Source organism: uncultured Cardiobacterium sp. (genome assembly GCF_938028825.1).
Lineage (GTDB): Bacteria > Pseudomonadota > Gammaproteobacteria > Cardiobacteriales > Cardiobacteriaceae > Cardiobacterium.
Genome location: NZ_CALIZP010000015.1, coordinates 1 through 44,194 on the forward strand (window position 1 = coordinate 1; position 44,194 = coordinate 44,194).

Below are 44,194 nucleotides of genomic sequence, written 5' to 3' on the forward strand. Positions count from 1 at the left end.
ACGCCGCATGGCTTTATGGACGGCAGTAGGTGTGCAATTGAAACGTTTGGCACGTTCATGCAAATAATCGGTCGGGTGAGTTTCGACATCTGCCAATAGTGCTTCTTTACTGATTTTTCTGGGTCGCCGTATTTGCGGTACTTTGGGCCTATCAGGTGCTGTTTTCCATTTTTGGATAGTTGTGAAATGAATGCCAAATAGTTTGGCAGCTCGCCGGACAGATAAGCCCCGAGTTAATGATTGCAGGACTTTTTGGCGAAAGTCAGCAGAATAAGCCATATTCATCTATCTATACAAAAATTAATAAGGATTTTATCTATATTAAATCTCATTGCATCTTCACGCTACTTTATTTGCTTAGATGTATGAAATGTTAGGTGTATTAGCTATAAGCAGCACATTGAGCCCCGTGGCGATGTAGAAGAGGGTTTCTTTTGCACCCAGTAAAGCGGCGAGGAAGCCGAGGATGAAGTTGATGCTGATCGGGAAGAGCAGGGTAAGGAGGAGGATGCCGCCGAAGTAGCGGAGCACACCGCCCACGGTCATGTGGCTGAACGGCGTGATGGGCACGGATTCGTCACCCATGCCGGCGCGGATACGCTTGGCGTTATCCAGCAGTTTGGCGTCGAGGAAGAAGAAATAGACGGCGAGGTGCAGCAGCACTGCCAGAAAGAGGGCGCCAACGCCTTTATTGGTCATCATGACGACATACAGCTTTTTCGCCAGCATGATGTGCGTCTGTCCGGCGATGATGCCGATTATCAGGGTGTAGATGAGGCTGCCGGGCTTGCAGGAGTAGCGCAGGCTGCGTTGCAGGGCTTCTATCGGGGTGAGGTCATTCATGGAGCGGTTTCCTTAGGGTTGATGAGCGGATGGGGTGGTGCGGGATGAGGTGGCAAGGAGCGGCCTCATGGTGTGTTTTCCGGCGGAGGGGCGTTTTTCAGTTCGGCGAGAAGGCGGGCGATTTGCGGGGCGCGGTGATGCTGCGGGTAGTGTGCGTAGAGTTCTTCCAGCAGCGGCAGGGCCTTTGCGGCTTCGCCGCTGTGGGCGTGGGCGAGAGCCGCCAGGTATTGGTTGTCCACCAGGTGCGGGTGCGCGGGGTATTTTTCGGCGAAGTCGCGGGTGAGGTTGGCCACGGTGCGGTATTGCCGTCGGCGGGCGGCGATTTGCGCCAGCGGGTGGATGCTGCCGGCAAGGAGTTCGCCGGGGTCGATTTGTTCGAGTTCGGGCTGGATGAGGTCGTAGCACGCTTCGTCGCCGCGTGCCGCCGCCTGGGCGATGCGGCGCAGCAGGTCGCCGTCGGGTTGCAGGGCGTAGTGGCGCTGGTAGGCGGGGAAGTAGGTGACGGGGTCGTGGTCGGCATCGGTGTAGGGTTTGAGCAGGGCGATACCGGTTTTGATGTCGCCCTGTTTGAGGTGCTCGTCCACCCGGGCGAGGTCGCGGATGAAGGTTTCTTGCAGGTCGGCAGCGGTATCGGCGGTTGCGGCGACGGGTTCGGTCGCGCCGTCTGCGTCGGCGGCGTCGGCGGTGGTCTCTTCCGGCTCGTCGGCGGTTTCTGCGGTTTCTACGGGTTCGGTTGGTGCGGCGGGCGACGTGACGGCAGGCGTCGGGGCGGTGCCGGCCGCCGGCACGGCAGCGGCGGTGTCGTTGTCGTCTTCTGTTTCGTCGTCTTCGTCGTCGCGCGGGTAGTTCCAGGCGGCGAGGCTGTAAGCGGCGGTGATGAGCCAGGCAATGAGGGCACCCATCAGGCCGGCGTAGAGGTAGTAGTCGAGCGGCAGGCGGCGGTAGTCGTATTTTTCTTGCAGGCTGAGCTGTTCGATGGCGACCATGATGTAGCCCAGGAGGTATTGTTGCCAGAGGTATTGGGCGGCGTGGTGGAAGCCTGCGATGAGGAGGGCGATGAGCGCCAGCAGGATGAGGTAGCGGATGAAGCCGATGTCGGCCACGGCTTTGTACAGGGCGGCGGTGTCCACCATGGCTTCGGTGTCGCCGTCAATATAGGCGAGGGTGATGGCCGGGGCGAGGAGGAAGGCGATGAGGGCGCAGCCGTGTTCGACGTGGCGGGTGATATTGTCATCCACGTCGAGATTGGCGCAGATAAAGGGGGCGGCGCAGAGGAGTACGGCCCAGAGGGCGAGGCCGGTGAGGTACTGGATGAGGCGGTTAAGTTCGGTGTCGCGCAGCAGGGCGAAGCTGCCGCGCCGGTGGCCGTTATAGAGGCGAGTGGCGTTGTCGAGATTTTTGGCGAGCAGGAGGAACAGGGCAGCAAGGAGGAGGGAGAAAGTAGTGACGGATGGGAGGATTTCCGGCAGGGGGTAGATGGGCAGCGGGGTGGCGGACTGGAAGTAAATGCTGGTGGTGAGGTCGCCGAGGTGGAGGGTGACGGCCAGGGTGATGAGGAGGGCGGCGAGGAGGATGTAGAGGAGGTTGCTTGGGCGAAAGGGGTGGATGAGGCCGCGCAGGGTGTTGCCGATGAGGGAGCCGTTGTTCATGGTGTCTTTGCTTTGGGCTTGGGGTGGGGGCGGTATTGCCGGGTTACGGTGTTTGTCCGTCTTGCAGGGCTGCGGCGGCGTGACGGAAGCGGTCACCATGCGGGTGTTCGGGATAGCGCGCGAGCAGTTGTTGCAGGATGGGCAGGGCTTTGTCCGCCCGCCCGCTGTGGGCGAGGGCGAGGGCGGCGAGGTAGTAGTTGTCGGCGAGGTGCGGGTGTTCGGGGTGGTTTTTCGCGAAGTTGCGGGTGAGAGCGAGGACGGTGCGGTACTGTTGCCGGGTGGCTGCCGTTTGCGCGAGCGGCCGGATGATGGCGGCAGGCAGTTCGGCGGGGTTGATGCGGTCGAGTTCGGGCCGGATGAGGTCGTAGCAATGGGCGTTGCCGCGCGCGGCGGCCATCATCAGGCGGTGCAGCAAGTCGTCCTGCGGTTGCAGGGCATAGCGGCGCTGGTAGGCGGGATAGTAAACGGCCGGATCGTGCGCGTCGTCGGTGTAGGGCCGGAGCAGGGCGAGGCCGTCGTCAATCCGCCCGTGTTTGAAGTGTTCGTCGGCCTGTGCCAGCGCACGGGCGAAGGCCTGCTGTTCTTCGAGGTTCATGCGGGTGAGGTCGGCCTCTTTGAGCAGTTCGATTTCGGGCGGGACAATGTGCGGTTCGTTTTTGTCGCCATCCGGGGCGGGGACGGCGGCCGTTTGCCGCCGGCGCAGGAGCGGCGGCGGTTCGTCGGGATGGGGGAGCTGCGGTTCCTGTTTGTCGGCGGCGGGCGCGTTTTCTGCGGCAGTGGTATGGCGGGCGTTGCCGCGCAGGAGCGGCGGCGGTTCGTCGGGACGGGGGAGTTGCGGTTCCTGCTTGCCGCCTGTCTGCGCGGGCGGCGCGGTTTTGTGGGCGGCGATGGCACGGCGCAGGCGGGAGGGTTCTGCGCCCGGAGCGGGGGCTGCCGGCAGCGGGTTGCCGCCGGTGGGCGCTGCGGCGGCGGGGCACATGTCGGCGACGGCGAGGCGGGCGCGTTCGCGCAGGTTCATGGCCGGTTCGCTGTCGTCTTCGTCGTCTTCGCGCGGGAAGAACCAGGCGGCGGCGCTATATATGTAGGTCAAGAGCCAGCAGCCAAGAACGGCGATAATGACGGCGTGCCAATAGTGGATGAGCGGGATTTTTGTGTAGTCGTAGCGGTTGGCGGCGATGCCGCCCATGATGGCGGGCAGTTGTCCGGCGAGGTGTTGCCGGAAGAGGTGATGCACGGCGCAGCCGACGCCCGCCACGGCACCGCCGATGAGGAGGAGCAGGATGAGGTAGCGGATAAGGCCGATGTCGCCGATGGCGGCAAGGTTGCGGCGGATGCCGAGCATCGCACCGGCGCTGCGGTCTTCCAGGCAGACGAGGGTGGCGGCGGGCAAAAGCAGGCAGGCGATGATGGCACAGGTGCCGTCAACGTAGCGGGTGATGTTGGTGCCGATGCCGAGGTTGTGGCAGGCAAAGGGCGCGGCACCGAGGATGAGGCCGAGCAGGAGCAGGCCGATGAGGTAGAGGAGCAGGCCGCCGGCACCGGTTTCGCCAAGCGGCAGGAAGCTCGCGTTTTTGTGCCCGGCGCAGATGCGGGCGGCGTTGTCGAAGTTTTTGGCAAGCAGCAGCAGGCAGGCGGCGGCCAGGACGCCCCACACGCGCGGCGTGGGCAAAATCCGGGTGAAAGTACCGGTTTCTTCCTGCGCCAGGAGGTGGGCGGTGAGGTCGCCGAGGTAGAGGGTTCCCGCAACGACGAGGAGGACGGCGGCAAGCAGGATGAAGAACAGGTTGCCCGGGCGCAGGGTGTAGATAAGGCCGCGCAGGGTGTTGCCGATGAGGGTGCCGTTCATGGGTATTCCTTTACTGTTGCGAGAGAGAATGCGGCACCGGCGCGCAGGGCGCGCCGGTGTGGTTTGGGGTTAAAGGCCGAGGATGCCGGCGTAGCGGCCGAGGATGCCGAGGACGAACATCGCGAGGATGATGAGGATGGCGCTGACTTTACGCTTCAACAGGTACATGCAGAGGAAGGTGAGGAGCAGCGGCACGAGGTTGGGCAGGAGGCTGTCCAGTACCGATTGCACGGTAACGATGACTTCCTTTCCTGTCTGGTCTTTGTACTTCGCGATAACGTAGGGAATCTTGAGGCTCGCCCAGCGCGCCACCAGGCCGCCCATGACGAAGAGGCCGAGGATGGAGGCGCCGGTGGTCAGTTTCTGCAACTGGCCGCCTTCCATGTCGCTGACGATGGCCGTGCCTTTTTCATAGCCGTATTTCATGCTGTACCAGCGGGTGAGGACACGGATGACGTTGATGCCGATGAAGAAGAGCAGCGGACCCACGATGCTGCCGGTCGCAGCCAGTACAGCGCCGAGGGCGGCGAGGATGATGCGCGCGGTGCCCCAGTAAATCGGGTCGCCGACGCCGGCCAGCGGCCCCATCAGGCCGACTTTCACCCCGCTGATGGCGCCGTCGCCAATCGGGGCGCCGTTGGCGCGCTGTTCTTCCATTGCCGCCGTTACGCCCATGATAGCGGAGCCGATCCACGGCTGGGTGTTGAAGAATTCGAGGTGGCGTTTCAGCGCGGCGGCGCGCTCTTCCTTCGTGCTGTACAGCCGCTTGATGGCGGGCATCATGGTGACGCAGAAACCCATCGATTGCATCCGCTCGAAGTTGAACGAACCGAGGAGGAAGGTCGAGCGGGCGTACATGCGGTAGAGGTCGCCCTTGGTCAGTTTTTTGGTTTGCGTGGTTTGGTTGTCGCTCATGGGGGTTCTCCTTATAGTCCTTCGAGTTCGTCATCGGCCAGCGGGGCTTGGCGCGCGACAGGACCGCTTGCAGCAGCGGATTTGTTGAAGCGCGGGCTGAGCTGGATGTAGAGGATGGCCAGCACGGTGCCGATGATGCCGAGGGCGATGAGGTTGTAGCTGGAGAAGACGGCGATGACGAAGCCGAGGAAGAAGAAGGGCAGCAGCGCGCGCACGCTCATCATGTTGATCACCATCGCGTAACCGACGACGACGATGACGCCACCAGCAATGCGCAGCCCTTCGGTGACTTCGACCGGAATCTGCGCGAGGATGGCCTGCACGTTCTCGACGCTGGCAGTGGCGGCGACGAGTCCCGCCGGGATGGCGACGCGCAGTCCCTGCAAGAGGAGCGCGGTGAAGTGGCAGAATTCGATGCCCCGGAAGTTGGCGTCTTTGGCGAAATTGTCCGCCATGTGCTGGAAGAATACGGCGATGGTGCGCACAAAGATGGTCAGCATCTGCCCGGCAACGGCGACCGGAACGGCGACGGTGATACTTTCCGTGACCGGCAGGCCGCCCTTGATGACGAGGATGGCGGAAACGACGCTGGCGAGTGCCGCATCCGGCGCCATCGCCGCGCCGACGTTCATCCAGCCGAGGGCGACGAGTTCGAGCGCGCCGCCGACCATGACGCCGGTGCGCAAATCACCGAGGACGAGGCCGACGAGGGTGCAGGCGACGAGCGGGCGGTGCATTTGCCGTTCGTCAAGCACCGAACCCATGCCGCAGATAAGTCCCACCAAGGAGACGAGGATAATGTCCAGGCTCATGTTTGTTCTCCTAGAAATGAATGTTGGCCAGTTTCGGCATGACGTCTTCTTCGGCGTTGGTCGGCAGCTGTTGCAGCGTCATCTTCACGCCCATGTCGTGCAGTTTCTTGAAGGCGGCGAGATCATCGGCATCGATGGCGACCGCCTGGCTGATAAGTTTGCAGCCTTCGCGGTGCGTCATGCCGCCGACGTTGACCTTCTTGATGTCCACGCCGCCCTCAATCAGGCGGACGACATCGCCAGGGCGCGACACCAGCCACAGCACCTTGCGATCGGCATACATCGGGTTGTGCCAGACCTTGATTGCCTTATCGACCGGAATCACATACGCCTGCAAATGCGCGGGCGCGACCTGCAACAGCAGCTTGGCGCGCAGCGGGTCTTTCGCCACATCATCATCGATGGCGAAAATCGCGTCGCACTTCACCACCTTCGCCCAGCTCGACGCCACCTGGCCGTGAATCAGGCGGTTGTCGATACGCAGCAGGGGGATTTGCATATGCCCGGATGTCGGGCGGCCGGCGCGGCGATCTGCCGCAGGTGCGACTTCGGCGACAGGTGCAGCGGGGGCGACAGCGGCAAGTGGGGTGCGGAAAGCCTTGGTGCCCTCGCGCGAGGCGTTATACGCATTCTCGACCAGCTGCGGCACTGTGCTCTTTTCATCGCGGCTGTCCAGCAGTTCCAGCAGCATCGGCAGGTTGACGCCGGACAATACATCCATGCCGTCATGCACCGCCGCGAGGCGCACCGCCGCGTTGTACGGGCTGCCGCCGAACAAATCAACCAGCAGCAGCACCGCCTCCGGCGAGCTCTCGGCGGCGACGATCCCCTCATACTTGCGCAGCAAGTCATCCGGCCCCTCGCCGGGCATGAACGTTACCGCATGCACACGCTCCGCCTCGCCATAAACCATCGCGGCAGATTTGACGAGCTCCTCGGCAAACCGCCCGTGGCAGGCAACAATTAAAGGAATCATTGTGTTACAACTCTCTCTAAACAGATTTACGGAATACAAAAAAACGGGGACGATGCCCCGCCGCATACCGGCAGACATCCGGCTGTCGCACAGCGCGGAAATCATATAAAAACTTTAATAAACTATCAATGAAACCGCATGGTAGCGGCATCCGTCGTACAATGCCCACGGAAAACCACACGGAGACCACAAAAAACATGCACAACGCCCCCATCGCCATCATCGGCGCCATGCAGCAGGAAATCGCCCTGCTGCAAAGCCGCCTCAGCGACACAAAAACCGACACCGTCGCCCATATCGGCATCACGCGCGGCAAACTCGCCGGCAAACCCGTGCTGCTCGCGCAAAGCGGCATCGGCAAGGTGAACGCCGCCATCACCACCACTCTGCTCATCAACCAATACAACGCCGCCTACATCATCAACACCGGCAGCGCCGGCGGCCTGCAAGGCGGCATGAAGCAGGGCGACGTCGTCATCGGCACCCAGACCGCGCACCACGACGCCGACGCCACCGCCTTCGGTTACGTCATCGGGCAAATCCCGCAACTGCCGCCGCGTTTCGACAGCGACGCCACCCTCGTCGAACACGCCGCCCACGCCGCCACCGCCTTCGACGGCGCCACCGTGCATCACGGCCTCATCGTCAGCGGCGACCAGTTCATCAACAGCGCCGACAAAATCGCGAGCATCCGCACCCATTTCCCCGACGCGCTGGCCGTGGAAATGGAAGCCGCCGCCATCGCCCAGACCGCCTACCAGTTCAGCCGCCCCTGCGTCATCGTTCGCGCCCTCTCCGATCTTGCCGACGGCGAAGCCGAATACAGCTTCGAGCAATTCCTGCAAACCGCCTCGGTGCACTCCGCCGAAATGGTGGAAAACCTCGTGCGGCGGATATAAGCGCCCCGACCCGTGCTGCGGCGAAACTGCACAACCATGCCGCTTGACTGCCCGCTGCGCCTTCCCTACCATGCGCGCCGCCGCCGTCAGGCGGCATTTTTCACAAAAAAAACACAAGGAAATTCATAAATGACCGATACCTGCTCCCAGCCGCACCACGCCGACCACCCGCACCGGCACGGCGCGGGCTGCGGCCACACCGCCATCAGGCATGACGGCCACATCGACTATCTGCACGACGGCCATCTGCACCATCCGCACCACGACCATGTGGATGAACACCGCATCGCCGTCAGCGCCACCAACCCCGATGCCTGCACCCCCGACCACCGCTGCGGCGGCCACGCAGCGGGACACGTCCACGGCCCCGGCTGCGGTCACGAGGCCGTGCCGCACGGCGATCACATTGACTATCTCGTGGACGGCCACCTGCATCACCCGCACGACGGCCACTGCGACAACCACGGCCCCGTCGAACTCGCCTGAGCGGTCATGCGGCAACGGCAAAGACGGCAAACGCCGTCTTTTTTCATGCACAGCACCTGCAAAAGCAAAGACTTAAAAAAAAATCCTCCCGCATCCTTGAAAGCGCAACCCGCCAACCCTATCTAGGGCGTTGTGTAATCAACACCCCCGCTTCCCGGCGGGCTTTCCATTTTTAACATTAGGAGAAAAACATGAACCTTCGACCCTTGCATGACCGCGTCATCGTCAAACGTCAGGAAAAAGAAACCACCACCGCAGGTGGCATCGTCCTCGCCAGCAGCGCCGCTGAAAAACCCTCAGAAGGCGTTGTCATCGCCGCAGGCCCCGGCAAAGTCGTGGACGGCACCCTCCGCCCGCTCGATGTCAAAGCCGGCGACCGCGTCCTCTTCGGCAAATACACCGGTTCCGAGGTGAAAGTCGATGGTGAAGACTACATCATCATGCGCGAAGAAGAAATTTTCGCCATCATCCAGTAATCATCCAGCTATCAGATTTCAATAACATTTCAGGAGTACAAACACTATGTCAGCCAAAGAAGTCCGCTTCGGCGAAGTTGCCCGCAAAGAAATGCTCAAAGGCGTGAACATCCTCGCCAACGCCGTGAAAGTCACCCTCGGCCCGAAAGGCCGCAACGTCATCCTCGACAAGGCCTACGGCGCGCCCGCCATCACCAAAGACGGCGTTTCCGTCGCGAAAGAAATCGAGCTGGAAGACAAATTCCAGAACATGGGCGCGCAAATGGTGAAAGAAGTCGCCTCCAAGACCAATGATGTCGCCGGCGACGGCACCACCACCGCCACCGTGCTCGCCCAGGCGATTGTCAGCGAAGGCCTGAAAGCCGTTGCCGCCGGCATGAACCCGATGGATGTCAAACGCGGTATCGACAAAGCCGTTGCCGGCGCCGTTAAAGCGCTGCACGACATGTCCAAACCGTGCGAAACCCACGAACAAATCGCCCAAGTCGGCACCATCTCTGCCAACTCCGATAACACCGTTGGCGAAAAAATCGCCGAAGCGATGGAAAAAGTGGGTAAAGAAGGCGTCATCACCGTCGAAGAAGGCCAGGGGCTCGAAGACTCGCTCGAAGTCGTCGAAGGTATGCAGTTCGATCGCGGCTACCTCTCGCCCTACTTCATCAACAACGCACAGAACCAAAGCGTTGAACTGGATGCACCCTACATCCTCCTGCACGACAAAAAAATCAGCAACATCCGCGACCTGCTGCCGATCCTCGAAGGCGTCGCCAAAGCCGGCAAACCGCTCCTCATCGTCGCCGAAGACGTCGAAGGCGAAGCGCTCGCTACCCTCGTCATCAACAGCATGCGCGGCATCGTCAAAGTCGCCGCTGTCAAAGCGCCGGGCTTCGGTGACCGCCGCAAAGCCATGCTCGAAGACATCGCCATCCTCACCAATGGCCAGGTCATCTCCGAAGAACTCGGCATGACCCTGGAAAGCTCCGACATGACCGTGCTCGGCACCGCCAAACGCGTTGTCGTCGCCAAAGAAAACACCACCATCATCGGCGGTAATGGCGATGCACAAAAAATCGAAGCCCGCGTTACCAGCATCCGTGCGCAAATCGAAGAATCCACCTCCGATTACGACCGCGAAAAACTGCAAGAACGCGTGGCCAAACTGGCCGGCGGTGTTGCCGTTATCAAAGTCGGCGCGGCAACCGAAGTCGAAATGAAAGAGAAAAAAGACCGTGTGGAAGATGCGCTGCACGCCACCCGTGCTGCCGTGGAAGAAGGCATCGTGCCGGGCGGCGGTGTTGCCCTCATCCGTGCCGTCAGCGCCATTGAAAGCCTGAAAGGCGATAACGACGATCAGCAAGTCGGTATCGACCTCGTCCGCCGTGCGATGGAATACCCGCTGCGTACCATCGTCGCCAACGCCGGAGGCGAAGCCGCCGTCGTCGTTGACCGCGTCAAGAACGGCAAAGGCAACGACGGCTACGACGCCGCCAGCGACAAATACGTCGATATGCTCGCCGCCGGTATCATCGACCCAACCAAAGTCACCCGTTTTGCCCTGCAAAACGCCGCTTCTATCGCAGGGCTGATGATCACCACCGAAGCGATGGTGGCCGAGATTCCGAAGAAAGAAGAAGCCGCCGCGCCGGGCATGGACGGCATGGGCGGCATGGGCGGCATGGGCATGATGTAAGCTTAAACCACATCATCTAATTTGGATAATCTAACTGCGGTCATACTTTAAGGTATGGCCGCTTTTTTAATAAGGAAAAATTATGACCCAAAATATATCTGAGGAAGACCAAAAGAAAATATGTGCGATGTTTTTTTATCTGCAAGATATTAGTCTTGAACTACAAGCTTGTTCAAACATATTGCATCAAATTAAAGAAAAACTAGAAGATAGCGAAGAAAACGTACTCGCCCTAGCTACTTTATCAAGGGTAATTTTTAACTACACCGTTATAAATGTCTTTAAAGCTGGAGAACTTATATATAACAATCAAGGATTTATTAAAGATTACTTCCCTAAATCTCTTGAAAAATTAAATAAATTTAAAAGTGAATTTTGGACTAATGATTTAAAAAACTATAGAAATAAGTATGTTGCGCATCACTCGGATAAGAAAAAGAAAGAGAGAGAGGATACATCTCCCTTCCTTTCTAGGGGTGAACTTTTAAAACTAATGTGCCGTATTCTAAAAATAGATAACGAAAGCAAAATGATAGAAGGACTTGTAAGATATATGTCTAAATTATATAACAAAAGCAATTTTCTTGAGGGCGATAAGGACACATTATGTTATACAATCAACAATCTATCATCAGAAATAAAAGGAGATCTAAAAATAGAATTAGAAAGAAACTAAACTCATCGTCCATGACATAAACTCGGATTTCCACGGGAATCCGGCTTTTTCATAAACAATCCCCTAAAAACATGAAAAAAATCCTTACCCTCGCCGTCATCCTCGGCATTACCGCCGCCGGTGCCCCTATCTCGCCGGTCAGCTCACCGAACAACGCCTGTACGACAAAGTTGATGGTTCGCTTGGCGAACAGGCTGCCAAACACCTGGGACTCAAACTTGGTCTGGAAAACTACCAGCGAGGCTACGCATCATCGACTGCTACCCTCACTATCAGCACAGGTGACACTATCCGCCGTTACCCGCTCGACATCCGCCACGCGCCGCTGACCCTCACCGGCTTCGACATCACCCGCATCACCATCAAGCACCCCGCAGAGGCGCAATTACCCGACGGAGATTTGCGCGTCAACCTGCTGCGTAACCTCACCTACACCCAACACATTCCCGCCGAAGAAAAAAACGGCAATACCTTCAAGGGGGCGGACATCACCATCCAAGGCCCGGAGAAAGGCTTCCCGCTCAACAACACCCTCACCCTCGATATGCACGGCGTCCAGCAGGACAAAAGCACCTTCGAACCGGCGCAAATCACCTTCAACTACACCGACAGCGGCCTGACCCTGAACAGCCCGGTCATCAACTACCGCGATGACGACATCCAGGCCATCCTGCGCAACCCGCAAGTCAGCCTGCCCTTCATCACCGTGGATGGCAAACAGCTGCCCGCTCGCGTCGAATACCGTCTTGGCGAAAGCAGCTTCAAAACCGGCGACGGCGATATCGACCTGAGCCTGCGCGACAACAGCCTCCTCCTCGGCATTGAAGAAGAAAACAGCACCTACAACCTCATCGCCCGTCTCGATAGCCAGTTCACCATCGCTGGCGAAGCCGCAAGCCAAATCAAAATGCTGCTGCCCGTCGTCCCCGACCAGTTTCACTTCGACTACACCCTGAAAAACCTCAGCCCGCAAAGCGTACAAGCCGCTGCCGACCTCTTCCAGCAAGCAAAACCGCTACGTGGCGACAACAGCGCCGCCGCACTCGCGACGGACAGCATTAGCCAGCTCACGCAAAACCTGCCGTCCAACACCCTGGATGCCATGATCGATAGCAAAGAACGCAGCGAAGTGCTGGTCGACCAACTACAACGCGACCTGCTTGCGCGCGACCTCGGCCTGCACCTCGCCTTCGCCCTGAATGGCGCAGGCAAAGGCATCGGCGTTGACATCACCCTCGCCGAACACATCAAGAGCGAAGCCGACCTCGAAACCTTCAAAAACGGCAGCAACCCGCCGCTCGCACAATACCTGCACGGCAGCCGCCTGCATGCCCACATTGACCGCGCCGTACTCGGCGGCCTGCTCGGTCAGTTCCTCAGCGCGGACGAACTGGCAAGAATGCACTTCGTCGCCGCCGATGACCGCTACACCCTCGATTTTGCCATCAACGCCGACGGCTACCAGCTCAACGGCAAGCCCCTGAGCGACAGCGAACTCGAAGCGCTCATGCTTGACCTGTTCCGCTCGGCTATGAATGCCGGGTACTGAGCCACTACCACCATGCACCCCCGGCATCCCCGCATTGCGGGGGATTGGCGGGGGATTTTTGTGCCGGACGGGGTGTTTTTTCTGCCGCTGCACGCGCCTGTTTGGCAACAGGGAGGCATCCGTCGCAGGCGGTGCATAGCAGGCTGCGGTCATGCGTGATTGAGCATGGCACCGTCCCGGCCTCGCAGCGCCGGGTGAGGGCGTCGCGTATGGCGAGATGGCGAGATGGCGAGATTAAGATAGTCGGTGGGCTTAACGGCGGTAAGGTGCCGATATGCGAGTATCCGCCGACGGATGGGCGATATGGTCGTCTCAAATAGAACGGATACGGTGTTGGCAAACCTGACCGGGTTTCCGGGCAGGTTAACTTGTCCCGTTAGCGTTCGGCGTAAGGATTCGCCTTGTCGCGGTAGCTGATGCGGACCGGGGTGCCGTGCAGTTTGAACTGTTTGCGGAAGTATTTGCTGAGGTAGGTGGTGTAGCTGTCGGGGACGTTCGTGGTGCGCGTGCCGTGGATGATGATGTGCGGCGGGTTGCGCCCGCCCTGGTGCGCGTATTGCAGTTTGATGGAGCGGCCCTGCACCAGCGGCGGCTGGTGGCGGTGGTAAGCGGCTTGCAGGGCCTCGGTGAGTTTGTTGGTGGAGAGTTCGACCATCGCCGCGCGATAGACTTTTTTCACGGCAGGCAGCAGGTTGCGGATGTTGCTGCCGTGCAGTGCCGAGATGTAGAAGACTTCGGCGTAGTCCACGAAGTGCAGTTTGCGCGTGAATTGTTGGCGGATGGTTTCGCGCTGTTCGGCGTCGAGGTGGTCCCATTTGTTGATGGCGATGATGAGCGCGCGGCCGCGCCGGGTGATTTCGCCCAACAGGTGCGCGTCCTGCTCGCTTACGCCTTCGTGTGCGTCCAGCATGAGGATGACGACGTTGGCGCGCTCGATGGCGTCCAGGGTTTTGACGATGGAGAATTTTTCGATTTTGTCGTTGACCCGCGCTTTGCGGCGGACACCGGCGGTGTCGATGAGGGTGAAGCGGTCGCCTGCTGCATCCTGGTAGGGGATGGCGATGGCGTCGCGGGTGGTGCCGGCGACGGGGCTGGCGACGAGGCGCTCTTCACCGATGAGGCGGTTGAGCAGGGTGGATTTGCCGGTGTTGGGGCGGCCGATGACGGCGAGGGCGATGTCGTCGTCGGTGTCTTCCCCGCTTTCTTCGGGTTCGCCGAACTGGTCGGCGTTGGGCAGTTCGTGCAGGCGGGCGATGATGCGTTCGGCAAGGCGGGTGATGCCGCGCCGGTGTTCAGCGGCGATGGCGAGGGTGTCGCCGATGCCGAGGGTGTGGAAGTCGGCGAGGATGAGGTCGGGGTCGGCGAAGTCGGTTTTGTTGACGGCAAGGATGACGGGCTTGTGGCTGCGCCGCAGTTCTTGCGCGATTTGTTCGTCCACGGCGGTGAGGCCGTCGCGCCCGTCCACAAGGAAGACGACGATGTCGGCCTCGGCTATGGCGGCGCGTGCCTGCTGATCCACGCGGTAGTCGATTTGGGCTTCTTCTTCGCGCAGGAGGCCGCCGGTGTCGATGATGCGGCAGGGCATATCAAGGAGGCGCGCTTCGCCGTAGTTGCGGTCGCGGGTGAGGCCGGGGGTATCGGCAACGATGCTGTCGCGGCTGCGGGTCAGGGCGTTGAAGAGGGTGGATTTGCCGACGTTGGGGCGGCCGACCAGTGCCACCAGCGGTTTGCGCAGGATGTTCATGGATGTTTGTGTGGTGGTGTTGGAGGAAGGAGGCCGCGTCGCGGGCGGGTTATTCGGGGCGGAAGTTGATGAGGTTGCCGTCTTTGAGTTGCCAGACGATGCTGTCGCGCAGGACGAGGGCGGGCACGTCGGCGGTGCTGGCGGCGAGGCGCTGCTGGCCGATGAGGTTGCCGCTGGCACCGTCCAGCCAGTGCAGCCAGCCCTGGTAGTCGATGACGCCGATTCTGCCGTCCGGCAGGGCGAAGGGCGGCGAGAGGTAGCGACCTTCGAGGCGGTCATTCTGCCAGCGGATACTGCCGTCGCGGCGGTTCAGGGCGATGATGTGGTCGATGTCGTTGACGAGGTACACGCCGTCGCGGCTGAGGGCGATGTCTTTTTGCGTGGAGACCCGGTCCTGCTGCCACAGCGGCTGGCCTTGTTGCAGGTCCACGGCGAAGAGCATGGACTGGTAGGCGGCACCGTAGAGGACGCCGTCGGCGACTTGCGGGGTGCTGTCCATGTCCACCAGGCGGGCGACGGGGTTGCTGCCCGCGCTGTTGGCGATGCGCTGTTCGACGACGGGCAGGCCGGTGCGCTGGTCGAGGACGACGAAGTAGCCGTTGTCGGTGGTGAGGATGACGACACCGCCGCCGACGACGGGTTCGGCGTTGCCGCGTACGCTGAGCAGGGGTTCCTTGATGCGATAGCGCCACAGTTCGCTGCCGTTGGCGGCGTCGAAGGCGGTCAGCACGCCGTCGATGCTGCGCGCGAAGACGGTGCCGTCGGCGGTAACGGGGGCGGCGAGCATGAGGCTGGACAGCGGCGCGCGCCATTCGGTTTCGCCGTCTGCGGCGGAGAGGGCGAGCAGGTCGCCGTTGCCGGTGCCGAGGTAGAGGTTTCTGCGGTCGGCGGCGACACCGGCGCTGATGTTGTTGCCGAGTTTTTGTTGCCAGGCGGTGCTGCCGTCGCTGTTGTAGGCGTAGAGACGGCCATTGGCGGAGACGGCGTAGATGCGCCCGCCCCAGGCGGCGGGTTTGAGGGCGAGCCCCTCATCCGCGCCGCCGCTGCCGAGTTTGTGTTTCCACAGGAGGGTAGCTCCGGCGCTGCCACCGGCGGCAGGCAGGGGCTTGGGCGCGGGGCGGTTGTCTTTGCCGAGGAAGAAGTCGGAGGTGGACGAGCAGGCGCTCAGGGTCAGAGCGCCGGCAAGCAGCAGGGCGCTGCGGCGGGTGGTTTTCATTGGCCGTTTCCTTCGAGCGCGAGGCGCGCTTGCAGGGCGTTGATTTGCAGGGCGGTCGCCGGTGCGGGGGCGAGTTGCTGACTGCGTTCGTAGTCGGCGAGCGCGTCTTTGGCTTTGCCCTGTTTGTCGTGGATGTAGCCTTGCAGCGCGGCCGCCTGCGCGGCGTAGGCGCTGTCGCGCAGTTGTTCGCCCTGTTGCAGGGCTTCGTCGTAGTTGCCCTGCGCGGCAAGGGCGAGGGCGAGTTGCCAGCGCGCGCTTTGTGCCAGCAGTTCGTCTTTGCTGGCGGCGGCGAGTTTGAGCGCGGCCATCGCGTCGTTGGTTTTGTTGTCCTTGAAGTAGGCTCCCGCCATGTTCAGCGCGGCCAGTTCGGCAATTTCGCCGCCTTCTTTGAGCAGGTCGCCATAAGCATTTGCGGCGTCTTGCGGTTTGTTTTGTGCGAGGGCTTGCAGGATGGTGTCGAGTTGGGCGGATTCGTTGTTGCGCTGCCCGCTCTGGTGATTCTGCCAGTAGCGGTAGCCGCCGATGGCACCGAGGCCGAGGACGAGGCCGATGATGATGGTCAGGCCGTATTGTTGCAGCCATTCGCGGATGAGTTCGAGGGTTTCGTCGTCGGTTCTGTCGCTCATGGGGTTTCCTTGTGGTGGGCTTCGAGGTAGGCGGGCAGGTCGGCAAGCGGCAGGGTGTGCTGGCTGCCGTCGCGCAGGTTTTTCAGGGCGGCGCTGTAATTCGCCGCTTCCTCGTCGCCGATGATGAGGGCGTAGTGCGCGCCTTCTTGGTCGGCTTTGCGGATTTGCGTTTTCAGCGGCTGGCTCTGGTTGTGGGCGACGACGCTGATGCCGCGCGCGCGCAGGGTTTGCACCAGCGGCAGCAGCAGGGCGAGATGGGCGTCGGCGGTGGCGATGGCGTACACCAAAGGCGGCGTGGTGCGGAAGGTGTCGCGCTGCTGGGCGAGCAGCATGATGCGCTCGATGCCGAAGGCGAAGCCCGCCGCCGGGGTGGGTTTGCCGCCGAGTTGTTCGACGAGGCCATCATAGCGGCCGCCGGCGGTAACGGTGCCCTGGGCACCGAGGGCGGCGGTCGTCCACTCAAAGACGGTGTGGCAGTAGTAGTCGAGGCCGCGCACAAGGCGGGGGTTGCGCTGCCAGGCGATGCCGAGGGCGTCCAGCAGGGCGCAGAGTTGGGTGAAGTGACTGCGGCTGGCTTCGCCGAGGTAATCGTCAAGGATGGGCGCGCCGTCCAGCACGCGTTGCACGTCCGCGTTTTTGCTGTCGAGGATGCGCAGCGGGTTGGTGGTGAGGCGGCGGCGGCTGTCTTCGTCCAGCGCGTCAACGTGCTGTTGCAGGTAGGCGACGAGTGCCTGCCGGTAGGCGTGGCGTTCGTCGGCGAGGCCGATGGTGTTGATTTCGAGCGTCAGCAGGTCGAGGATGTTCAGGCGGCGGAAGAGCTCGGCGCAGAGGCTGATGAGTTCGGCATCCTGCGCCGCGCCCGCGATGCCGAAGGCCTCGACGCTCACTTGCGAAAACTGGCGGCTGCGGCCTTTTTGCGGGCGTTCGTAGCGGAACATCGGCCCTTCGGCATAGACACGCTGCGGCTGTTGCAGTTTGCCGTGCTGGATCATCGCCCGCACCACGCCGGCGGTGGCTTCCGGGCGCAGGGTGATGCTTTCGTCGTTGCGGTCGGCGAAGGTGTACATTTCTTTACTGACCACGTCGGTTTCTTCGCCGACGGCGCGCTTGAAGAGGCCGGTCTGTTCGAGCAGCGGCAGTTGCAGCGGGTGGTAGCCGTAGCAGGCGAGCACGGTGTGGATGCGCTCGTGCAGTTGTTGCAGGTAGTCGGCTTCGGGCGGGAAGATGTCGTTCATCCCGCGCAGGGACTGGATTTGCGGTTTAGCCATTGGGAATATCTACGGTGAAGCGGCGGCCGGAGTTTTTCTGGCGATAGTTGTCCAGCGGTTGTTCCCGGCCATTGATGTGCATGACGACGCCGTCCGGGCGGCCGATGTTGAAGCTGTACGGGGCACCGTCGGCGGGCAGTTCGACTTTTTCGCCGGGTTTGATGATGCGCGAGACCACGGATTTGCGTTTGTTGTCCTGGATTTGTACCCAGCTTTCGGTCGAGAAGGCAAGCCGGATGCCGCTGCCGTCGCCCGCTGCCGGGGTTTCTGCGGTTTCTGTCGCGCCGTTGCCGGCGGCTGCGGGGGCGGCCTCGCCGCTGTTTGCCGCTGCGCCGCTGTCGGCAGGCGGGGTGATGCCGTTGATGACTTCGGGATTGACGGGTACGCCTTCCGGGGTGGTCGGCGGGACCTGCGGGCTGCCGCCGATTTCCAGTACGATGTCTTCGCTGTTGCCGCCCGCCGGGGGCGGGGTTTCGCCTTCGGTGACGGCAGGCTGGTTGAAGGCACCGTTGATTTGTTTCATCAGCCACGAGTTGTTGTCGAAAAGCTGGTAAAGCAGGACGCCGCCGATGGCGACGACGGGGATGAGCAGCAGCCAGGAACCGAGGTAGCTGCGGCGGTAGGAGCGGCTCTGGCTTTCGACGTTGGCGGCACTCAGACGCAGTTCCGGCGGCGGTTCGCGCCCGATTTTGTTGAAGGCCTGGCCGACGGCGGCTTCGTTCAGGCCGAGGAAGCGGGCATAGAGGCTGAGGTAGCCACGCGTGAAGACCGGCGCGCCGATTTCGCCGAAGCGATTCTGTTCGAGTTTTTCGATGATTTCCTGGCTGAGGTTGGATTGCATCGCGGCGGTGGCGATGGAGAGTTCGCGCTTCATCCGCGCCGCCGAGAGGACGGCGCCGATGTCGAGGCCGCCCGGTGTGGTCGTTTTTTCCATGCTCAGATCCCCAGCGATTGTGCCTGCGGTGTGTTTTTGTAGTTGGCACGCATGACGCGTACCAGTTCTTCTTCCATGCGGCTGTCGCCCGCTTTACGCGCCGCTTCGATGCCGATTTTCACGCTCTCCGGGCTGTAACCGACGTAGGTGTGCACCACTTTCAGATAGCGCAGGGCACCTGCGGCATCGCCTTTTTGCAGGGAGATTTCCGCCAGCGGCAGGAGGGCGCCTTCGGCTTGCGGGTTGACGGCGATGGCCTGTTTGTAGGCGTTTTCCGCCTGCCCGCTCTGGCCGCGCGCCGCCATGCAGTTGCCTTCGGCGATGCTGGCCGCCGTCTTGAATTCGGCGTTGCGGGCGCGCATCTGGTTCAAGAGCGCCTGCATTTCGCTGTCGCGGTCGAATTTGCAGAGGAAGGTGGCGTAGTTGACGTGGCCGAGCAGGTATTCGGGGTGGCTGCGGATGAGTTTCTGGTAAATCTGGTTGCCCGATGAGATGTCGCGCGCTTCTTCGTACATGACGGCGAGGATGTTCCAGGCATCCGGCGGGTGCGAGTCGATTTCGATGGCGCGTTTCAGCTTGGGTTCGGCGAGGTCGTAGCGCCCCATCTGCACGTATTTCGCGCCGAGTTCGACGTAGTCTTTATAGGCCTGTTTGTAATCGGTTTTTTTCTCAAGTTTCGCCGGCAGATCGTTGTTCATGTCGTCGCTTTTGCTGCCGAAGCCGAGGCTGCTGCAACCGCCGATCATGAGGGCGGCGGCGAGTGCGCTGAATCGTGTGATGGTCTTGGTTTTCATAGGGTTTCCACCTCTTTTCTGGAAAGTTTGCGTTCACGGCGGCTGCGGTCCTTGACCTGCCCCACCAACTGCCCGCAGGCAGCGTCTATGTCTTCTCCGCGTGTCTTGCGGATGGTTGCCACATAGCCGTTATCGGTCAGGTGGCGCTGGAAAGCGAGGATGTCGCTGCGTTTCGAGCATTCGAAGCGGCTGCCGGGAAAGGCGTTGAAGGGGATAAGGTTGATTTTCCCCGGTATGCCGCGCAGCAGTTCGACCAGTTGCCGCGCGTGTTCGAGGCTGTCGTTGACACCGCGCAGCATGACGTATTCCCAGGTTACGCCGCCGTGCTGGCCGTTGTGCTGCACGTATTGGTGGCAGGCGTCCAGCAGTGCCGCCAGGCCGTAGCGGGCATTGACCGGCACGATCTGATTGCGCAGTTCGTCATTCGGCGCGTGCAGCGAGACGGCGAGGCTGAGGTCGGTGACTTCGCGCAGGCTGTGGATGGCGGGGACAATGCCGGAGGTGCTGAGGGTAACGCGCCGCTTCGACAGGCCGAAAGCGTAGTCGTCCATCATCAGGCGGGTGGCGGGCAGGACGTTGTTGAAGTTGACCAGCGGTTCGCCCATGCCCATCAGCACGACGTTGGTGACAACGCGGTTGTTGCCGTGGCGGTCGCAGTCGAGTATTTCTTTGGCGAGCCAGACTTGGACGATGATTTCGCCGCTGGTCAAGTTGCGGTTGAAGCCTTCGTGGGCGGTCGAACAGAAGGGGCAGGCGAGCGCGCAGCCCGCTTGTGAGGAGATGCAGAGTGTGCCGCGATCGTCTTCGGGGATGAAGACGGTTTCGATACTGTTGCCGCAGTCATAGCGGAAGACCCATTTGCGTGTGCCGTCGCTTGCAAGGCGGTCGGCGATGACGGTGGGAAAACGCAGCTCGGCGGTGGCTTTGAGTTTTTCGCGCAGCGGCTTGCTGAGGTCGGTCATGGCGTCGAAATCCGTGACGCGTTCGTGGTAAATCCATTTCATCAACTGCCGTGCGCGGAAGGGCTTCTCGCCCAGTCCGGCAAACCACGCCGTCAGCGCGTCGCGGTCGAAATCAAAGAGGTTGACCTTGTCCGTCATCAGCGGCACAACTCGCGTTCGGCGAAGAAGAAGGCGATTTCGCGCGCGGCATTTTCCACGCTGTCCGAACCGTGCACGGCGTTCTCACTTTTACTGGTGGCAAATTCGGCGCGCAATGTGCCGGGGGCGGCAGCGGCGGGATCGGTCGCGCCCATCAGCGCACGGTAGCGGGCGACGGCATCTTCGCCGCGCAGTACCTGCACCAGCACGGGGCCGGAAGTCATGAAATCGACCAGTTCGGCAAAAAAAGGACGTTCGCGGTGAACGTCATAAAAACGCGCGGCATCGTCGCGGCTGAGGCGCAGCATTTTTGCCGCGATGATGTCGAATCCCTGTTGCTCGATGCGGGCGAGGATGGCCCCGGTATGATGATTACGCACGGCGTCTGGCTTAACGATGGAAAGCGTCAATTGCGCGGACATGAATACTCCGTGAAGAATGTGTGAGGTAAAAACGGGCGGTATGGTAGCACATAAGGCCCTGCTCGGCTGCAATCGGCCACGACGCCCGTCGGGCGGGAAAACCGCACGCCCGCCCCCGGAAATCAGCCATACCGCGCGCGCAGGGCGGCAAGGCGTTCCGGGGTGCCGACGTCGTGCCAGTCACCGCCGTGTTCTTCGCCGCTCAATTCGCCGCGCGGCAGATGGGCGTGCAGGATGGGGGCGAGCGGGCGGAAGCCGGGCGGCACGTCGGCGAAGAGGCGCGGGTGCAGCACGGCGATGCCGGTATAGGTGAGGGCGTCGCCCGCAATCAGCATGTTGCCCGCCAGCGAGAAATCGCCGCGCGCTTTCCAGGCAGGTGTGGCGGTGAGCAGCAGGTAGGCGAGGCTGTCGGCGGGGCGGTTTTCGCTGAAGCGGCGCAGGTCGGCGTCGCACCACACGTCGGCGTTGACCACGAGAAACGGCGCCTCCATCAGCAGCGGCAGTGCCTGCACGATGCCGCCTGCGGTTTCCAGCCCTTCTTCCGGCTCGCGCGAGTAGGTAATGTGCAGGCCATAGGTGCTGCCGTCACCGAGCGCCGCTTCTATCATCGCGCCGCGATAGCCGAGGTTGATGATGACTGCCGTGAAGCCTGCGCGCGCGAGACGGCGCAGTTGCCAGCCGATCAGGGTGTCGCCGCCGACACGCAAGAGGGGTTTCGGGCAATGCTCGGTGAGCGCGCCCATGCGTTTGCCGCGTCCGGCGGCGAGAATCATCGCTTTCATGTCAGTTTCTGTTGCAGGAGAGGAACGGCGCGGCGCAGTTCGCCGGCTATCCAGGCGGTGTACGGCAGGGCGGCGGCTTCGTCGCAGGCGCAGGCGAGCACCAGCGGCAGGTCGGCAAGATAGCCGCGTTTGCCGTCGCGGATAGCGAGGCGGACGAAGAGCCCCAGCACTTTGAGGTGGCGTTGCAGGGAGACGGCGTCGCAGGTTTGCGCCCAGTCCGCCGCCGCTTCGTGCGGCAGGAAACGCGTACGAAAATCCGCTTCCCAGCGGCGCACGTCCGCCTGCGGGTAGCGGATGTAGCAGTCGCGGGTGATGGAAACGAGGTCGTAGGCGGGGCTGCCCCAGAGGGCGTCCTGAAAGTCGAGGATGCCGATGCTGCCATCGGCGCGGCGCATCAGGTTGCGGCAGTGGTAGTCGCGGTGGACGCACAGCGCCCTGCCCTGCCCTGCCCGCCCGACCAGCCGGTTTTCGCTTTCCTGCCAGCGCGCCGTGTCCGCCGCAATGCCCAGCCACGGCAGGAACCATTCGCGAGCCAGCGCCACTTCGCTGTGCAGGCGGGAGGGTTCGTAGGGCGGGATGTCCGCTTGCAGGGCGGCGGTTGCCTGCTGCCATTGTCCCAGCAGCGCGAGCGCCTGCGGCATGGCGGTGGCGGCGTTTTCGCGCAAATCCTGCCACAGCCAGCGGTCGCCGAAGTCGTCCAGCAAGAGGAAGCCCTGCGCGCTGTCGGCGGCATGGATGCGCGGCACGGGCAGGCCGCAGGCGGCGAACTGCTGCGCGCGCTGCACGAAGAGGCCGATGCCGCCCGCCTCCGGCGGCGCGTCCATCAGGATGCGGCTTGTGCTACCCGCCCCGCAGCGAAAGTAGCGGCGGTAGCTGGCGTCGCCGCCGAGCGGGGTGAGCCGTGCCGCCTGTCCCATACAAGAAACCGCGAAAGCGCAGCGGGCACTTTCGCGGTCGGTGTTCTGCGTCATGTTCAGGCAGCAGTTTTGGCTTCAGCCGGTTTTTCGTCGGCGGCGGGTTTGGCTTCTTCGGTTTTTCCGGCGTCAGCAGGCTTGGCTTCTTCGGCTTTCCCGGCGTCAGCAGGTTTGGCTTCTGCCGGTTTTTCGTCGGCAGCGGGCTTGGCTTCTTCGGTCTTCACTGCTTCGCCGGGTGCGGCCGTCTTCGTCGCCAGCGTGTTCAGTTTGTCGAAGAGGCGCGGGTAGTTGTCATCGGCACCGATAACGTATTTGCCGTCCACGACGAAGCCCGGCACACCATCGAGTTTGGAGGCTTCGAACAGATCGCGCGCCCGGTTGAGCTTCTGCTGCACGGTAAGCGACTTCCAGGCTTTTTCCACGTCTTTCTGTTTGGCACCGTTTTCGACGAGGAATTTCATCGCCGCGCCCTTGTCGAAGATGATGCCGCGTTTGCCGTCCTTGTGTACGGCGTTGAAGATTTTTTCGTCCATCTCGGCACCGTTCATGCCCAGTTCGCGCACCACATAATAAAGACGCGCGCCACCTTCCCAGTTGCCGGTGAACGCGGGGACACGGATGAAATCAATCGCGGCATCCTTGCCGTCAGCCAGCCATTTCTGCAAGGACGGCTCCAAATCGTAACAGTGCGGGCAGCCGTACCAGAAAAATTCGACCACCTGCCCGGCCTTGATGTCGGCGACCGGCGCGGCGAGCGTGGCGTAGTCCGTGCCATCCACATATTTCAACTGCGCCTGTGCCCCGGTGGTGAAAGCGGCGGCAAGCAGCACGGCGATAAAAGACTTCTTCAACATAAAAACTCCATATATACGGGGAAAAGAGGCGCGCATTATACGCATCCGCCCCGCCGCGCCACGGTGCTTATCCGGACTGTAACCCCGACGGCACCCCTGGTCCCGCCTGAGCCGTCATCGCGGCCGCCACCACCGTGCAATCATCAAAATACGGCACGCGGCGCACCGCTAGGCGCAAGGCTTCCAGCCGCGCCGGCAGATCATCATGCGCCTGCCACAGGGCTTGCAGTTGCGGATGCGGCAGGGCGTCGCTGAGGCCGTCGGTGCAGAGCAGCAGCGTTTCCCCCGCCGCCAGCGGTTGTTCGGCGACGAAGATGCGGAAATCGTCCGCCTCCCAGTCGGCGGCGAGGCTGTGTGCCAGCATACCGTAGATGCCCGCATAATCGCCGCCCGCCTGCGCCTCGCCGCGCTCAATCATCTCCGCCAGCACGGTGTGATCATGGCTGATTTGCCGCCAGCGGCCCGCCGTGTCGATGTGATAGACGCGGCTGTCGCCGACATTGCAGACGGATGCCCCGCCGCCGGCGAACACCGCCGAGGCGAAGGTCGTCGCCGCGCCGAAATGCCGCGCCGCCAGCGCCGCACAGAATTGCGGGTGGGTGCGGCGCAGAAAGCGCGCGCCGCCGTCATCCGCTGCGGCGAAAGCGTCCATCCAGAAGCGGCTGGCACGCGCGGCGGCGGGGGCGGCAAAGAGGCCGTCGGCGACGGCAAGACGCAGCGGCAGGCGCGGGTTTGCCACGCGGCGCGCCTTGTGCAGCTTCACCTGGTGCACCGCCACGCCGTCGAAGAGGGCATCCTGCGTGCGCGCTTTGCCCGCGCCCGCCATTTGAAAGTAGGCAATTTGCATTGTTTCGTCTCTTTCCCTCTGTCATTGTGCGAAATTACGGCCGTTTTAAGGGGTATCGCCCGTCATCCCGGATTTTATATTCAAAGAGAGTCGTTCCTGCATATCGTCGCAGATATAAAGATCGGCCTCTTTGAACAGGAACATCTCTATTTCGTGGATTCTTTTGTCATCTGCGAATATGTCGGCAGCACATCTCCGCAACAGCTTGCAATAATGATAAAAAGCCTCCTCCTCAGGGTAAAAATCCCTATTGTCTCCATGCAGTGCCAGAATGGTAGGCATATGGTATTGCCGTATTCTTGTATTCCGCCCTTCCGGCTGGGGAAACAGGCGATGATGGGGGGCATAAAGGAACAGCAACCAGTTCAGGGAAAAGATCACGCGGGAATCGTAAACGGCGAAGCGCTCGTAATCCCAGAAGGCAGCCAGTTTGGAGAGCGATGAAATCACGGCGAACAGGTCGCCACTCATTCTTTCCTGCGTATGCGTTTCGGCAAATTCTTTTATTTTTGCCCTGGTTTTATCGCTGTCCTTAAAAGCAGAGATGCCGCCCCAAGTATTGATAATCCAGAAACAGCGTTCAAAGTAGGCCTCGCTGTATTTTTCCGTCTCTTCTGCAAAGAATTTTCGGTTTTCTTTTTTCTGATGAATGAATTGCTGCGGACCGGTAAGTCCTGCGGGATAATTTATTACGGGATCATGTTTGCCCAGCGCCCAGCGGTTGCGGTTTTTTCTATGCGCTTCCGCCGGCTCTTCATGCAGCGGTCTTTCTACCATTAACCGCTTCAATTTTTGGATAAAAGTGGCCGGTAAGGTTTCGTCATGGATGTCATGTGTTGTCATGGTTTCGTCCTTGTATTGTTGGGTTATTTGGTGATTCATACGACACGATATGTACCGTTTTCCGCTGCTGGCGCGCAATTTCGATGCTGCTCAGGGTGCCGCGCGAGTGGCCGTCCCAGAAGGCGATCAGCTCGTCGCAGGCGCTGACGATTTGCCGGTTGCGGATGATGCCCGCCCCCCGGCCCAGCGTCCAGTCCGGCTTGTATTCCGTGAAGGCGATGCCGTTTTCTGCCGCATAGCGGCGGGCGAGTGCATCGGCACCGCGCGCGCCGCCGCTGATGATGGCGCTGATGCGCTTGCGCAGATAGTGGCGTTCGATGGTGAATTGCAGCAGGGCGTAGTCGGCGAAATCGCAACCGCCCACAACGGCGAGTTTCATGTTGACGTCCTTTGTTGATGGAAGTGACGAACGGCGGGGCGGGGCCCTGCGCCGTTCAGATAAAGCCCGCTTTCTGCGCCGCCTGCGGTTTCAGCGCGCATTCTGCCGCGAGCGCGTCCACCCAGGCGGCGGCGTCGGCAAACGGGGCGAAACGGTGCCGGCGGGCGACGGCGGCAAAATCCCCCGGTGTCAGGCAAGGCAGGGCGGCGAGCCGCTGTTGCTGCGCCGCGCCCAGCGCAATGCCCAGTGCCGCCGCTTGTGCGGCGGCAAGCGGGAGGATTTGTTCGCGATGCAGGAAACCGAAGCGCAATTTCACGTCGAAACGGCGCAGCACCGCCGCATCCAGCGCATCGGGCATATTGGTGGAGGCGACCAGCAGGCCGGGGAAACGCTCGATTTGCGTCAGGAGTTCGTTCACCATCGAGCGTTCCCAACTGCGCACCGCCCCCTCGCGCGCGAAGAGGAAGCCATCGGCTTCATCCAGCACCAGCAGCATCCCCTGCGCCTCCGCCTGACGGAAGGCGGCGGCGATGTTGCGCTCGGTCTCGCCGACATACATCCCCAGCAAGTCCGACCCCTGGCGCAGCAGCACCGGCATCCCCGCCTGCCGCCCCAGCCATTGCGCCCAGGCCGATTTGCCCGTGCCGGGCGGGCCGTAGCAGCAGATGCGCCCCTGCCGCCGCGCCGCCAGCCCGGCGCTGATGCGCGCCAAATCGGCATCGCAGGCGGCCCATTCCGGCGCGTAATCCACCTGCCCCGCCGGCGGCAGCGTCAGCGGTTTGCGCCCCTGCGCCTGCAAGGTCTGGTTGCAAAGCAGCAGACACTGCGCCGCCAGTTCGTCCGCATCCGCCGCCAGGGTGTTGGCGACATGCAGGGTGCGGGCCAGCACCGCCGGCGACAGCCCCTCCTGTTCGGCAAAACGCCGCACCACCGCTGCCGCCGGCTGATGCGCCGCCCGCGCGCGGAAAAGCGCCTCTTTGCGCGCCAGCGGCAAATCCGGCATTTCCAGCACGACATCGAAGCGGCGCACGAAGGCGGGATCCATGCAGCGCACGTCGTTTGAAATCCACACCATCGGCACGGGGTTCGTTTCCAGCAGGGCGTTCACCCAGCCCTTGTGCGACTGCGCCACCGAGCGGGCGAACAGGGTGCCCGCGAAGACGTCTTCCACCTCGTCAAACACCAAGAGCGCCTTGTCGCCGCCGAGCAGCGATTGCGCCACCTGCGCCTTGCACAACCGCCGCTCGCCGTCGAGCGGGTCGCCGTCGTCATCCTCGCGCAGCGGCGCAAAGCACGGCACGGCGAGCGCGCGCGCCAGCGCGGCGGCAAACTGGCTTTTGCCGGTGCCGGGCGCGCCGTAAAGCAGCACATTCACCCCGCGCCGCCCCCCGGCGAGGGCGTGGCGCAGATAATGCAGCAGCGTGTCGCGCAGCGCGCCGATGTGGGCGAAATCGTCCCAGGCGAGCGCGGCCTCATCCACCGGCAACAGGCAGGAACGCAGCAACTGCGCGCGCGCCTGTTTTTCCAGGACAAAATCGTCCGCCTCGAACAAATCGCCCCATTGCAGCGCATCTTCCAGATCACAAAATTCACGGCGCAACTCATCGCGGCAAGCCAGCAGCCCGTAACGCCGCAGCTTGCCGCGCTTGCCGACCGCCCGCCGCAGCGCCTTGCGCGGCACATCGAGCAGCTGCGCCACCTGCACCATCGCCGCCGCAAAATTATCCGCACCGACCAACTGCCCCGCCCGGCGCAGGGGCCTTTCCACGGCCAAATGCAGCACCAGGCGCAGCACCGCCATCTCGACCGCATCCAGCGCCAGCGCCTCTTCCAGCAGACGCAGATTGGCACAGGCCGCCGCCCAGAAGCGCGGCTCGTGCGGATTCACCGACGCCTCCTCATCCGCCATTTCAGGCGGGATTGTTGGCAGGACAGGCGGCGTGTCGCGGACGGCCTGCCAGCGCGCCGCCAGCAGCGTCCGCGCCACCGCCCCGCCCTGCGGCGCAAACGCCAGTTCCTCCGGCAAGCCGAGGGCGCGCGCGACCGCATCCGACGACCAGCAGGACACCGCCGTTTCCTCCTCTTCCACACCGTTCATGCGGCGCAAACACCGCCCGGCGCGGTTCCTGACGCGCTCCGCCGCCTGGAAAAACCGATGCGCCCCGTCCAGCTCGAAGAGCAGGCGCAGCATCATCCATTCCGCATACGGACTGACCCGCGCCTCGCCCAAAACCCATTGCCTGTTCATCACATCCTCCCGAGAAAAACCGCCCGACAGCGGGCAGGGGCAAGGATAACGGGGCAGGCGACAGGACACGTCGCATGGAAACGCGCGACGGCCTTCGCCGGAAAGAATGTCGCATAAACTTGACTATCCCGCGAAAAAATCCTTACCATGTCGGCTATACACGACAAAGAGGCCCCGTGAACCGCGTAAAAATCCACCGGCAGGAAAAAGGACTCTCGCAACAGGCGCTGGCGCAGGCGGTCAACGTCTCGCGCCAGACCATCAACCTGCTGGAAAACCAGGACTACAACCCGACGCTGGCGCTTGCCATCCGCATCGCCCGCGCACTGGACAGCGATTTGAACACCCTTTTCTGGGAAACCGACGACGGAGGAAACGACGATGAACCCGCTGCATAAAGCCCTGTACCGCCATTACTTCAATATCGACAGCGAACCCGATGAGCGGCAGGAACGCGTGATAAACGGTGAATTGGCGCGCTGCCTGATTTATCTTTTCTGGTTTGATTGGGCATTACTGCTTATCACGACGGCGCATGACCGCCTGGAAGGGATCTTCATGAGCGCGATGACCGCTGTATTGCTGATCAATCTGACCTTTATCGGCGTATTTACCCTGACCAATGAGAACTGTCAGGAATTGCAGGCGCAAGATCCCGATATTACCCTGGAAAACCTGCCGCAATATTTGCAGCGCCATAAAAAGTGGGCGATTATCTTTGGCGCCTATATGTCATTACTGATGGTCTCCATTAATTTCAGGGAATTGGCATTTGCCACTTATTCATTACCCATTAACATTACTTTCTTATATAGTTATGGACTGCTTATAGGGTTACTGGTGTATCGTCACGACAAGAAAAAAGCCCTGCGGATCATCGCCGCAAAACAGGCGGCAGCAAGCCATCCCGCCTTACCCGCACCGCAACCCGCCGGAGAAGCCTGATGTTTTCACTACCGCAATACCTGGTGAATTGCCGCCGGAAAAGGCGTAATGCCGCCCCGGAAAACACGCCGCGCCGTCGCGCATCCTGATGATGACGCCAACGGGCGGGGACGGACGAAAAACATCGCGACGCTTGCCTTTTCCCATCCATCCGTTGTAAAGTCCGCCGCGTCTTCATTTGGAAAACCTCATCATGAACCGCACCATCCGCCAGCATCACCATCATCATCCTGAAACGCTTTCGGGCTGATGAACTGTCGTCCGGAAGCACAACTTCCGGGCCGGTGCGGATCAACTATACCTGCAAGCAAATCCCGGAAGTCCCGCTTCCGGGATTTTTTATACCCACAAGGAACCCCCATGACCCAACCGCGATTACGCATCGCCCTGCAAAAGAAGGGCCGCCTCAGCAGCGATTCCGCCGAACTGCTGCGCCGCTGCGGCGTGAAAATCCACCTCGCCGAACAGAAACTGATCGCCTGCGCCGAGAACCTGCCCATTGACCTGCTGCGCGTGCGCGATGACGACATCCCCGGCCTCGTTTTCGCCGGTGTCGTTGACCTCGGCATCGTCGGCGAAAACGTCCTCGAAGAAGAAGAACTGGCGCGGCGCAGCGAAGGCGAAGCCTGCAACTACACCCGCCTCTGCCGCCTCGACTTCGGCCACTGCCGCCTGTCGCTGGCCGTGCCGCAAGATGCCCCTTTCGACGGCCTCGCCGCGCTCAATGGCCGCACCATCGCCACTTCCTACCCGCACCTCTTGAAACAGGCACTGCACGCGCGTGGCGTCGCCTGCCGCACTATCCTGCTCAACGGCTCGGTGGAAGTCGCGCCGCGTGCCGGACTGGCCGACGCCATCTGCGACCTCGTTTCCAGCGGGGCGACCCTGGAAGCAAACGGTCTGCGCGAAGTCGAAGTCATCTACCGCTCGCAAGCCTGCCTCATCCAGCGCGCCGAGCCGCTTGTCCCGGAAAAACAGGCGCTGGTGGAGAAAATCCTCACCCGCATTCGCGGCGTGCAACAAGCCGCCGAATCCAAATACATCATGCTGCACGCGCCACGTGACCGCCTCGCCGCCATCACCCGCCTGCTGCCCGGCGTGGAAAACCCCACCATCCTGCCGCTCGCCGGCGCGGACGACAAAGTCGCGGTGCACGCCGTCAGCCAGGAAACCCTCTTTTGGGAAACCATGGAAGCCCTGCGCGGCGAAGGCGCGAGCTCCATCCTCGTCCTGCCCATCGAAAAAATGCTTGCCTGAGGAGGCCCCATGCAAACCCTGAACTGGAACGCACTCGATCCCGCCGCCCGCCGCGCCGCGCTGCGCCGTCCGGCGCAAACCATCGCCGCCGACATTGATGCCGCTGTCGCCGCCATCTTCGCCGAAGTTGAGGCCGCAGGCGACGCCGCCCTGCGCGCCCTTACCGCCAAATACGACCGCGTGCAGCGCGACGACCTGCGCATCAGCCCTGCAGAAATCGATGCCGCCGCCGCGCGTGTCCCTGCCGAACTCAAACAGGCACTCGCCACCGCCAAAGCCAACATCGAAACCTTCCACCGCGCGCAACTGCCGCCGCCCATGCTGGAAATCGAAACCCAACCCGGCGTGCGCTGCGCCCTCCTCAACCGCCCGCTGGAACGCATCGGCCTCTACATCCCCGGCGGTAGCGCGCCGCTTTTCTCCACCGTGCTCATGCTCGCCATCCCCGCCCGCCTCGCCGGCTGCCGCGACATCATCCTCTGCACCCCGCCGCCCGTCGCCGATGCCACCCTCTATGCCGCCCGCCTCTGCGGCGTCGAACACCTCTACGCCGTCGGCGGCGCGCAAGCCATCGCCGCCCTGACCCTGGGCACCGAAAGCATCGCGCCGGTGGACAAAATCTACGGCCCCGGCAACGCCTACGTGACCGCCGCCAAACGCCGCGCCCGCGCCCTCGGCACCGCCATCGACATGGAAGCGGGGCCCTCGGAAGTGCTGGTCATCGCCGACGATACCGCCAACCCGGACTACATCGCCAGCGACCTGCTTTCCCAGGCCGAACACGGCGCCGACAGCCAGGTCATCCTCGTCAGCCCCAGCGCCGAACTCATCGCCCGCACCGATGCCGCACTTGCCCGCCAGCTCGCCCGTCTGCCGCGCCGCGATACCGCTGCCGCAGCGCTCGCCCACAGCCGCGCCATCCTCGCCGCCGACCTGCAACAGGCCGTTGCCATCAGCAACGCCTACGCGCCGGAACACCTTATCGTGCAGACCGCCGACCCGCGCGCCCTCCTGCCCGCTATCGAAAATGCCGGCTCCATCTTCCTCGGCGCCTACAGCCCGGAAAGCATGGGCGACTACGCCAGCGGCACCAACCACGTCCTGCCCACCTACGGCCACAGCCGCAGCAGCTCCAGCCTCGGCATCGCCGACTTCATGAAACGCATGACCGTACAAGAACTCAGCGACGGCGGCTTCCGCGCCCTCGCCCCCGCCGTGATGACCCTCGCCGCCGCCGAACAACTGGACGCGCACCGCGAAGCTGTGCGCATCCGCCTCGAAACCACCGGAGACCAACCATGACTATCGCCGACCTCGCCCGTGCCAACATCCGCGCCCTCAGCCCCTACCAGTCCGCCCGCCGCCTCGGCGGTGCCGGCCACACCTGGCTGAACGCCAACGAAGCACCGGACGCCCCCGCCCTGCACCTCAGCAAAAGCGACTACAACCGCTACCCCGAGCCGCAGCCCGCCGCCGTCATCAACGCCTATGCCGCCTACGCCGGCCTGACCCCGGACAACGTACTGGTCAGCCGGGGCGGCGACGAAGCCATCGAACTGCTGCTGAAAACCTTCTGCGAACCCGGCGACGCAGTGCTGCACTGCCCGCCCACCTACGGCATGTACGCCGTCAGCGCCGCCACCCTCGGCCTGCCGCAAAAAACCGTGCCGCTCACCGCCGCCTGGCAGCTCGACCTGCCCGCCATCGAAAAAGCACTGCCCGGCGTAAAAATCCTCTACATCTGCAACCCCAACAACCCCACCGGCACCCTGCTGCACCGCGCCGACCTGCTCGCCCTGCTGGAAATGACCGCCGGACGCGCCATCGTCGCCGTGGACGAAGCCTACATCGAATACAGCCCCGCCGAGAGCCTCGTTGACGCCCTGCCCCACTACCCGCACCTCGCTATCATCCGCACCCTGTCCAAAGCCTTCGCCCTCGCCGGCCTGCGCTGCGGCTTCACCCTCGCCAACCCCGAACTCATCGCCCTGCTGCAAAAAACCATCGCCCCCTACCCGATGCCCGGCCCGGTGGCCGACCTCGCCGCCCAAGCCCTGCAAACAGACGGCCTTGCTGCCATGCGCGCACGCGTCGCTGCCACCCTCTCCGAGCGGGAACACTTCGCCACCGCCCTGCGCGCCCTGCCTGCCGTCAAGCACGTCGAACCCAGCGGCGCCAACTTCCTGCTCATCCGCTGCCACGACGGCCCGCGCACCTTCGCTGCCCTCAGCGCCGCCGGCATCATCACCCGCAGCCAGCAGAACGCCCTCGGCCTCGCCGACCACATCCGCATCACCATCGGCAGCGCCGCTGAAATGGCAGAAACCCTGACCGTACTGAAACAATGCTAAACCGCCGCCAAGCGGGATAACCACGCGCTTTTCCAAAACCCAAACCAGGAACCCACCATGCAACCCACCCTCTACATCGACCGTGACGGCACCCTCATCGACGAACCCCTGCCCAGCCGGCAAATCGACACCCTGGAAAAACTCGCCCTCGAACCCGGCGTCATCCCTGCCCTGCTCCAACTCCAGCCCCACTACCGCCTCGTCATGGTCAGCAACCAGGACGGCCTCGGCACGGAGAGCTTCCCCCGCGCCGACTTCGACAAACCCCAGCAAAAACTGCTCGACATCCTCGCCAGCCAGGGCATCCACTTCGCTGCCATCTACATCTGCCCGCACCGCCCCGAAGACGGCTGCACCTGCCGCAAACCGCAGACCGGCCTGCTCGCCGACGACATCGCCGCCCAACGTTTCGATCCGGCGGACAGCTACACCATCGGCGACCGCGAAACCGACCTCGAACTCGCGCACAACCTCGGCATCCGTGGCATCCACTACCACCGCAGCAACATGAACTGGACGCACATCGCCGAAAAACTCCTGCACAAAAACATCGCCGGCAACCCCGCCGGGCGCGCGCCACGCCACGCCGTCGTCGAACGCAAAACGCGCGAAACCGACATCCGCGCCGAAGTATGGCTGGACGAAGCGGGCCTCAGCGACATCCACACCGGCATCGGCTACTTCGACCACATGCTCGATCAAATCGCCACCCACGGCGGCTTCCGCCTGCACCTCACCTGCCACGGCGACCTGCACATCGACGACCACCACACCATCGAAGACAGCGCCCTCGCCCTCGGCCAGGCCCTGCGTGAAGCCCTCGGTGACAAACGCGGCCTCGCCCGCTTCGGCTTCATCCTGCCCATGGACGAAAGCCGCGCCCGCTGCGCCCTCGACCTCTCCGCCCGCCCCTACCTGCACTTCCGCGCCCGCTTCAAACGGCCCATGCTCGGCGCTTACGGCACCGAAATGACCGAACACTTCTTCTACTCGCTGGCGCAAAGCCTCGGCGCCACCCTGCACCTCGAAACCACCGGCCGCAACGACCACCACAAAACCGAAAGCCTTTACAAAGCCTTTGGCCGCTGCCTGCGTCAGGCGCTGCGCATCGAAGACGACCGCCTGCCCAGCAGCAAAGGAACCCTATGAATACCCTCATCATCGACACCGGCTGCGCCAACCTCGCCTCCTTGCACCACGCCCTAAAACGCCTGGGCATCCACGCCGACATCAGCGCCGAACCCGCCGCCATCGCCGCTGCCGACAAACTGCTCCTGCCGGGCGTTGGCACGGCGAGCGCCGCCATGGCCAGCCTCACCGCGCGCGGCCTCATCCCCGCTATCCAGCACGCGACCCAGCCGCTGCTCGGCATCTGCCTGGGTATGCAGCTCCTCACCGCGCATTCCGCCGAAGGCGACCTCGCCACCCTCGGCCTCATCCCCGGCGAGACCACACGCCTGCCCGCGCATGACCTGCCGCTGCCGCATATGGGCTGGAACCGCGTCCACGCCACGCCCGGCCACCCGCTCTTTGCCGACATCCCGCCAGACAGCCACTACTACTTCGTGCACAGCTACGCCGTCCTCGAAAGCCCCGCCACCATCGCCACCTGCGACTACGGCGGCCCCTTCGCCGCTGCCCTCGCCCGGGACAACTACTACGGCGTGCAATTCCACCCCGAACGCAGCGGCAGCGCCGGCGCCCGCCTACTCCATAACTTCATCCACAACACCTGAACCCCATGAACACCACCCCCATCATCCCCGCCCTCGACCTCATCGACGGACAAATCGTTCGCCTCTACCAGGGCGACTACAGCCGCCAGACCGACTACAGCGCCGACCCCATCGCCCGCGCCCAGCAATACGCCGCCGAAGGTGCCGAACGCCTGCACCTCGTTGACCTCAGCGGCGCGCGCGACCCGGCGGCGCGGCAAACCGCGCTGATTACCCGCCTCATCGCCGCCTGCCCGCTGCCGGTACAAATCGGCGGCGGCATCCGCAGCAGCGCCGACATCGACGCCCTGCTGACGGCAGGCGCGGCGCGCATCGTCATTGGCTCGCTCGCCGTCAAAGCGCCCGCCACCGTGCAAAACTGGCTCGCGACCTACGGCGGCGAGCGCCTCGTCCTCGCCCTTGACGTCCACCCCGGCGCTGACGGCCACTACTACGTCGCCCACAACGCCTGGCAGGAAGGCGGCCAGCAAACCCTCTCTGACCTCATCACCGCCTACCAGCCGCACGGTCTGCGCCACATCCTCTGTACCGACATCAGCCGCGACGGCACCCTGCAAGGCGCGAACACCGCGCTCTACCGCGAACTGCACGCCGCCTACCCAGAGCTCAACATCCAGGCCTCAGGCGGCATCGGCAGCCTCGACCACATCCGCGCCCTCGACGGCAGCGGCGTTACCGGCATCATCACCGGCCGCGCCCTGCTTGATGGCCGCATCACCCTGAAGGAGGCACTCACATGCTGGCCAAACGCATAATCCCCTGCCTGGACGTCCGCGACGGCCAAGTCGTCAAAGGCGTGCAATTCCGCGACCACGAAACCATCGGCGACATCCTGCCGCTGGCCGCGCGCTACGCCGCCGAAGGCGCCGACGAACTCGTCTTCTACGACATCACCGCCTCCACCCAGCGCCGCAGCGTCGACAAACACTGGGTGCGCCGCGTCAGCGAAACCCTCGACATCCCCTTCTGCGTCGCCGGCGGCATCGACAGCGTCGCCACCGCTGCCGCCCTCTTCGCCGACGGTGCCGACAAAATCTCGGTGAATAGCCCGGCGCTGGCGCGGCCGGAACTCATCAACGAACTCGCCGAACGCTTCGGCGTGCAGGCCGTCGTCGTCGGCATCGACAGCTGGCACGACGCGGAAAGCGGCGAATACCGCGTATATCAATACACCGGCGACGCTGCCCACAGCCGCAGCAGCGGCCGCCTGCTGCTCGACTGGGTGGAAGAAGTGCAGCGGCGCGGCGCCGGGGAAATCGTCCTCAACATGATGAACCGCGACGGCGTGCGCCAAGGCTACGACCTCGGCCAACTCAAATACGTGCGCGCCGCCTGCCGCGTGCCGCTCATCGCCTCAGGCGGCGCCGGTGCCAGAGAACACTTCCGCGACGCCTTTTTGGACGCCAACGTCGATGGCGCGCTCGCCGCCAGCGTTTTCCACAAAAACACCATCAACATCGGCGAGCTGAAACACTATCTGGCGGCGGCGGGTATCGAAGTCCGCCACTGAAACGCGCAATGCGCCGCCAGACGGCGATTGGACACCTTCCCGGCGACAGCCCGCAAAAAAGCCACCCTTGCGGGTGGCTTTTGTCGTTGTACCACTGGCACGTTATCAGATAATGCCGTTGCCGTTTTCCCTGAGGAAGTCATCCACACTGCTGTAGTGCTGGGTCATGCCCTCAAAGGTAATGCTGTTGTGGTAGGTCTTCACGCCGTCGGTGGTGTCAAAGCTCAGTTTGTGTGCGCTGTCGTCCCACTGGGCGTTCTGGATAGCGGATTGACCTTGCCAGCCCGGCGTTTTGGCGTCGATGCTCTTGGCTTCCAGCAGGTCGGTGAGCGAGATTTTGTCTTCACCGATCTTGAAATCCTTGATGACATCGTGGCCGTTCGCCGCCTTCGTGTTGTAGATGAAGGTATCGGCACCCTTGCCACCCGTCAGGCTGTCGTTGCCGTCGTGGCCGTAGATGAAGTCGCGGCCATCGCTGCCGGTGATGTCGTCTTTGCCTTCGCCACCGTCCAGCGTCGCGCCGGTGCGGACATGCCACGCCGGGTTGTTCGCCGTGCCGGTGTTGACGACATCCTGCAACTGGTTGAGATCCAGGTCGGCTTCCGGTTTGAGCATGAGGTTGTTGTCCAGGCCGAAGACTTTGTAGTCACTATCCGCTGCACCATGCGCTTTGTACTGCATTTGCAGGGTGGAAACCGAACCTTCTTCGATGTAGATGATTTCCACACTATGCACGCCTTCGCTCAGGTGGATGCCGTTCGGATGGCCGCCCAGCGTATTGACTTCGCTGATGGAATAGCCTTTGTAAATGTCCTGACCATCAATACGGACGGTCGCCCCGTTATCAAGCGCAAACTTGAAATCGTAGGTGCCTTCGCCGAAATAGACGTGACCGACAATGCGCACGGCGGCATCGGTGGTGTAGCCGAGGCCGGAGGTGCCGTTGTACGGTGCACCCGCTTCGACTCTGGCGGAATCGGCATCTGCCGCGCCATTGACGTCAAGGAAGTTGCGCAGCGCACTGCCCGCGCTCAGACCTTGACCCACTGCGGTTTTCTCGTTGTTGGCGAGACCGCTGGACACCGCCGCTTTGCCACCATAATTGATGTCGGTGACGGTGAAGCGCACATCCGGGGTGCCTTCGTCAACGGAGCGGATTGAGCCGGTAACCTTTTTGCCGCTATCGCTTGCTGCACCATTGCGGTTGTTGATCATCGTCTCGGTAAAGTCGAGATCGTACAGGTTGTGTTTGGTATTCTGGTCCGACGGTGAAGTCTTGTCGTCAGCGTGATAACGGACATTGGCGGCAACCTTCGGATTATTGGCGACTTCTTTGTCAATACCGTCATCGTTATAGCCGTAGTACTCACCGCTGAGGCCGACTTTATCCGCCGCAATGGCGTTGGTGGTGGCTTCGCCCGTGATACTGTTGACGGCATCTGCACCGGCGGTCGCACTGCCTGCTTCGCTGCTAAGTACACCATTGGCGGCCACGGCCTTGACTTCGCTGTTATCCAGCACGGCTTTCGCCGCAAGGGTGACAACGCCGGTCTTGGCATCGACGGTAATGCCCTCCGGCAGGTTGGTGCCTTGCCATTCGCCGCTCGCCGGGTCTTTGCTGACGACGACTTCATGCTCTGTCTTATCTTCGTCTTTGTAGGTAACGGTCAGTTTGTCCGCTCCGGCAGGCGGAGTCACGGTAACGCTGCCCTGTTCGCTGCCTGCGGCAACATTTGGCGCTTGCGGGGCGACCACGTCACTGATGGTACCTGTGCCGCTGATTGTTCCGGTCTGTCCGGCTGCCGCAGCATCCAGTATCAGTGTCTCACTGCCTTCCGCAACATCGGTATCGAGCACGGTCTGCACGCGTACCTTGACGCCGTTTTCGCTGTCTTTCGGCACGGTGGCGGTGAATTTGCCATCGCTGTCCGGGGTGACGGCCACCCAGGTGGTGCCGCCATCGGTGCTCACCTCGACTTTGCCGGTATCGGTGCCGAGGGTCGCCGTGCCGCCTTTCAGGATCAGGCTGATTTCGGTATCGGCTGCCGGTTTGTCCACGGCAACGTCGAATACCAGCGGCTGGCCTTCTTCGGCGCTCGGGCTGCTGACACTCTTCACTTCCGCATTCGGCGCGACGTCGCTGATGGTGCCGGTACCGCTGAGCGGGGCGGCTTGACCTTTGGCCGCTGCTGCCAGCGTCAGGGTTTCGTCGCCTTCGGCTTCACTGTCTTTCATGGTCGGCACGCGAACCTTGACGCCGTTTTCGCTGTCTTTCGGCACGGTGGCGGTGAAGTTGCCGTCGCTGTCCGGGGTGACGGCCGCCCAGGTGGTGCCGCCATCGGTGCTCACCTCGACTTTGCCGGTATCGGTGCCGAGGGTCGCCGTGCCGCCTTTCAGGATCAGGCTGATTTCGGTATCGGCTGCCGGTTTGTCCACGGCAACGTCGAATACCAGCGGCTGGCCTTCTTCGGCGCTCGGGCTGCTGACACTCTTCACTTCCGCATTCGGTGCGGTGTCGTTGTCGTTGATGGTCGTCGTTACCTCGCTGACAGCACCCAGTTTGACGCCGCTTGACGGGTTGCTGAGGCCGATGGTGAAGGATTCTTTGCCTTCGGCTTCACTGTCGTCCACGGTGTTCAGCGTGAGTTTGACTTCGGTCTGTCCGGCCGGAATGGTCAGGGTCTTGACCAGCGGCTGGGCGGATGCGTCGAAGTCGGCATCGCCGGTTTCTTTGTGGGTCAGGGTCACGGTGACGGTAGTGTCATCCGTGCGCGCTTCGCTCAGGCGGATGGTATAGGTCGCAGCTGCGCCTTCTTCCACTTCGCTGTCACCGCTGATGGTGAGGGTCGGCTCGCCCGGGGTGGTGCCGTTATTGCCCGCTTTGCCCGTGCCTTCGGCGCTGTCGGTATTACCGGCACTGGCGACGGCTTTCACATCACTACCGTCTGCAACGGCTGTCGCGCCAATGGTGACGATACCGGTTTGCGGGTTGACGGTCACGCCCTGTGGCAGGTTGTCGCCGCTCCATTCGCCCGTGGCCGGGTCTTTGTTCACCGTAACGGTTTGCGGTTGTCCCGCTTCGTCGTTGAAGTTGACGACCAGCTTGTCGGTACCCGTTGCCGGGGTGACAACCACACTGCCCTGCTCGCTGCCGGGCTCCACACTTGGTGCAGGCGGCGGGTCGATGTCGGTCACTTTGGTATCGACACTGGCTTGCCCCAGTACTGCGCCTTGCGGGTTGCTGAGGGTCAGGCTGTAGCCTTCGCTGCCTTCGAACTTGCCGTCCCGGGCGATGTCCAGGGTGAATTGCGCGCTGGTTTGCCCGGCCGGGATAGTGATGGTTTTGCTGACCGGTGCCTGCGTGAAGTCGGCATCATCCGTGCCCTTATGGGTCAGGGTGACGGTGACGGTGACATCTTCACCCGCCGCCTTGTTCAGGGCGACCGTATAGGTTGCCGTTTCGCCTTCTTTCACCTCGGCAGAACCGCTGATGCCGATTTCCGGCTCGCTCGGGTTGTCGCCTGCCTTAACGGTTGCCGGATCGCTGTCACGCGTACCGACGCTGTTCGTTGCCGTGACATCGCTGCCGTCTTCGACCGCGCTGGGCGCGAGTGTAACCTTGCCGCTTGCCGGGTCAACGCTAACGCCGGGCAGCGGGCTGTCGATCGTCCATTCACCCGTTACCGGATTCTTGCTGACGGTCGCGGTATGCGGCTGCTGTGCCTCGTCGTTGAAACGGACGACCACTTTGTCCGCACCTTCGGCAGGCGTAATCACCACGCTGCCTTGCGTGTCGCCTGCGGCGACCGCCGGCGCATTCAGCGGATCGTTATCGATAATTTCCGTCGTGACGGACGAACGCGCGCTGTCGGCTGTGGCACCCGTGGCCTCGCTGATTTCCACGCGGTAGCTTTCGTTCGCCTCCGGCGTGGTGTCGTCGGTCGCGGTAATGTTGAAGGACGCTTCCTGCTGGCCTTTGGGGATGGTGACCGTATTGACGGTGTAGCTGATGTCGCCATCCGTCGTGCTGACATGAATCACCTTGATGGTGACCTTCACATCTTCCTGCGCCGGCGCGTTCAGCTTGACGGTATAAGCCGCATCACTGCCTTCATTAACGGAGCTATCGCCTTCCAGCCAGACTTGGGGCGCAGCGGCATTATCCGCCGCCTGTGCTGTGGCGTCGACACTGGTCTCTACACCACGGCTGTTGTTCGCGCTCACGGTGCTGCCGTCTTTGACGGCGTCCGGCGCCAGGGTCACGGTGCCCGTCGCCGGGTCAACGCTGACGCCTTGCGGCAGGCTCACACCTGACCAACCACCAGTGCCCGGACCGTCTCTGCTTACCGTCACAGTGTGGTCCTGGCCGGCTTCGTCGGTGTATTTCACCGTCACCTTGTCGGCCTCGGCCGCCGGTTTGACGATGATGCCGCCCTGGTGCGCCGTATCCTGTTCGACAGTCGGCGCCTTTAACGCATCAAACTCCGCATTTGTCTGGTTCCTCGTCGTAATCGGATTGCTGCCGTTGTGCGCTATGGCCTCCACGATGCTGCTGTCTTTCACCGCATCCGGCGGCAGCTTGACCGCGCCGCTGGTTTCGTCCACGGTGACGCCCTGGTCGTCGGGAACACCCGCCGCCGTCCATTTGCCCGCCGGGTCTTTGGTCACGGTGATGATCCGGGTCTGGTCGTTTTCGTCGGTGTAGGTGATTTCGACCTTGTCGGTGTTCGCCCCCGGAGTCACGGTCACGCCGCCCTGTTCACTGCCCGTGCCATTTTCAAGGACAGGCCGGTCCGGTATCTCGCTCGGGGAAGCCGCGTAATTGATGGTTACCGTTGCCGGCTCGCTGACGTTGCCGTTCACGTCGGCCACGGTGTATTTGACCGGCGTCGGATTGCCGACAAAACCGGCATCAGGGGTGAAAGTGATTTTGCCGCTGGTGGTATCAACCGTCCAGGTGCCTTCGCCGGCCACGGTCAGCGTGGTAACGCCTTGTCCGTTGGCATCCAGCAGTTTGACACTGCCCTTGTCGAGGGTGTCACGGCCCTGCGGATCGCTGTCGTTCGCCAACACGTCCACCTCCGCCGCCTGGCCGAGCGGCACATCGCTTACGGTGTCATTGAACGCCAGCGGATTCGGAGAATCGGCGTCGTTGTTGGCGGTGGCGCTGGCGTCGGCGCTGGTGTCGCTGCCGCGGCTGTTGTGCGCGCTGACGGTGCTGCCGTCTTTGACGGCGTCCGGCGCCAGGGTCACGGTGCCCGTCGCCGGGTCAACGCTGACGTCGGCCGGCAGGCCGCTGCCGCTCCATTGGCCGCTCGCCGGGTCTTTGTGCACGGTGAGGGTCCGGGTCTGGTCGTTTTCGTCGGTGTAGCGGATGTCGAGGCGGTCGGCGTCGGCGGCGGGTTTGATGATGATGCCGCCCTGGTGGCTGCCGTCGCGTTCGACGCTCGGAGGATTAAGTGGAATCGGTGTTGTGCCGTAGGTCACGGTCACGCTCGCCGGTTCGCTGATGTTGCCGTCCACGTCGGCCACGGTGTATTTGACCGGGCTCGGGTTGCCAGTGAAGCCCGCAACCGGGGTGAAGGTAATGCTGCCGTTGGGGTTGACTGTCCAGGTACCTTCACCCGCCACAGTAAGGCTGGTGACCGGAAGGCCGTTTGTATCCAGCAGTCTGACGCTGGTTGGGTCAAGGGTGTTGTTGCCCTGCGGATCGGTGTCGTTTTCCAGCACATTAACAGTAACGGGGTTCCCGCTGCTTCCTTGTGCACTGTCGGCATTGGCTACGGGGTTGACATTCGGCGTCGGCGGGGTGCCGCCGCTGTAACTGACAGTCACGCTCGCCGGGTCACTGACGTTGCCGTCGGTGTCGGAGACGGTGTAGCGGATAGGCGTCGGGTTGCCGGTGAAGCCCGCCGCCGGGGTGAAGGTGATGGAGCCGTCGGTATTCACTGTCCATGTGCCTTCGCCGGCGACGGTCAGGGTTTTCACGCCTTGCCCGTTGCTGTTCAGGATGCGGACACTGCCCGCATCCAGGGTATTGTTGCCCTGCGGGTCAGTGTCGTTGGCGAGAACGCTGACGGTTACGGGATTTCCTTTGGTGCCTTGCGCGCTGTCGGCATTGGCCACCGGTTTGACATTTGTGGGATTGAGCGGGTTATCGCCGCCGTTATCCGGGCCCGGCGGATAGGGGCGGGGCGGTTGCGGCGCCGGTTCGATGCCGCTGCCGTTGTTGCTGCTACTGCTTCCTGAGATCGCCGCCAGACCGCCAATAAGGGCGAGGCCGCCCAGGATTGCCCACGGGCTGATGCTGCCGCCGGCAGCGACCGGGACGATGCCGGCAAAATGCGAGTCGCCGCCCAGCGCCTGTCCTGCGGCGACATGGTCGGCAAGCATGTGTACGGCGTCTGTCTGTTGCGCGCTTTCCGGTATGTAGGGATAGAACGAGCCGTTTTCATGCTGCCCGACCAGCAGGTTTTTGCTGCCGTTCGGATTCAGGCTGTAATAGCCGTCAATAATCAGGCTGGGGTTGTCGATGCTTTCGCCTTCGAAGGCGATGTACAAATCATTGCCGACGCGTTGCGTCATGATGTTTTCCGGCCCGTATTGCGTACTGAGGTCGGTGAGCTGGTAATAGACGTTGTCCACCGCGCGGATGTGTACGGGGCTGCCGTTGCCGCTGTTGACGCTGATCTGATCAACGATGTCCGCGCTGTTGCTGCTGCCTTTGACTTTGGCGAGCGTCAGAACGATTTGTTTAGCCATGATTTACCTCTTAAATACTTACTGTATGAAGTGCCCTTTGCGGGTATCTCTACCCTGAGATGCAGGCGATTTGACTGATGGGCTTCTGGTCTGGCCGTTTCCCTGACGGCGCAAAACCGGCCTCCTAGATTATGCCTCGCGGCACACCGCACGCTATACGGCCAATATCCCTAGTCATATAGATAGGCGTGGAGGCAATGTTACCGCAAGCCATTTTATATTTCCACTTTATTAAAAAACATCAAACTTTCTTTCATGTCTGAAAAATCTTTCTCTTGCAAATCCAGCGGATAGCCGGGGAAACGCGCTATCATAGCCGCCCATCGTCCTTTCCATGTCAGGCTATATCCATGATTATGCGCAACTATTGCACATTGCTTCTTTCTTTACCGCTTGCCTTTGCCCTGCATGCGGCAACCCTTGACAACAGCCGCCTGGTAGAAGATGCCCGCGCGCAAATCGGCGTGACCACCAGTTACGACGGCAGCTACCGCAAACTCGCCTACCCGCTGGGCGATGTGCCTGTGGAGACCGGCGTCTGCACCGACGTCGTCATCCGCGCCCTGCGCCAGCAGGGCATTGACCTGCAACAGCGCGTACACGAAGACATGGCGCGCCATTTCTCCGCCTATCCGCGCCTGTGGGGACAGAAAACCACCGACCGCAACATCGACCACCGCCGCGTCCCCAACCTTGAAACCTACCTGCGCCGCCACGGCGAAAGCCTGCCGCTGGATGACCGCGACAGCTACCGGGCGGGCGACATCGTCACCTGGCGTCTGCCCGGCAACCTGCCGCACATCGGCATCGTCTCCGACCGCAAGGCCGAAGACGGCACCCCGCTCATCATCCACAACATCGGCCGGGGCACCCGGGAAGAAAACATCCTCTTCGCCTACCCCGTCACCACCCACACCCGCTACCAGCCATGACCAGACGCCTCCTCGCCACCGCCGCCCTACTGCTCGCCGTCCCGCTCGCCTTTTGGCTCAGCGGCTGGCACTGGCAGGCGAGCACCCCCGGTAATTACCCGCTCTACCTCTTCACCCAGACCGCCGGCAAATACGGCATCCTCCCCGTCAGCGCCCTCCTCTTCGCCCTGCTGTGGTGGGCGCACCGCCGGGGCGAGGCGCGCGCCCTGCTGCTTGTCGTCCTTATCGCGCTCGGCAGCACCCAGCTTGCCAAAATCCTGCTCAAACCGCTCATTGCCGAACCGCGCCCCTACACCGTCGCCATGCACGACGCCGACCCCGCCCGCATTCGCGCCTTCTACGCCATGCCACGGCAAGTGCGGCGTACCCACGTCGCCATCTACTACGGGGACGGCACCACGCCCGCCTATCTCGCCGCGCACCGCGCCGATGAAACCGGCTACGGCTTCCCGTCGGGGCACAGCCTCTTCGCCGCGAGCTGGGCATTGCTCTTTGCCGGCATCATCGGCTATGCCAACCGCCGACGCCGCCTCATCAGCAGTGCCGTCACCCTGTGGGCGATGCTGGTCATGGCGAGCCGTGTCGCCCTCGGCCTGCACTACCCCATCGATCTCGCAGGCGCCGTCATCCTCGCCTGCGCCATCCTCCTGCCGCTGCTCCACTACTGGCAACAGCGCCACCATGACCCGCGCCTGCGCCGCCTGCTCAACCGCCTAGCCGCTTTCCCGTGAAATTCATCAAGAATTTCATGGGGCCCCCGCTGACAACCGCGCCCAGGTCAGGCAGCCGATAGCGGCGACCGCCAGCAGCAGTCCCGCCACATGACGGCGGGACAGACGCTCGCCGAAGAATTCCGCGCCGACCAGCGTCCCCAGCGCAATCACCCCCACATTCATCCCGGCGAACACCACGC

Annotated in this window: 40 protein-coding genes and 1 other annotated feature; of the genes, 17 read left to right on the forward strand and 23 right to left on the reverse strand. The window is 62.5% G+C overall.

Annotation, left to right across the window (positions count from 1 at the left end; translation table 11 throughout):
• The 7 genes from Q0562_RS01670 to Q0562_RS01700 form a co-directional block, all read right to left on the reverse strand.
• On the reverse strand, positions 1–279 hold a 279-nt coding region (locus Q0562_RS01670; protein ID WP_298640276.1), incomplete at its 3' end, for an IS630 transposase-related protein.
• 78 nt (positions 280–357) lie between these two features.
• Positions 358–843: a hypothetical protein gene (locus Q0562_RS01675; protein ID WP_298640279.1), complete on the reverse strand. Its 486-nt coding sequence runs from the start codon at positions 841–843 to the stop codon at positions 358–360.
• A gap of 65 nt (positions 844–908) precedes the next feature.
• The gene (locus Q0562_RS01680) at positions 909–2,492 is read right to left on the reverse strand and encodes a hypothetical protein (RefSeq protein ID WP_298640281.1); all 1,584 of its coding nucleotides are present in this window, start codon (positions 2,490–2,492) and stop codon (positions 909–911) included.
• A gap of 43 nt (positions 2,493–2,535) precedes the next feature.
• Complete coding sequence (locus Q0562_RS01685; protein WP_298640284.1) at positions 2,536–4,338, reverse strand: hypothetical protein; 1,803 nt, start codon at positions 4,336–4,338, stop codon at positions 2,536–2,538.
• A 69-nt stretch (positions 4,339–4,407) separates the two neighbouring features.
• Positions 4,408–5,253, reverse strand: a complete 846-nt coding sequence (gene manZ, locus Q0562_RS01690) for a PTS mannose transporter subunit IID (protein ID WP_298640286.1) — start codon at positions 5,251–5,253, stop codon at positions 4,408–4,410.
• Positions 5,254–5,264: 11 nt separating this feature from the next.
• A complete protein-coding gene (locus Q0562_RS01695) occupies positions 5,265–6,065 on the reverse strand; it encodes a PTS mannose/fructose/sorbose transporter subunit IIC (RefSeq protein WP_298640289.1) in 801 nt (266 codons plus the stop codon).
• A gap of 10 nt (positions 6,066–6,075) precedes the next feature.
• Positions 6,076–7,041: a mannose/fructose/sorbose PTS transporter subunit IIA gene (locus Q0562_RS01700; RefSeq protein WP_298640292.1), complete on the reverse strand. Its 966-nt coding sequence runs from the start codon at positions 7,039–7,041 to the stop codon at positions 6,076–6,078.
• A gap of 197 nt (positions 7,042–7,238) precedes the next feature.
• On the opposite strand from Q0562_RS01700, the gene Q0562_RS01705 reads away from it, so the two are divergent.
• The 6 genes from Q0562_RS01705 to Q0562_RS01730 all read left to right on the forward strand — a co-directional run bounded on the left by Q0562_RS01705 (position 7,239) and on the right by Q0562_RS01730 (position 12,817).
• On the forward strand, positions 7,239–7,940 hold the full coding sequence (locus tag Q0562_RS01705; protein ID WP_298640295.1) for a 5'-methylthioadenosine/adenosylhomocysteine nucleosidase: 702 nt from the start codon (positions 7,239–7,241) through the stop codon (positions 7,938–7,940).
• A gap of 129 nt (positions 7,941–8,069) precedes the next feature.
• The gene (locus tag Q0562_RS01710) at positions 8,070–8,426 is read left to right on the forward strand and encodes a hypothetical protein (protein ID WP_298640299.1); all 357 of its coding nucleotides are present in this window, start codon (positions 8,070–8,072) and stop codon (positions 8,424–8,426) included.
• A 191-nt stretch (positions 8,427–8,617) separates the two neighbouring features.
• Positions 8,618–8,902: a co-chaperone GroES gene (locus tag Q0562_RS01715; protein WP_298640302.1), complete on the forward strand. Its 285-nt coding sequence runs from the start codon at positions 8,618–8,620 to the stop codon at positions 8,900–8,902.
• Between the two features lie 46 nt (positions 8,903–8,948).
• The gene (gene groL, locus Q0562_RS01720) at positions 8,949–10,592 is read left to right on the forward strand and encodes a chaperonin GroEL (RefSeq protein WP_298640304.1); all 1,644 of its coding nucleotides are present in this window, start codon (positions 8,949–8,951) and stop codon (positions 10,590–10,592) included.
• A gap of 82 nt (positions 10,593–10,674) precedes the next feature.
• Positions 10,675–11,268 (forward strand): integron-associated HEPN domain-containing protein, encoded by a 594-nt coding sequence (locus tag Q0562_RS01725; RefSeq protein WP_298640306.1) that lies wholly within the window; start codon positions 10,675–10,677, stop codon positions 11,266–11,268.
• A 400-nt stretch (positions 11,269–11,668) separates the two neighbouring features.
• Positions 11,669–12,817 (forward strand): hypothetical protein, encoded by a 1,149-nt coding sequence (locus Q0562_RS01730; RefSeq protein ID WP_298640308.1) that lies wholly within the window; start codon positions 11,669–11,671, stop codon positions 12,815–12,817.
• Positions 12,818–13,193: 376 nt separating this feature from the next.
• On the opposite strand, the gene der is transcribed toward Q0562_RS01730, so the two are convergent.
• The 15 genes from der to Q0562_RS01805 form a co-directional block, all read right to left on the reverse strand.
• A complete protein-coding gene (gene der / locus Q0562_RS01735; RefSeq protein WP_298640310.1) occupies positions 13,194–14,561 on the reverse strand; it encodes a ribosome biogenesis GTPase Der in 1,368 nt (455 codons plus the stop codon).
• Positions 14,562–14,610: 49 nt separating this feature from the next.
• A complete protein-coding gene (gene bamB / locus Q0562_RS01740) occupies positions 14,611–15,777 on the reverse strand; it encodes an outer membrane protein assembly factor BamB (protein WP_298640313.1) in 1,167 nt (388 codons plus the stop codon).
• A complete protein-coding gene (locus tag Q0562_RS01745) occupies positions 15,774–16,403 on the reverse strand; it encodes a tetratricopeptide repeat protein (RefSeq protein WP_298640315.1) in 630 nt (209 codons plus the stop codon). Before Q0562_RS01745 ends, bamB begins: the two co-directional genes overlap by 4 nt.
• Positions 16,400–17,671, reverse strand: a complete 1,272-nt coding sequence (gene hisS / locus Q0562_RS01750) for a histidine--tRNA ligase (protein ID WP_298640318.1) — start codon at positions 17,669–17,671, stop codon at positions 16,400–16,402. Before hisS ends, Q0562_RS01745 begins: the two co-directional genes overlap by 4 nt.
• Positions 17,664–18,605 carry a RodZ domain-containing protein gene (locus Q0562_RS01755; protein ID WP_298640320.1) on the reverse strand — a complete coding sequence of 314 codons (942 nt, stop codon included), beginning with the start codon at positions 18,603–18,605 and terminating at the stop codon, positions 17,664–17,666. The genes hisS and Q0562_RS01755 overlap by 8 nt, the downstream gene beginning before the upstream one ends.
• Before the next feature lie 2 nt (positions 18,606–18,607).
• Positions 18,608–19,399 carry a tetratricopeptide repeat protein gene (locus Q0562_RS01760; RefSeq protein WP_298640322.1) on the reverse strand — a complete coding sequence of 264 codons (792 nt, stop codon included), beginning with the start codon at positions 19,397–19,399 and terminating at the stop codon, positions 18,608–18,610.
• The gene (gene rlmN, locus Q0562_RS01765; RefSeq protein ID WP_298640324.1) at positions 19,396–20,499 is read right to left on the reverse strand and encodes a 23S rRNA (adenine(2503)-C(2))-methyltransferase RlmN; all 1,104 of its coding nucleotides are present in this window, start codon (positions 20,497–20,499) and stop codon (positions 19,396–19,398) included. The genes Q0562_RS01760 and rlmN overlap by 4 nt, the downstream gene beginning before the upstream one ends.
• Positions 20,499–20,921, reverse strand: a complete 423-nt coding sequence (ndk, locus tag Q0562_RS01770; RefSeq protein ID WP_298640327.1) for a nucleoside-diphosphate kinase — start codon at positions 20,919–20,921, stop codon at positions 20,499–20,501. Before ndk ends, rlmN begins: the two co-directional genes overlap by 1 nt.
• A 122-nt stretch (positions 20,922–21,043) precedes the next feature.
• Positions 21,044–21,703: an N-acetylmuramate alpha-1-phosphate uridylyltransferase MurU gene (murU, locus tag Q0562_RS01775; protein ID WP_298640330.1), complete on the reverse strand. Its 660-nt coding sequence runs from the start codon at positions 21,701–21,703 to the stop codon at positions 21,044–21,046.
• A complete protein-coding gene (locus tag Q0562_RS01780; protein ID WP_298640333.1) occupies positions 21,700–22,674 on the reverse strand; it encodes a phosphotransferase in 975 nt (324 codons plus the stop codon). Before Q0562_RS01780 ends, murU begins: the two co-directional genes overlap by 4 nt.
• A 2-nt stretch (positions 22,675–22,676) precedes the next feature.
• Positions 22,677–23,471 (reverse strand): DsbA family protein, encoded by a 795-nt coding sequence (locus Q0562_RS01785; protein WP_298640336.1) that lies wholly within the window; start codon positions 23,469–23,471, stop codon positions 22,677–22,679.
• A 67-nt stretch (positions 23,472–23,538) separates the two neighbouring features.
• Positions 23,539–24,318, reverse strand: coding sequence for a protein phosphatase 2C domain-containing protein (locus Q0562_RS01790; RefSeq protein WP_298640339.1), 780 nt, complete (start codon positions 24,316–24,318; stop codon positions 23,539–23,541).
• 45 nt (positions 24,319–24,363) lie between these two features.
• Positions 24,364–25,161, reverse strand: coding sequence for a hypothetical protein (locus Q0562_RS01795; protein WP_298640341.1), 798 nt, complete (start codon positions 25,159–25,161; stop codon positions 24,364–24,366).
• Positions 25,148–25,540 carry a DUF2493 domain-containing protein gene (locus Q0562_RS01800; RefSeq protein WP_298640343.1) on the reverse strand — a complete coding sequence of 131 codons (393 nt, stop codon included), beginning with the start codon at positions 25,538–25,540 and terminating at the stop codon, positions 25,148–25,150. Before Q0562_RS01800 ends, Q0562_RS01795 begins: the two co-directional genes overlap by 14 nt.
• A 55-nt stretch (positions 25,541–25,595) precedes the next feature.
• Complete coding sequence (locus tag Q0562_RS01805; RefSeq protein WP_298640346.1) at positions 25,596–27,788, reverse strand: AAA family ATPase; 2,193 nt, start codon at positions 27,786–27,788, stop codon at positions 25,596–25,598.
• Between the two features lie 176 nt (positions 27,789–27,964).
• On the opposite strand from Q0562_RS01805, the gene Q0562_RS01810 reads away from it, so the two are divergent.
• From Q0562_RS01810 to hisF, 9 genes are all read left to right on the forward strand, one after another.
• Positions 27,965–28,186, forward strand: coding sequence for a helix-turn-helix transcriptional regulator (locus tag Q0562_RS01810; protein WP_298640349.1), 222 nt, complete (start codon positions 27,965–27,967; stop codon positions 28,184–28,186).
• Positions 28,170–28,733 (forward strand): hypothetical protein, encoded by a 564-nt coding sequence (locus Q0562_RS01815; protein ID WP_298640351.1) that lies wholly within the window; start codon positions 28,170–28,172, stop codon positions 28,731–28,733. Before Q0562_RS01810 ends, Q0562_RS01815 begins: the two co-directional genes overlap by 17 nt.
• Positions 28,734–28,946: 213 nt before the next feature.
• Positions 28,947–29,078 (forward strand) — a sequence feature (His leader region).
• Positions 29,079–29,093: 15 nt separating this feature from the next.
• Positions 29,094–29,990, forward strand: a complete 897-nt coding sequence (hisG, locus tag Q0562_RS01820; RefSeq protein ID WP_298640354.1) for an ATP phosphoribosyltransferase — start codon at positions 29,094–29,096, stop codon at positions 29,988–29,990.
• Between the two features lie 9 nt (positions 29,991–29,999).
• On the forward strand, positions 30,000–31,292 hold the full coding sequence (hisD, locus tag Q0562_RS01825; protein ID WP_298640356.1) for a histidinol dehydrogenase: 1,293 nt from the start codon (positions 30,000–30,002) through the stop codon (positions 31,290–31,292).
• Entirely contained in the window at positions 31,289–32,341 is a 1,053-nt protein-coding gene (gene hisC, locus Q0562_RS01830; protein ID WP_298640359.1) for a histidinol-phosphate transaminase, read from the forward strand. Before hisD ends, hisC begins: the two co-directional genes overlap by 4 nt.
• Positions 32,342–32,398: 57 nt before the next feature.
• Positions 32,399–33,490, forward strand: a complete 1,092-nt coding sequence (gene hisB / locus Q0562_RS01835) for a bifunctional histidinol-phosphatase/imidazoleglycerol-phosphate dehydratase HisB (RefSeq protein ID WP_298640362.1) — start codon at positions 32,399–32,401, stop codon at positions 33,488–33,490.
• Entirely contained in the window at positions 33,487–34,077 is a 591-nt protein-coding gene (gene hisH, locus Q0562_RS01840; RefSeq protein WP_298640365.1) for an imidazole glycerol phosphate synthase subunit HisH, read from the forward strand. Before hisB ends, hisH begins: the two co-directional genes overlap by 4 nt.
• A gap of 5 nt (positions 34,078–34,082) precedes the next feature.
• A complete protein-coding gene (gene hisA, locus Q0562_RS01845; RefSeq protein ID WP_298640368.1) occupies positions 34,083–34,832 on the forward strand; it encodes a 1-(5-phosphoribosyl)-5-[(5-phosphoribosylamino)methylideneamino]imidazole-4-carboxamide isomerase in 750 nt (249 codons plus the stop codon).
• Positions 34,814–35,587: an imidazole glycerol phosphate synthase subunit HisF gene (gene hisF / locus Q0562_RS01850; protein ID WP_298640374.1), complete on the forward strand. Its 774-nt coding sequence runs from the start codon at positions 34,814–34,816 to the stop codon at positions 35,585–35,587. The genes hisA and hisF overlap by 19 nt, the downstream gene beginning before the upstream one ends.
• Before the next feature lie 105 nt (positions 35,588–35,692).
• On the opposite strand, the gene Q0562_RS01855 is transcribed toward hisF, so the two are convergent.
• Positions 35,693–42,349, reverse strand: a complete 6,657-nt coding sequence (locus tag Q0562_RS01855; RefSeq protein WP_298640377.1) for an Ig-like domain-containing protein — start codon at positions 42,347–42,349, stop codon at positions 35,693–35,695.
• A gap of 356 nt (positions 42,350–42,705) precedes the next feature.
• On the opposite strand from Q0562_RS01855, the gene Q0562_RS01860 reads away from it, so the two are divergent.
• Positions 42,706–43,281: a DUF1287 domain-containing protein gene (locus Q0562_RS01860; RefSeq protein ID WP_366144670.1), complete on the forward strand. Its 576-nt coding sequence runs from the start codon at positions 42,706–42,708 to the stop codon at positions 43,279–43,281.
• Positions 43,278–44,012: a phosphatase PAP2 family protein gene (locus tag Q0562_RS01865; protein ID WP_298640383.1), complete on the forward strand. Its 735-nt coding sequence runs from the start codon at positions 43,278–43,280 to the stop codon at positions 44,010–44,012. Before Q0562_RS01860 ends, Q0562_RS01865 begins: the two co-directional genes overlap by 4 nt.
• The last annotated feature ends 182 nt before the right edge of the window (positions 44,013–44,194 follow it).

Coding starts and splice junctions, on each gene's coding strand:
- Q0562_RS01675 (WP_298640279.1), bottom strand. CDS start 843: ATGAATGACCTCACCCCGATAGAAGCCCTGCAACGCAGCCTGCGCTAC.
- Q0562_RS01680 (WP_298640281.1), bottom strand. CDS start 2,492: ATGAACAACGGCTCCCTCATCGGCAACACCCTGCGCGGCCTCATCCAC.
- Q0562_RS01685 (WP_298640284.1), bottom strand. CDS start 4,338: ATGAACGGCACCCTCATCGGCAACACCCTGCGCGGCCTTATCTACACC.
- manZ (WP_298640286.1), bottom strand. CDS start 5,253: ATGAGCGACAACCAAACCACGCAAACCAAAAAACTGACCAAGGGCGAC.
- Q0562_RS01695 (WP_298640289.1), bottom strand. CDS start 6,065: ATGAGCCTGGACATTATCCTCGTCTCCTTGGTGGGACTTATCTGCGGC.
- Q0562_RS01700 (WP_298640292.1), bottom strand. CDS start 7,041: ATGATTCCTTTAATTGTTGCCTGCCACGGGCGGTTTGCCGAGGAGCTC.
- Q0562_RS01705 (WP_298640295.1), top strand. CDS start 7,239: ATGCACAACGCCCCCATCGCCATCATCGGCGCCATGCAGCAGGAAATC.
- Q0562_RS01710 (WP_298640299.1), top strand. CDS start 8,070: ATGACCGATACCTGCTCCCAGCCGCACCACGCCGACCACCCGCACCGG.
- Q0562_RS01715 (WP_298640302.1), top strand. CDS start 8,618: ATGAACCTTCGACCCTTGCATGACCGCGTCATCGTCAAACGTCAGGAA.
- groL (WP_298640304.1), top strand. CDS start 8,949: ATGTCAGCCAAAGAAGTCCGCTTCGGCGAAGTTGCCCGCAAAGAAATG.
- Q0562_RS01725 (WP_298640306.1), top strand. CDS start 10,675: ATGACCCAAAATATATCTGAGGAAGACCAAAAGAAAATATGTGCGATG.
- der (WP_298640310.1), bottom strand. CDS start 14,561: ATGAACATCCTGCGCAAACCGCTGGTGGCACTGGTCGGCCGCCCCAAC.
- bamB (WP_298640313.1), bottom strand. CDS start 15,777: ATGAAAACCACCCGCCGCAGCGCCCTGCTGCTTGCCGGCGCTCTGACC.
- Q0562_RS01745 (WP_298640315.1), bottom strand. CDS start 16,403: ATGAGCGACAGAACCGACGACGAAACCCTCGAACTCATCCGCGAATGG.
- hisS (WP_298640318.1), bottom strand. CDS start 17,671: ATGGCTAAACCGCAAATCCAGTCCCTGCGCGGGATGAACGACATCTTC.
- Q0562_RS01755 (WP_298640320.1), bottom strand. CDS start 18,605: ATGGAAAAAACGACCACACCGGGCGGCCTCGACATCGGCGCCGTCCTC.
- Q0562_RS01760 (WP_298640322.1), bottom strand. CDS start 19,399: ATGAAAACCAAGACCATCACACGATTCAGCGCACTCGCCGCCGCCCTC.
- rlmN (WP_298640324.1), bottom strand. CDS start 20,499: ATGACGGACAAGGTCAACCTCTTTGATTTCGACCGCGACGCGCTGACG.
- ndk (WP_298640327.1), bottom strand. CDS start 20,921: ATGTCCGCGCAATTGACGCTTTCCATCGTTAAGCCAGACGCCGTGCGT.
- murU (WP_298640330.1), bottom strand. CDS start 21,703: ATGAAAGCGATGATTCTCGCCGCCGGACGCGGCAAACGCATGGGCGCG.
- Q0562_RS01780 (WP_298640333.1), bottom strand. CDS start 22,674: ATGACGCAGAACACCGACCGCGAAAGTGCCCGCTGCGCTTTCGCGGTT.
- Q0562_RS01785 (WP_298640336.1), bottom strand. CDS start 23,471: ATGTTGAAGAAGTCTTTTATCGCCGTGCTGCTTGCCGCCGCTTTCACC.
- Q0562_RS01790 (WP_298640339.1), bottom strand. CDS start 24,318: ATGCAAATTGCCTACTTTCAAATGGCGGGCGCGGGCAAAGCGCGCACG.
- Q0562_RS01795 (WP_298640341.1), bottom strand. CDS start 25,161: ATGACAACACATGACATCCATGACGAAACCTTACCGGCCACTTTTATC.
- Q0562_RS01800 (WP_298640343.1), bottom strand. CDS start 25,540: ATGAAACTCGCCGTTGTGGGCGGTTGCGATTTCGCCGACTACGCCCTG.
- Q0562_RS01805 (WP_298640346.1), bottom strand. CDS start 27,788: ATGAACAGGCAATGGGTTTTGGGCGAGGCGCGGGTCAGTCCGTATGCG.
- Q0562_RS01815 (WP_298640351.1), top strand. CDS start 28,170: ATGAACCCGCTGCATAAAGCCCTGTACCGCCATTACTTCAATATCGAC.
- hisG (WP_298640354.1), top strand. CDS start 29,094: ATGACCCAACCGCGATTACGCATCGCCCTGCAAAAGAAGGGCCGCCTC.
- hisD (WP_298640356.1), top strand. CDS start 30,000: ATGCAAACCCTGAACTGGAACGCACTCGATCCCGCCGCCCGCCGCGCC.
- hisC (WP_298640359.1), top strand. CDS start 31,289: ATGACTATCGCCGACCTCGCCCGTGCCAACATCCGCGCCCTCAGCCCC.
- hisB (WP_298640362.1), top strand. CDS start 32,399: ATGCAACCCACCCTCTACATCGACCGTGACGGCACCCTCATCGACGAA.
- hisH (WP_298640365.1), top strand. CDS start 33,487: ATGAATACCCTCATCATCGACACCGGCTGCGCCAACCTCGCCTCCTTG.
- hisA (WP_298640368.1), top strand. CDS start 34,083: ATGAACACCACCCCCATCATCCCCGCCCTCGACCTCATCGACGGACAA.
- hisF (WP_298640374.1), top strand. CDS start 34,814: ATGCTGGCCAAACGCATAATCCCCTGCCTGGACGTCCGCGACGGCCAA.
- Q0562_RS01855 (WP_298640377.1), bottom strand. CDS start 42,349: ATGGCTAAACAAATCGTTCTGACGCTCGCCAAAGTCAAAGGCAGCAGC.
- Q0562_RS01860 (WP_366144670.1), top strand. CDS start 42,706: ATGCGCAACTATTGCACATTGCTTCTTTCTTTACCGCTTGCCTTTGCC.
- Q0562_RS01865 (WP_298640383.1), top strand. CDS start 43,278: ATGACCAGACGCCTCCTCGCCACCGCCGCCCTACTGCTCGCCGTCCCG.